This is a genomic window from Flavobacterium chungangensis (assembly GCF_042654045.1).
GTDB classification, from domain to species: Bacteria; Bacteroidota; Bacteroidia; order Flavobacteriales; family Flavobacteriaceae; genus Flavobacterium; species Flavobacterium chungangensis.
This window is the reverse complement of sequence record NZ_JBHSFY010000001.1, coordinates 57,672-115,342: the sequence shown is the minus strand read 5'-3', so window position 1 is coordinate 115,342 and position 57,671 is coordinate 57,672. Positions and strand designations below refer to the sequence as shown.

At 33.0% G+C, this 57,671-nt stretch carries 49 protein-coding genes and 1 tRNA gene (2 of these 50 cut by a window edge); 26 read left to right on the top strand and 24 right to left on the bottom strand.

From position 1 onward, the window contains the following. On the bottom strand, positions 1-199 hold the start of the coding sequence (locus ACFO3N_RS00480) for an MFS transporter (protein WP_095928152.1). Its footprint begins 1,319 nt before the window's first position; only the first 199 of its 1,518 coding nucleotides appear in the window; the start codon lies at positions 197-199; its stop codon lies off the left edge, out of view. A gap of 174 nt (positions 200-373) precedes the next feature. Further along, entirely contained in the window at positions 374-1,405 is a 1,032-nt protein-coding gene (locus ACFO3N_RS00475; protein WP_095928151.1) for a LacI family DNA-binding transcriptional regulator, read from the bottom strand. 236 nt (positions 1,406-1,641) lie between these two features. Between ACFO3N_RS00475 and ACFO3N_RS00470 the strand changes: the two genes are divergently transcribed. The 4 genes from ACFO3N_RS00470 (at position 1,642) to ACFO3N_RS00455 (ending at position 10,568) form a co-directional block, all read left to right on the top strand. Next, positions 1,642-4,623: a SusC/RagA family TonB-linked outer membrane protein gene (locus ACFO3N_RS00470; protein ID WP_379794772.1), complete on the top strand. Its 2,982-nt coding sequence runs from the start codon at positions 1,642-1,644 to the stop codon at positions 4,621-4,623. Between the two features lie 36 nt (positions 4,624-4,659). Further along, the gene (locus tag ACFO3N_RS00465; RefSeq protein ID WP_379794770.1) at positions 4,660-6,501 is read left to right on the top strand and encodes a RagB/SusD family nutrient uptake outer membrane protein; all 1,842 of its coding nucleotides are present in this window, start codon (positions 4,660-4,662) and stop codon (positions 6,499-6,501) included. Positions 6,502-6,520: 19 nt separating this feature from the next. After that, positions 6,521-7,615 carry a SusE domain-containing protein gene (locus ACFO3N_RS00460; RefSeq protein WP_379794768.1) on the top strand — a complete coding sequence of 365 codons (1,095 nt, stop codon included), beginning with the start codon at positions 6,521-6,523 and terminating at the stop codon, positions 7,613-7,615. Positions 7,616-7,697: 82 nt separating this feature from the next. Next, entirely contained in the window at positions 7,698-10,568 is a 2,871-nt protein-coding gene (locus tag ACFO3N_RS00455) for an alpha-amylase family glycosyl hydrolase (RefSeq protein WP_379794767.1), read from the top strand. A 148-nt stretch (positions 10,569-10,716) separates the two neighbouring features. Here ACFO3N_RS00455 and ACFO3N_RS00450 read toward each other — a convergent pair whose 3' ends face one another. From ACFO3N_RS00450 to ACFO3N_RS00440, 3 genes are all read right to left on the bottom strand, one after another. Continuing rightward, positions 10,717-10,956, bottom strand: coding sequence for a DUF6814 family protein (locus ACFO3N_RS00450; RefSeq protein WP_379794765.1), 240 nt, complete (start codon positions 10,954-10,956; stop codon positions 10,717-10,719). A 14-nt stretch (positions 10,957-10,970) separates the two neighbouring features. After that, positions 10,971-12,464, bottom strand: a complete 1,494-nt coding sequence (locus ACFO3N_RS00445) for an MFS transporter (protein WP_379794764.1) — start codon at positions 12,462-12,464, stop codon at positions 10,971-10,973. A gap of 365 nt (positions 12,465-12,829) precedes the next feature. Continuing rightward, a tRNA-Phe gene (locus ACFO3N_RS00440) sits at positions 12,830-12,902 on the bottom strand. A 99-nt stretch (positions 12,903-13,001) separates the two neighbouring features. Between ACFO3N_RS00440 and ACFO3N_RS00435 the strand changes: the two genes are divergently transcribed. The 7 genes from ACFO3N_RS00435 (at position 13,002) to ACFO3N_RS00405 (ending at position 20,096) form a co-directional block, all read left to right on the top strand. Further along, a complete protein-coding gene (locus tag ACFO3N_RS00435) occupies positions 13,002-13,736 on the top strand; it encodes a type III pantothenate kinase (RefSeq protein ID WP_379794763.1) in 735 nt (244 codons plus the stop codon). Continuing rightward, complete coding sequence (locus ACFO3N_RS00430; RefSeq protein ID WP_379794762.1) at positions 13,729-14,958, top strand: hypothetical protein; 1,230 nt, start codon at positions 13,729-13,731, stop codon at positions 14,956-14,958. Before ACFO3N_RS00435 ends, ACFO3N_RS00430 begins: the two co-directional genes overlap by 8 nt. A 51-nt stretch (positions 14,959-15,009) precedes the next feature. Continuing rightward, on the top strand, positions 15,010-15,567 hold the full coding sequence (gene lptC / locus ACFO3N_RS00425; RefSeq protein ID WP_379794760.1) for an LPS export ABC transporter periplasmic protein LptC: 558 nt from the start codon (positions 15,010-15,012) through the stop codon (positions 15,565-15,567). Positions 15,568-15,571: 4 nt separating this feature from the next. Beyond that, positions 15,572-15,766 carry a hypothetical protein gene (locus ACFO3N_RS00420; RefSeq protein ID WP_095928142.1) on the top strand — a complete coding sequence of 65 codons (195 nt, stop codon included), beginning with the start codon at positions 15,572-15,574 and terminating at the stop codon, positions 15,764-15,766. 2 nt (positions 15,767-15,768) lie between these two features. After that, a complete protein-coding gene (locus ACFO3N_RS00415) occupies positions 15,769-17,025 on the top strand; it encodes a hemolysin family protein (protein WP_379794758.1) in 1,257 nt (418 codons plus the stop codon). A gap of 107 nt (positions 17,026-17,132) precedes the next feature. Further along, positions 17,133-19,232 carry a peptidylprolyl isomerase gene (locus ACFO3N_RS00410; protein WP_379794756.1) on the top strand — a complete coding sequence of 700 codons (2,100 nt, stop codon included), beginning with the start codon at positions 17,133-17,135 and terminating at the stop codon, positions 19,230-19,232. Positions 19,233-19,652: 420 nt separating this feature from the next. Further along, entirely contained in the window at positions 19,653-20,096 is a 444-nt protein-coding gene (locus tag ACFO3N_RS00405) for a hypothetical protein (RefSeq protein ID WP_379794754.1), read from the top strand. A 20-nt stretch (positions 20,097-20,116) separates the two neighbouring features. Here ACFO3N_RS00405 and ACFO3N_RS00400 read toward each other — a convergent pair whose 3' ends face one another. Both ACFO3N_RS00400 and ACFO3N_RS00395 read right to left on the bottom strand, forming a co-directional pair. Beyond that, entirely contained in the window at positions 20,117-21,025 is a 909-nt protein-coding gene (locus tag ACFO3N_RS00400; protein ID WP_379794752.1) for a GYDIA family GHMP kinase, read from the bottom strand. A 115-nt stretch (positions 21,026-21,140) separates the two neighbouring features. Continuing rightward, positions 21,141-22,454, bottom strand: a complete 1,314-nt coding sequence (locus tag ACFO3N_RS00395; protein ID WP_379794750.1) for a hydroxymethylglutaryl-CoA reductase, degradative — start codon at positions 22,452-22,454, stop codon at positions 21,141-21,143. Between the two features lie 180 nt (positions 22,455-22,634). Between ACFO3N_RS00395 and ACFO3N_RS00390 the strand changes: the two genes are divergently transcribed. From ACFO3N_RS00390 to ACFO3N_RS00365, 6 genes are all read left to right on the top strand, one after another. Further along, a complete protein-coding gene (locus ACFO3N_RS00390) occupies positions 22,635-24,806 on the top strand; it encodes a S9 family peptidase (protein ID WP_379794748.1) in 2,172 nt (723 codons plus the stop codon). A gap of 34 nt (positions 24,807-24,840) precedes the next feature. After that, complete coding sequence (locus ACFO3N_RS00385; RefSeq protein WP_379794746.1) at positions 24,841-26,517, top strand: peptide MFS transporter; 1,677 nt, start codon at positions 24,841-24,843, stop codon at positions 26,515-26,517. 3 nt (positions 26,518-26,520) lie between these two features. Further along, positions 26,521-28,005, top strand: a complete 1,485-nt coding sequence (locus ACFO3N_RS00380; protein WP_250834310.1) for a peptide MFS transporter — start codon at positions 26,521-26,523, stop codon at positions 28,003-28,005. Between the two features lie 46 nt (positions 28,006-28,051). After that, positions 28,052-28,519, top strand: coding sequence for a thioredoxin family protein (locus ACFO3N_RS00375; RefSeq protein ID WP_379794744.1), 468 nt, complete (start codon positions 28,052-28,054; stop codon positions 28,517-28,519). A gap of 214 nt (positions 28,520-28,733) precedes the next feature. After that, a complete protein-coding gene (locus ACFO3N_RS00370) occupies positions 28,734-29,186 on the top strand; it encodes a thioredoxin domain-containing protein (protein ID WP_248729183.1) in 453 nt (150 codons plus the stop codon). Between the two features lie 310 nt (positions 29,187-29,496). After that, positions 29,497-29,898 carry a thioredoxin family protein gene (locus ACFO3N_RS00365; RefSeq protein WP_379794742.1) on the top strand — a complete coding sequence of 134 codons (402 nt, stop codon included), beginning with the start codon at positions 29,497-29,499 and terminating at the stop codon, positions 29,896-29,898. Between the two features lie 2 nt (positions 29,899-29,900). Here the strand turns inward: ACFO3N_RS00365 and ACFO3N_RS00360 are convergent, their stop codons facing one another. The 5 genes from ACFO3N_RS00360 to surE form a co-directional block, all read right to left on the bottom strand. Continuing rightward, complete coding sequence (locus tag ACFO3N_RS00360) at positions 29,901-31,925, bottom strand: ComEC/Rec2 family competence protein (protein WP_379794740.1); 2,025 nt, start codon at positions 31,923-31,925, stop codon at positions 29,901-29,903. 52 nt (positions 31,926-31,977) lie between these two features. Then, positions 31,978-32,475, bottom strand: coding sequence for a C40 family peptidase (locus ACFO3N_RS00355; protein WP_379794738.1), 498 nt, complete (start codon positions 32,473-32,475; stop codon positions 31,978-31,980). 5 nt (positions 32,476-32,480) lie between these two features. Then, on the bottom strand, positions 32,481-33,602 hold the full coding sequence (gene lpxB, locus ACFO3N_RS00350) for a lipid-A-disaccharide synthase (protein WP_379794736.1): 1,122 nt from the start codon (positions 33,600-33,602) through the stop codon (positions 32,481-32,483). A gap of 63 nt (positions 33,603-33,665) precedes the next feature. Continuing rightward, positions 33,666-33,935: a hypothetical protein gene (locus ACFO3N_RS00345; RefSeq protein ID WP_095928127.1), complete on the bottom strand. Its 270-nt coding sequence runs from the start codon at positions 33,933-33,935 to the stop codon at positions 33,666-33,668. Beyond that, positions 33,928-34,707, bottom strand: coding sequence for a 5'/3'-nucleotidase SurE (surE, locus tag ACFO3N_RS00340; protein WP_379794734.1), 780 nt, complete (start codon positions 34,705-34,707; stop codon positions 33,928-33,930). The genes ACFO3N_RS00345 and surE overlap by 8 nt, the downstream gene beginning before the upstream one ends. A gap of 212 nt (positions 34,708-34,919) precedes the next feature. On the opposite strand from surE, the gene ACFO3N_RS00335 reads away from it, so the two are divergent. Genes ACFO3N_RS00335 through glsA form a run of 3 tightly spaced genes read left to right on the top strand, consistent with a single transcriptional unit; the run spans position 34,920 to position 39,052 of the window. Next, positions 34,920-37,103 (top strand): carboxy terminal-processing peptidase, encoded by a 2,184-nt coding sequence (locus ACFO3N_RS00335; RefSeq protein WP_379794733.1) that lies wholly within the window; start codon positions 34,920-34,922, stop codon positions 37,101-37,103. 35 nt (positions 37,104-37,138) lie between these two features. Then, positions 37,139-37,984 (top strand): DNA/RNA non-specific endonuclease, encoded by an 846-nt coding sequence (locus ACFO3N_RS00330; protein ID WP_379794730.1) that lies wholly within the window; start codon positions 37,139-37,141, stop codon positions 37,982-37,984. A 57-nt stretch (positions 37,985-38,041) separates the two neighbouring features. After that, positions 38,042-39,052 carry a glutaminase A gene (gene glsA, locus ACFO3N_RS00325; RefSeq protein WP_379794727.1) on the top strand — a complete coding sequence of 337 codons (1,011 nt, stop codon included), beginning with the start codon at positions 38,042-38,044 and terminating at the stop codon, positions 39,050-39,052. Between the two features lie 66 nt (positions 39,053-39,118). Here glsA and rpe read toward each other — a convergent pair whose 3' ends face one another. The 7 genes from rpe to ACFO3N_RS00290 form a co-directional block, all read right to left on the bottom strand. Then, positions 39,119-39,781, bottom strand: coding sequence for a ribulose-phosphate 3-epimerase (gene rpe, locus ACFO3N_RS00320; protein WP_250834303.1), 663 nt, complete (start codon positions 39,779-39,781; stop codon positions 39,119-39,121). 383 nt (positions 39,782-40,164) lie between these two features. Beyond that, positions 40,165-41,028, bottom strand: coding sequence for a sigma-70 family RNA polymerase sigma factor (locus ACFO3N_RS00315; RefSeq protein WP_007804760.1), 864 nt, complete (start codon positions 41,026-41,028; stop codon positions 40,165-40,167). A 304-nt stretch (positions 41,029-41,332) separates the two neighbouring features. Beyond that, positions 41,333-43,051: a hypothetical protein gene (locus ACFO3N_RS00310; RefSeq protein ID WP_379794724.1), complete on the bottom strand. Its 1,719-nt coding sequence runs from the start codon at positions 43,049-43,051 to the stop codon at positions 41,333-41,335. Beyond that, entirely contained in the window at positions 43,039-44,220 is a 1,182-nt protein-coding gene (locus tag ACFO3N_RS00305) for a DUF4249 domain-containing protein (protein ID WP_379794722.1), read from the bottom strand. Before ACFO3N_RS00305 ends, ACFO3N_RS00310 begins: the two co-directional genes overlap by 13 nt. A gap of 27 nt (positions 44,221-44,247) precedes the next feature. Beyond that, positions 44,248-47,031: a TonB-dependent receptor gene (locus tag ACFO3N_RS00300; protein ID WP_379794720.1), complete on the bottom strand. Its 2,784-nt coding sequence runs from the start codon at positions 47,029-47,031 to the stop codon at positions 44,248-44,250. Between the two features lie 5 nt (positions 47,032-47,036). Next, on the bottom strand, positions 47,037-47,783 hold the full coding sequence (locus ACFO3N_RS00295; protein ID WP_379794718.1) for a hypothetical protein: 747 nt from the start codon (positions 47,781-47,783) through the stop codon (positions 47,037-47,039). 299 nt (positions 47,784-48,082) lie between these two features. Further along, complete coding sequence (locus tag ACFO3N_RS00290) at positions 48,083-49,045, bottom strand: hypothetical protein (protein WP_379794717.1); 963 nt, start codon at positions 49,043-49,045, stop codon at positions 48,083-48,085. A 103-nt stretch (positions 49,046-49,148) separates the two neighbouring features. Here ACFO3N_RS00290 and ACFO3N_RS00285 point away from each other — a divergent pair, with 103 nt between their 5' ends. After that, positions 49,149-49,892, top strand: a complete 744-nt coding sequence (locus tag ACFO3N_RS00285) for an LA_2272 family surface repeat-containing protein (protein ID WP_379794715.1) — start codon at positions 49,149-49,151, stop codon at positions 49,890-49,892. 3 nt (positions 49,893-49,895) lie between these two features. Continuing rightward, positions 49,896-50,513 (top strand): hypothetical protein, encoded by a 618-nt coding sequence (locus ACFO3N_RS00280; RefSeq protein WP_379794713.1) that lies wholly within the window; start codon positions 49,896-49,898, stop codon positions 50,511-50,513. A 75-nt stretch (positions 50,514-50,588) separates the two neighbouring features. On the opposite strand, the gene ACFO3N_RS00275 is transcribed toward ACFO3N_RS00280, so the two are convergent. From ACFO3N_RS00275 to ACFO3N_RS00255, 5 genes are all read right to left on the bottom strand, one after another. Then, positions 50,589-52,724 (bottom strand): polyribonucleotide nucleotidyltransferase, encoded by a 2,136-nt coding sequence (locus tag ACFO3N_RS00275; protein ID WP_379794711.1) that lies wholly within the window; start codon positions 52,722-52,724, stop codon positions 50,589-50,591. A 179-nt stretch (positions 52,725-52,903) separates the two neighbouring features. Continuing rightward, entirely contained in the window at positions 52,904-53,170 is a 267-nt protein-coding gene (gene rpsO, locus ACFO3N_RS00270; RefSeq protein ID WP_012023524.1) for a 30S ribosomal protein S15, read from the bottom strand. Positions 53,171-53,345: 175 nt separating this feature from the next. After that, positions 53,346-54,290 carry an energy transducer TonB gene (locus ACFO3N_RS00265; RefSeq protein WP_379794709.1) on the bottom strand — a complete coding sequence of 315 codons (945 nt, stop codon included), beginning with the start codon at positions 54,288-54,290 and terminating at the stop codon, positions 53,346-53,348. A gap of 110 nt (positions 54,291-54,400) precedes the next feature. Then, the gene (locus tag ACFO3N_RS00260; RefSeq protein WP_379794707.1) at positions 54,401-55,096 is read right to left on the bottom strand and encodes a toxin-antitoxin system YwqK family antitoxin; all 696 of its coding nucleotides are present in this window, start codon (positions 55,094-55,096) and stop codon (positions 54,401-54,403) included. A gap of 33 nt (positions 55,097-55,129) precedes the next feature. Beyond that, on the bottom strand, positions 55,130-55,585 hold the full coding sequence (locus ACFO3N_RS00255) for a GAF domain-containing protein (protein WP_095928111.1): 456 nt from the start codon (positions 55,583-55,585) through the stop codon (positions 55,130-55,132). Positions 55,586-55,655: 70 nt separating this feature from the next. On the opposite strand from ACFO3N_RS00255, the gene xrtF reads away from it, so the two are divergent. From xrtF to ACFO3N_RS00235, 4 genes are all read left to right on the top strand, one after another. After that, complete coding sequence (xrtF, locus tag ACFO3N_RS00250; protein WP_379794704.1) at positions 55,656-56,192, top strand: exosortase family protein XrtF; 537 nt, start codon at positions 55,656-55,658, stop codon at positions 56,190-56,192. After that, the gene (locus ACFO3N_RS00245; protein WP_417392415.1) at positions 56,182-56,628 is read left to right on the top strand and encodes an exosortase F system-associated membrane protein; all 447 of its coding nucleotides are present in this window, start codon (positions 56,182-56,184) and stop codon (positions 56,626-56,628) included. Before xrtF ends, ACFO3N_RS00245 begins: the two co-directional genes overlap by 11 nt. 46 nt (positions 56,629-56,674) lie before the next feature. Beyond that, on the top strand, positions 56,675-57,073 hold the full coding sequence (locus ACFO3N_RS00240; protein WP_379794700.1) for an HYC_CC_PP family protein: 399 nt from the start codon (positions 56,675-56,677) through the stop codon (positions 57,071-57,073). Between the two features lie 117 nt (positions 57,074-57,190). Then, positions 57,191-57,671 carry the 5' portion of a TonB-dependent receptor plug domain-containing protein gene (locus ACFO3N_RS00235; protein WP_379794697.1) on the top strand. The gene runs 1,526 nt beyond the window's last position, so 481 of the gene's 2,007 nt are visible here — the first part of the coding sequence; it begins with the start codon at positions 57,191-57,193; the stop codon falls past the right edge of the window.

Below are 57,671 nucleotides of genomic sequence, written 5' to 3'. Positions count from 1 at the left end.
AATAACCAATAACGGGCTGAATAATTAAACCTGAAACAGGCGCAGCAATCCACAAAATTGGGATTTCATCTATTTTAGCACCAAGGGTTTCAAAAATTCTTGAAGTATTTGCGTTTTGCAGTGCAAAACCAAATTGTATTCCTAAGAAACCGAAACTCATGTTCCAAATTTCCCAGAAACTTAATTTACGCTTTTCCATTATCGTAATTTGAAAAATTATACGATAAGCGCCTTGCTTATCAAAACTTTGTTCTTTTCGAAGTAAAACTAAAAGCCTTGACGGGCGTAAAATTATAAATTATTTTTTTATTTATGCTAATAAAAAAGCCATAAATATTTTTTATGGCTTTAGAAAGTGTTGATTTTAAGTTTTTTAGTCAGTAGATTCTCTTTTTATTAAATGAGTTTCTATAACTTCTGTGGTGTAATTTTCGGTATGTTCTTCGTCGTCATCTTCTTCTGCTTCAAGTCTTTCAATAAGCATTTTTGCTGCTTTGTTGCCCATTTTTTCTCCGCTTTGACTAACGGTTGTAATTGTTGGAGTCGAGTATTTTGAAATGATTCCGTCAGTAAATGCAATTACAGCTAAATCTTCAGGAACTTTTAGCCCCATTTTATTTGCTGTTTTGATAATTGTTACAGCAAAAAGCTCATTTACGGCAAAAACGGCATCGAAAGCTCTTTCATGTAAAAGCTGACTAATGGTTATTTCGCAAGTTTCTACATCTTCAATTTTTATGATTAAATCTTCATTAAAAGGCAATCCATTGTCTAATAATGCTTTTTCGTAACCGTCGGTTCTCAGTTTTCCAACACTTACATAATCGACTGTAGTTACGAGAGCGATCTTCTTGCGGCCATTGTCAATTAAACTTTGAACTGCTTCATAGGCTGCAGATTTATCATCAATAATTACTTTATCGCATAATATATCGTTTGTAACGCGATCAAACATTACTACAGGCATTCCTTGGTTGATCACTTCGGTAATATGATGAAAGTCGCCTTTAAATTGTGTTTCTTTAGAAAGAGACATGATAAAACCATCAATACTTCCGTTGGCTAACATCTCCATATTTAGTACTTCCTTGTCAAAAGAATCGTCTGATACACAGATTACTACACTGTATCCGTATTCGTTTGCAACCTGTTCTACTCCGTTGATCACAGTAGAGAAAAAGTAGTGTACAATTTCGGGAATAATAATCCCAATACTCTTGGTTTTTCGGTTCTTTAAACTAAGGGCAATATTGTTTGGTTTGTAGTTGTAAAACTTCGCAAAAGCCTGCACTTTTAGTCGTGTTTCTTCGCCAATTTCTAGACTGTTTCTAAGTGATTTTGAGACAGTTGAGATAGACACGTCAAGCTCCTTTGCAATCTGTTTGAGGGTTATTTTACGTTTCATGGAGTTAATTGAAAAAAATCTAATTAATAATAAAGGTGTGCAATATTTTTGGTATTTGCAATTTTAACGCTAAAAGATTACAAAAAATAGAAAGTTTTCAACACTACCACGTTTTCGTAAAGCAATAAAAATTGTCTCTGGTTGAGCATGTTAATAAATTCATAATTTTGGAATTCGAAGTAAAATTAAAAACTTAACTAACAGTCAAAAACTCAAAACTAATTTAAACAAAAAGTATGAAAACAATTTACAAAAAGTTGTTATTTTTATTCCTTCTGCTTCCGTTTACAGTACTAGCTCAGAGTACTTTAAGTGGAGTAGTAACTGATCATGCCACAGGTCAGCCAATACCAGGGGTAAATGTAAATGTACAAGGTTCCGCAACTGGTACCTCTACAGATTTTGATGGTAAATTCCAATTGCCAAATTTAAAAAATGGAGACAAGATTTTAGTTTCATTTATTGGATACAAAACAACGACTATTGTCTTTAATGGTCAGAAAAACTTGCCAGTATCTTTAGAAGAAGATACCAATCAATTACAAGAAGTTGTAGTGCAAGTGGGTTACGGAACTGTTAAGAAAAAAGACGCAACAGGATCTGTTTCTCAAATTTCTGCCAAAGAATTTAATAAAGGTATCAACGTTACTCCAGAATCTTTGATTGGTGGACGTATTGCTGGTGTAAATGTTGTTGGAGGAGGTGCTCCAGGAGCAAAAGCAGATATTAGAATTCGTGGAGGATCTTCATTAAGTGCTTCAAACGATCCATTGATTATTTTAGATGGACTTCCTTTAAGCAACGCTGTTCCAAGTGGTGCTACAAGTATATTGTCTACAATTGACCCAAATGATATTGAGTCATTTACAGTTCTTAAAGATGCTTCTGCAGCAGCTATTTATGGTTCACGTGCAGCAAATGGTGTAATCGTAATTACAACTAAAAAAGGAACTAAAGGTGGTGTAAAAGTGAACTTCAGCTCTCAAGTTGGTATCAATACAGTGGCTAATACAGTTGATGTTTTAAATGCAGATCAGTTCAGAAATTTTGTAAACACAAAAGGATCTGATGCTCAAAAAGCATTAATGGGTACTGCAAATACAAACTGGCAAGATGAAATTTTCCATACTGCTTTAACAACAAATAATAATATCTCTGTAAGCGGTGCTTTATTCAATAAATTACCAGTGCGTTTATCTGTTGGTAATGTTGATAATCCAGGAATCTTAAGAAACACTTCTTTTGAAAGAACAACGACATCGATATCGTTAAATCCAGTATTGTTTGATAATCACTTAAAAATTGATATTAGCGGAAACTTATCTTTCAGCAAAAATCAATTTCAAGATGAAGATGCAGTTATTGGTTCTGCAATTAGCTTCGATCCAACACAATCTCCTTACCAAGCGGGTTCTCGTTACGGAGGATATTTTGAATGGTTAGAACCAAACGGAAACTTAGCTTTATTACCTGCTAAAAATCCACTTGCAAGATTAAATCAAGAAGATAAAAGATCTAAATCTACAAGAAAATGGGGTAACATCAGTCTTGACTATAAATTCCACTTCTTTGAAGATTTAAGATTTGTTGCTGAAGCTGGTATCGATAGATTCGACAGTAGCGGATACAACAGACAAAGTACAGAAAGTGCTTTAGGATATCAGCCAAATCCATTCAGTTCAGGAAACTGGGTGAATTTAGGAAACTATGATACGTATACTGATGATCTTCAAAACAAAAACTTAAATGCTTATTTTGTTTACAGCAAAAATTTAGGAAAACTTAAATTGGATGCTACTGCTGGTTACAACTATCAGTTGTTCCAAAAAGAAAAATACCAATCTGGAGCTCTAACTCAGCCAGCAGAAAGTAGAAATGAAGATGTTATTACTGATCCAGATATCAATTTACAATCTTATTTTGGACGTGTGAACTTAGGATGGGACAGTAAATATTTATTGACTTTAAACTACAGAAGAGACGGAACTTCTCGTTTCTCTGAAGAAAATAGATGGGGTAATTTTATGGGAGGTGCTTTTGCATGGAATATTGCTGAAGAGTCTTTCTTAAAAGATAACGAAACACTTTCTAGTTTGAAATTAAGAGTTGGTTACGGTACTACAGGTCAGCAAGATATTTCTGCTCAGTATGACTATTTAAGAAGAGTTACACTTGGTACTGTTAATACCCAATATATATTTAATGGTGTTGTTTACAGAACAGCTAGACCAGAAGGATATAACCAGAATATCAAATGGGAAGAATTGGCTGAGATGAATATCGGAGTTGATTTTGGATTCTTAAAAGATAGAATTACGGGATCTATTAACTATTTTGATAAAAAATCATCTGACTTATTAGCTGATGTATTAGTGCCAGATGGTGCTAACTTAAGAAACCAAGGATTTAATAATATTGGTGATTTAAGAACTAAAGGGGTTGAATTCAGCCTTCAGTCAGATATCATCAAAAAAGATAATTTAACTTGGAACGTAGCGGTTAATGCTACTTATTTAGACCAAAAAATTGAAAGTTTAGGTCAGACTGTTGAAGGTTTCCAAGGTTATGAAGTAGGAGATAATATTAAAGGAGGAAACGGAAATAAAGTTTTAATTAATACAGTTGGATCTGCTCCAAATTCATTCTTCGTATACGAGCAATTGTATGATGCAAACAAAAAACCTATCGCTGGAGCTTATGTTGACAGAAATGGAGATGGTAAAATTGATGGTAATGACCGTTACAAATATAAAAAACCAACAGCAGATTATACTTTCGGTTTATTCTCAACTTTAAACTACAAAAAGTTTGATTTTACAATGAACTGGAGAGCAAGTTTAGGAAATTACATTTTTGATAACGTAAATTCTAACATGGGATATTCAGATGCAGGTTTAAGAAGACAAACAGACTTATCAAACGTAAGTTCAGATTATTTAAATACTGGATTTACTTATGAAGATAATGGAACTCAGCGTTATTTATCTAATTACTATGTAAAAGATGCTTCTTTCATCAAATTAGATAACGTAACAGTTGGTTATACTTTGGATAAAGCTTTATTGAAAGCGGCTTCTTTAAGATTCTCAGCAGGTGTTCAAAATGTTTTTGTACTTACAAAATATGATGGATTAGATCCGGAGAAATTCAACGGAATCGATGGTAACGTTTATCCAAGAGCAAGAACATTCTTGTTTGGAGTAAATGCAAGTTTCTAATAGTACATTGAAAAACAAAATTTTAAAACATACAAAATGAAAATATCATTTAAATATATATCTTATTTCTTCCTATTTATTTTAGGAATAAGTATGACGCTTACTTCGTGTACTGACGATTTAAACGTGACACCAAAAGATGATGATGAATTTTTATCGGAAACTTTTTTTGAAGATCCAGCATCTTACAAGCAGGTTTTAGCAAAATTATACGCTGGACTTTATGTAGGAGGAAATGATGGTGATGGACAAGCAGATATTGCTGGTCTTAGCGGGGATTTCAGCAGTTACTTGCGTTTACTTTTTGTAACGCAAGAATTACCTACAGATGAGGCTGTTATTGCTTGGGCTGATGGTGCTTTGCCAACATTAAACACACAAACATGGTCTCCTGTAAATGAATTTTTATACGGAACTTATTCTAGAGCATCTTACCATATCAGTTTGGCAAATGAATTTTTAAGACAAACTACAGATGATAAACTACAAGCAAGAGGTGTTGATGCAAGTCTAAAAGCTGAAATTGCAACTTTTAGAGCAGAAGCTCGTTTCTTAAGAGCTTATTCTTATGTAAACTTAATGGATTTGTTTGGTAATGTGCCAATTACGACAGAAGCAGATCCTGTTGGATTCTTTTATCCAGTACAAAAATCAAGAGCAGAAGTTTTTGCTTTTGTAGAGTCTGAATTAAAAGATTTAGATAATAGTTTAGCAAATGCTAGATCAAATGAATACGGTAGAGTTGATAAAGTAGCAGCTAAATTTTTATTAGCTCAAATTTATTTGAACTCTAAGGTATATACAGGAACAGAAAGAAACAATGACGTAGCAACTTTATGTTCTGAAATCATTAATTCAGGATATACATTTGCAAACGTTCCTTATGCTTACCTATTCTCTGCAGATAACAATACAAATGGTGCTCAAAACGAATTTATTTTCCCAATCATAAGTGATGGAAATGCAATTAGAGCAACTGGTGGAGGAATGAGTTTTATTATTCACGCTGCTATTGGAGGAAGTATAGATGCTGCTTCAAGAGGAATGGACGGGGGGTGGTTCGGTACTAGAACTCGTAAAGAATTCGTCGATAATTTCGGTAATCCAACTAGTTCATTTGATTTTTATCAGACAAAAAACAAAAATTTAGCAAGTAATACAGGTATTTTGGTTAACAAAGATGGTCAAGCATTTGATTCAAGTGACCGAAATGAAACGCAAACTGGTTATAATGCAAATAATACTTATGTATTTAATTTTGGAACTGGTAAAATTACTTTAAATGGTGTTGAAGTTGCTGCTCCTACAACGTTCACTAATGCTCCAGTATCTTTAGGTAAACAACAAGTTTGGGCAGATAAGCGATTATCTGCTTATACTCCTGGACAAGCATTGGATATAACAAACATTTCAACTTTTACAGATGGTTATGCAATCACAAAATATTCCAATGTAAAATCAAATGGTACAGCAGCACAGAGAACGGATATTCCAGATACAGATTTCCCTGTGTTCAGAATTTCTGATGCTTACTTAATGTATGCAGAAGCGACTGTAAGAGGTGCTTCAACAGGTAATTTAGGAACTGCTGTTGGTTATGTCAATCAAATTAGAACAAGAGCAAACGCTTCAACGATTACTGCTGGAGATTTGACACTTGATTTTATTCTAGCGGAAAGAGGAAGAGAGTTATATTGGGAATGTCACAGAAGAACAGATTTGATTCGTTTTGGAAAATTTACAGGCGGAAGTAAAATTTGGCAATGGAAAGGCGGAGCAATGGGCGGTATGGCAACAGATTCATATAGAGATTTAATGCCGATTCCTTCTAAGACAATTCAGGCGAACCCTACATTGAAACAAAATCCTGGGTACTAATATCTAATAGAACTGTAAAATGAAAAATATATATAAAATTTTAATCGCATTTATTGGTGTGCTATTGGTGTCGTGTAATGCGGACTCTGTAGACGAAAGACCAGTGCTTAATAGTGTTGCAGCTCCAGAAATTACAGCGCCAACAACAGGTCAGAATTATGTTCTTGATGTTGAAAAAGCATCAGACGAAGTAGCTAAATTTACTTGGTCGGCTGCGCAATATTCTTCAACTGTAGCAATAAAGTATACTTTGCTTATTGATAAGAAAGGCGGAGATTTTACTGCTGCAAAAACATTGCAGAGTACTACAAACAGTCTTACTGAGGTTTCTGTACTAGGTAAAGAATTAAATCAAGCAGCAATTGATTTAGGAGGAAAACCGGAAGAAGCTGCTCAGTATGATGTTAAAATTACTGCTAATGTGGCAGGTTCTTTCTCTCAAGTTGGAAAAAACTCAATTACAATTAGTGTTACTCCGTATTTAGGAAGAGTTACTTATGATTTCACAGATTGGTATCTTATTGGAGCAGCTGTAGCTGGCGGATGGGATAATAATGTTGATACTAACCATCAGCCAATGTTTAGAGATGGTAAAGAAGCCAATAAATATAAGTTTGTAGGATATTTTAAAGCAGGGAACTTTAAGCTAATTTCTGAAAAAGGAAGCTGGGCTTCTCAATTAGGTAAAGCTAGTGATACTTCAATTGAGATTAAAGATAATGCAGGCGAATTTACTATTCCGGCGGATGGGTATTATACTTTTGAATTCAATACGACATCGTTGCAATATACTTTAAAAGCTTATGCAGCAGGAGCGATAGCAGCAACATATAGCACTGTAGGTATTATTGGAGATGCAACTGCTAAAGGATGGGATGCATCAACGCCAATGGTAAAATCAACTTTTAATGCGCATGTTTGGACTTTAGGTGTAACTCCTCTAAATGATGGAGGAATGAAGTTTAGAGCAAATGACGCTTGGGATGTTTCATGGGGAGGAACTACTGCCTTTTCAGGTGGAGGAAACGGTGAAAACATACCAGTAGCAAAATCTAAATATGTAATTTACTTCAATGATTTAGACGGAAGTTATTTGATGATTCCAAATCAATAAAACTTCAGTTAATAACTGAAAAAGGGCTATCTCAGATAGCCCTTTTTTAATCAAACTTACTAATCAAATAACCACACTGATTATGAAAAAAACTTTACTATCAATATTTTTATTGATGGCACTAACTGCTTTTGCCCAACAGCAAACGGTTAGTTTTTCAATAAATCCACCCACTTTTGAAGATACCACTTCTATAACTATTTCAATTGCAGGAACAAGTTTTAATGAAGACATTTGGGGAATTACAGACAATGCCTTATATCTTTGGTCATGGTCTTATGATGTAAATGATGCAAATCAAGCAGATTCTCCTTCAAACGGATCTTGGACTGCTTCAAACGAAGCAAGCAGATTTACATACAATGCAGGAACCGATACGTATACCAAAACATTTATACCCTCTGTATATTTTGGCAGAAACGGAATAGGCAGAATAGGTTTTTTGGTTAAAGCAAAAGATGGATCTGGATCAAAACAATCTCAAGATACTGTTGTTGAAGTAGGAGCTTTTCAGGTAAATTTAACTTCGCCAATCGAAAATAGTGCTTTAATTATAGCATCTGGATCAAATTTTAATATTGTTGCAACAAATACAAATGGAGCAGCAAGTTATTCTTTAAAAGCAAATGGAGTAGTTATAAATGCTAATGCAAGTACAGCAAACTATTCTTATTCTCATACAAATGTTACAAGCAATCAGATGTATGAATTGAGTGTGACTCAAGCAGGAGTTACCATAATAAAGAAGTTTTCGGTTGTTGTAAATCCGAATACAGTTTCTGAAGCAATGCCAACAGGATTGGTTGATGGAATTAATTATTCTAGTGATGTTTCAAAAGCAACATTAGTTCTTGATGCACCATCAAAAGATTTTGTTTACGTTGCCGGAAGTTTTAATAACTGGCAGCCTACATCGGCGTATGCCATGAAAAAAGACCCTATTTCGGGAAAATTTTGGTTGGAATTGACTGGATTGGTTTCAGGTGTAAATAATACTTTTCAATATTGGGTTGTAGATGCTTCGCCGCTGGCTAATTCTCCATCTTTAGTAAAAACAGCAGATCCTTACTCAACTTTGGTTTTGTCTCCTTATGATGATCCTTGGATTCCAGCATCTTCCTATCCAAATTTACCAGTGTACCCAATAGGCCAACAATTTGAAGTTACCGTTCTTAAAACAGGACAGACTCCATACAACTGGCAGGTTACAAACTTTGTAAAACCAGAAAAAGAAAAATTGGTTGTTTACGAAGTTTTGGTGCGTGATTTTGATGCTTCTCGCAATTTTCAAAGTTTAATAGATAAGATAGATTATTTTAAAAATCTTAAAATAAATGCCATTCAGCTAATGCCTGTAATGGAGTTTGAAGGCAATGAAAGCTGGGGTTACAATACTTCTTTTCATATGGCTTTAGACAAGTTTTATGGAACTTCTGATAAGCTAAAAGAGTTTATTGATTTGTGTCATCAAAATGAGATCGCAGTAATTTTGGACGTTGCCTTAAATCATGCTTTTGGAAGGAATCCGATGGTGAGAATGTGGATGAATGATCCTGACGGAGATGGTTTTGGATCGCCAACAGCAGAAAATCCATATTTTAATACCGTGGCAAAACATACTTATAGTGTAGGAGAGGACTTTAATCATCAGTCGGATAAAACGCAATATTATGTAGAAAGAGTAATCAAACAATGGATTGAAGAGTATAAAATTGATGGATTTCGATGGGATTTAACCAAAGGATTTACTCAAGCTTGTACGGCTTCAGATAATGCCTGTACTGATGGTTATCAGCAAGACAGAGTAGATATTTTAAAAAAATATGCCGATTATTCTTGGAGTTTAGATCCAACTCATTATACCATTTTTGAGCATTTAGGAAGTGATACCGAAGAAAAACAATGGGCAGATTATAAAATTTCTGAAACGCCAAGCAAAGGAATTATGATGTGGGGAAAAATGACAAAAGAGTACAATCAATTGTCAATGGGATATGCTTCTGAAAGTAATATTTCGAGAATGACAAGTTCAAGCCGAGGTTTTGTGGCAAGTCGTTTAATGGGTTATGCAGAAAGCCATGACGAAGAACGTTTAATGTATAAAAATGTACAATACGGAGCTGTAAATGGATCTTACAATGTAAAAACATTAAATACAGCTTTGTCAAGAATGTCTGCCATTGGAGCCGTTTCTTTATTAATTCCAGGACCAAAAATGATTTGGCATTTTGGTGAACTGGGCTGGGAGAAGTCTATTTTTACCTGTAATGATGATTCTGTAAATTCAGATTTTGATGCGGTAGGCGGAGATTGTAAATTAGATACAAAGCCACAGCCTCAATGGGTAAACAATTGGCTAGGAAATTCAAATCGCAATAAGATTTATAATGATTGGGCAAAAATGATTACGCTTAAAAAGACGGAGCCAGTGTTTTTAGGTACAGCCATAATTCCAGACGCCAATACATTAACTTTAAATGTAAAAATTACGAATGTAAATCTTACTTCAGCACAGTTAAAAGATGTCTTGATTCTAGCTAATTTCGATACCTCGGCACAAAATATTTCAACTGGTTTTCCATATGCAGGAACTTGGTATAATTTGATGGATAACACGACAATAAATGTTACCGATGTAAATGCTCCAATTAATTTACCAGCTGGAGAGTATAGAATTTATGGTAATAAAACAGCAAATTTGGCAATTGAAGATTTCGAAAAAGGAAGCCAAGTTAATTTATATCCAAATCCTGTTGCCGATTATTTTACTTTAGGTTTCAAAACTTCAAAAGTAGAGATCTATTCTGTTACAGGACAATTAGTAAAAACATTTAATACAAACGGAAATACAGATTATCAATTCTCTGTAAGCAGTTTAGCCTCTGGATTATATCTAGTAAAAACGTTTGACGAATATAATAAGGTTCGCGTTGTGAAGTTTATTAAAAATTAGGTTTGGTTAGTAATGAAAAAGGGCTGTCTAGAAATGGACAGCCTTTTTTTTGTTAAGTAGTTTTTTAATGCAAATGTTTTATTTTGATGTTTTTATATCTTTTGAAGTAATTGAATAAGCAGATATTTTTTTTGTGGTTTAGCTATAATTATTTATTTGTTTTTCTTTTAGTGTCGTTATATTCTCCAATTAAAGAATAATATCCAAATGTTCCTAATCCCATAACGATTAGCGGAGTAAGTATAAATAAGATTATTACACCAAATACTAAATCGTCTTGTTGGTCTGAAAGAAGTTTAGGCAAACCAAATTCAAACACGCAAAAATAGGCAGCAGCTGCGGCCAAAGCAATCCATAACGCCCCTAAAACTTGTTTAATCGCATTCATTTTTTTTGTAAATTTTAAAGGTGAGTAATTTTGTTTTTGTTGTCAATATAAATCATTCCAATAACAAAGCAGATTCCAGCAATAATTATAGGATACCATAATCCGTCCAGATAAAAATCGGCTTTGCCTGCTGTTTTGGCGTGTGATACAAAGTAAGTAGAGATAGCAGGGAGCAATCCTCCAAAAATTCCATTTCCGACATGATAAGGCAGTGACATAGAAGTATATCTAATTTTGGTTGGAAACATCTCCACTAAAAATGCCGCAATCGGACCATAAACCATGGTCACAAATAATACTTGAATAAAAACCAGAAAAATTAAAGTCCATTTATCATTAGGAGTTATTTGAATTGAGACACTTGTTTGCACATCTTTTTTCTCCATGTACGTTTTTTTCTCGATTACGGTTGTACCATCTGTATATTTTTTTTGAATGGTTGTAACAGAACTTCCATCAGCTTTCTTTTCGGTCGTTTCTCTAGGATTTTCTGCGATTTCTGTTTTTTGGTTAATGTCTGTCGTGTTGTACATGGCTTTATAAATAGGTCTGTAGGATAAAATTGCCAATAGCATTCCGAACATCATAATGTATTTGCGTCCAATTTTGTCGCTCAGCCATCCAAAAACAATAAAAAATGGAGTTCCAATTAAAAGAGCAATTCCTAATAATTCATCAACTTGAGAAGAATCAACATTCATTACCGTTTTCATAAAGCTCATCGCATAGAATTGACCTGTATACCAAACAACACCTTGCCCCATTGTAGCTCCGAACAAAGCCAAAAGAATAAATTTTAAGTTGTATCGGTTTCCAAAACTCTCCTTTAACGGATTTGTACTTGTGGTTCCTTCTTTTTTAGCTTTCGCGAAAACTGGAGATTCGTCCATGTTTTTTCGAATTAAATACGAAACTCCAACCATCACAATCGAAACCCAAAAAGGAACGCGCCATCCCCATAAATCAAATGCTTCGGCAGAAAGCACGCTTTTAGTAGCTAGAATAACCATTAGAGAAATAAATAAACCAACAGTCGCAGTGGTCTGAATCCAAGAAGTCCAATATCCTTTTTCTCCAGCAGGTGCGTGTTCGGCAACATACGTAGCGGCTCCGCCATATTCACCTCCAAGAGCAAGGCCTTGCAGTAGGCGTAAAATCAGAACTAATAAAGGAGCGAGAAAACCAATCGTTTCATAACTCGGGATACAGCCAATTAGAAAAGTAGAACCACCCATTAATAATAAGGTAGCCATGAAAGTGTATTTACGCCCAATAATATCGCCAAGTCTCCCAAAGAATAAAGCTCCAAAAGGTCGAACTACAAATCCTGCGGCAAATGTGGCCAAAGTGGATAAAAACGCTGCGGTTGGATTGTCGTTTGGAAAAAATTTAGTTGAAATAACGACAGCCAGACTGCCAAAAATGTAAAAATCGTACCACTCGATCATGGTGCCCATAGAAGAGGCTGAAATTACTTTCCAAATGCCCTTAGTAGAAGTTTTGCTCATAAAACTGCTTTGAGATCTTGTTAGTGAATGAATTCTAAAAATACAGTTTTACGAATATAGAAGATATTTCGTTATTCACTTAATACTTTTTTAACAAAAACTATTTATTTGTTGACATTTGGATTTAACCGCAAAGAGCGCAAAGAAAAAAGCGCAAAGGTTCGCAACGTTTTTTTGAATTGGCGCACAAAAGAAAATTTGAAGAGGGTTTAACCGCAAAGAGCGCAAAGAAAAAACGCAAAGGTTCGCAAAGTTTAATTTTAAAAACTTTGCGAACCTTTGCGTAAACCCTAGCGTTCATTGCGGTTAAAAAAAAACAGAAAAGTATAAAAACAAAAAACCCGAATATTTCTATTCGGGTTTCGTGGTACCTCCAGGGATCGAACCAGGGACACATGGATTTTCAGTCCATTGCTCTACCATCTGAGCTAAGGTACCGTGCTTGTTGCGGGTGCAAATATATAATCATTTTTGGTTTGTGCAAAACATTTTTTAGAAAAAATCTATTCGTATCTTCGCAAAAGCAAAAAAGGAAATATGATTTTAACGATAGATGTTGGCAATACCAGAATTAAAGCGTCTGTATTTGAGGATAATACTTCTCTAGAAAATTTTGTTTTTGATAAAATTGAAATCGAAAAAAAAATTGAAAAAATTTTAGAAAAATACCCAAAATGCTCCAATTTGGTTGTTGCTTCGGTAGGAAATATCGAAAAACAGTCCTTTTTGACTTTTGAAAACAGACTAAAAGTTCACTTTTTTACCCACGAAGATGTTTTTCCTTTTCAGAATAAATATGCAACTCCAAAAACTTTAGGAATAGATCGAATGATTTTGGCTGCAGGGGCAACACTCCAATTTCCAAAACAAAACCGTTTGGTTATCGATGCCGGAACTTGCATAACCTACGATTTCATCGACGAAAATGATAATTATTTAGGAGGAGCCATTTCTCCAGGGCTTCGTTTGCGATATGAATCACTGCATAATTTTACGGCCAGACTGCCGTTACTAACCTTAGAAGAGCCCGACTCTTATGTAGGAAACTCAACGGCACAGGCTATACATTCTGGTGTTGTGAACGGTTTCGTCTATGAGATTGACGGTTTTATCGATGAATATCGGAAAGAGTTTTCAAATTTTATCATAATTTTAACGGGTGGCGATGCAGATTTTTTGGCTAAACGATTAAAAAATACCATATTTGCCAATTCAAATTTCCTTCTGGAGAGTTTGAGCCAAACATATCAATATAAAATCGACAATGATTAAAAAAGTAATACTAAGCGCTTGTTTGCTTATATCGTTCGTTTCATTCGCTCAACAAGGTACTGCTTCACCTTATTCTTTTTTCGGAATAGGAGATGTGAGATTCAAGGGAACACTTGAAAACAGATCTATGGCAGGAGTTGCAGTAGAGCAAGATACGATTCACTTAAATATAGAAAACCCGGCAAGTTATGCCAGCTTAATCCAGACAACTTTTACAGTTGGAGGAACATTTGCTACTTCTAATTTAAAGACGACTTCTCAATCAGAAAAAGCACAAAGAACTACTTTTGATTATTTAGCATTAGGTATTCCGATGGGAAAATTTGGTGCTTCATTTGGTTTGATTCCAGTAAGTTCAGTAGGATACAAAATTCGTAATGACAATTCGGCTACAGAAGGCGCATTAAATTCTCAACTTGATGGAAAAGGTGGTGTAAATAAAGTGTATTTTGGTTTATCATATAAAATAATGAAAAACTGGAATATTGGAGCAGATGCACAATATAATTTCGGAAAAATTACAACTACAACTATAGAAGGTATTACTGGAGTTGAAAGCGGAACGGCAGAAGTGAATACGTCTGAACTTTCGGGCATGGCATTTAGTTTCGGTACGATGTATCAGAAAAAAATCGATAAAAAAACCAGCATTTTTTCTAGTTTAAGCTATACTTTCGCTAGCAATCTGAATTCAGACAATAGGAGAGCTATTTCGGTTCAAGGAGATTCTGACCCTTATATTTCTCCAACAGAAACAACAAAATTAAAACTTCCTAATAAATTGAGCGTTGGTTTTGGTATTGGTGAATCTAGAAAATGGCTTGTGGGAGCTAACATGACTTTTCAAGGAGACGGACAGCTAGCAAACTATTATAATGAGGCAAGTAATGTAAGATATGAGAGCTATTCTAAATACGCTCTTGGTGGATATTATCTTCCAAATTATACTTCTTTTGCTAGTTATTTGAGTAGAATTACTTATAGAGCTGGTTTGAAATATGAAAAAATCGGTCTTATTGTAAATAATGAATCTATTAAAGATGTTGGAATGAGTTTAGGAGCTGGAATTCCAATTACAGGATCTTTCTCAAATCTAAATTTCGGAATTGAATTTGGTAAACGTGGTACAACAGCATCAGATTTAGTGCAAGAGAATTATGTTAATTTTAGTGTGAGTTTCTCTTTCAACGACAAATGGTTTGTGAAGAGCAAATTCCAATAAACAGAATATTTTATCTTTTAGAAGCTCATTACAATTTACTACATTTGGCAAATGAATTTACCAAAAAGATATAGTCTATTAGTTGTCACAGTTATTGCTGTGACACTATTTTTTGGATGCGAAAGTAATTTTAAAGAAGTTCAGAAAATTAACTTCTCAGAATTTGTTCCTGCTAGTGATGCCGATACTGTAAATATTAAATACACAGATTCTGGACGCATTACAGGGGTTTTGATCAGTCCGAAAATGCTAGATTATTCCAATCTTGATTTTCCTTTTACAGAATTTCCTAAAGGAATCGATGTTACTTTATATGATAAAAAGCAAAAGCGTACCTTTATCAGAGGTAATTATGCGGTTTCCTATAAAAACACCGGAATTATTGATTTGATCGGAAAAGTAAAGATTACTTCTGAAGAAGGACAGGTTTTAGAAACAGAACAATTGTATTTCGATCAGAAAAACGAGTGGTTTTATACAGAACGAAAGTTCAAATTGACCGATAAAAAAGGGGTTTCCTATGGTCAGGGAATAGATTTTAGTAAAGATTTTAAAGTGATTAATTCGCAGCGAATAAGCGGTGAAATTGAATCAGACGAAGAATTATAATATTATGGGTTATTTAAAATATACACAATACGTTTACATCCTTTTTGCGGTTTTCTTTACTTATGATGGTATTGTAAAACTAAATGAAGGCGATGAGAGTTATCCTTTCTATTTTGTAATTGCAGGGATGGCTGTTTTTATGTTTTTCTTTAGGAGAAGATTTCTTAATAGGCATAATGACCGTAACAAAAAACAATAAAAATGGAAATTAGTATTATAATACTCTGTTTAATACTAGCTGCCTTTTTTTCTGGGATGGAAATTGCTTTTACATCCGCCAATAAAATTTATCTCGAAATAGAAAAGAAACAAGACGATTTCTTGTCTCGAATCTTAACAAAATTAACCGAAAATCCTTCTAAGTTTATCGCTGCCATGCTTATAGGCAACAATGTAGCTTTGGTGATTTACGGTTTTTTTATGGGCGATCTGATTTTAGATTGGATGGCTTATTTTGGTTTAGTTTTTTCTGATTGGTGGAATATCCTTATCCAGACACTTCTAGCTACATTTGTAGTGCTACTGACTTCAGAATTTTTTCCGAAGGTGTTTTTTCAAATTTATGCCAATTCTTTAATTAAGATTTTGGCACTTCCGGCTTATTTATTTTACCGATTGTTTTATTATATCTCGACTTTCTTTATTTGGATTGCAGATTTTGTGTTGAGTAAATTTTTTAAAACAGAAGGAAACCAAATCCATTTGTTTAGTCGAATTGAGCTAGGAAATTACATCACAGAGCAAATGAGCACGGTTGAAGAAGATGAAGAGGTAGATTCTGAAATTCAGATTTTTCAAAATGCTTTAGAATTTTCAGCTGTTAAGGCACGCGATATTATGACACCTCGAACAGAGATTGTCGACATAGATTTATTTGATACTGTAGACGATCTTAGAGCCTTATTCATAGAAACTGGGTATTCTAAAATTATCATAAGCCAAAATTCATTAGATGATATTGTAGGTTATGTTCATTCCTTCGATTTGTTTAAAAAACCAGCTACAATAAAATCGGTTTTAATGACCGTTGAATTTGTTCCAGAAACCATTTTGATTAAAGATGTTCTGAATTTATTGATCAAAAAACGGAAAAATGTTGCAGTAGTTTTAGATGAATATGGCGGGACTTCAGGAATTATTACAATTGAAGATATTGTAGAAGAGCTTTTTGGAGAAATTGAAGACGAGCACGATTTAGATGAAGAATTGATCGAAGAGCAAATAGGAGAAGGCAAGTATTTGTTTTCAACCAGATTGGATGTTGAGTATTTGAATGAGACCTATAAATTAATGATTCCAGAAGAAGATTCTTATGGTACCTTAGGAGGTTTTATTGTCCATCATACAAAAGAAATCCCACAAAAAGGAGAAAAAATTGTAATAGATAAGTTTCATTTTTATATTGAAGAGGCATCAAATAAGAAAATAGAACTAGTCAAAATGACAATTAACGACTGATTTTTTAAATTAATGAAAAAAAATGTTGAAAATAAAACGCTAGTTGTATTGTTATTAACTAGATAATTGTATTTTCGCAAACTGAATATAAAATTAACGATAATAAAATGGCAGTTTTAGCAAAAATTAGACAGCGTTCCGCTTTATTGATAGGAGTTATTGCACTTGCATTATTTGCATTTATAATACAAGATCTATTTACAAGAGGAACATTTGGTCAAAGTTCAAAAGATGTAGGAAGCATCGATGGAAAAGATATTTCATTTGAAGACTTTAGAGTTAAAGTTAGTAATGTTGAAAAAAGTGGGCAAGGTATAACTTCCACTGAAGCTGCAAACAGAGTTTGGGATCAAGAAGTTTCAATCGCTTTATTGTCATCTCAATTTGATAAATTAGGATTGAGAGTTGGTGAAAAACACATTTTAGAGGTTTTAAAATCAGATCCAAATATTGGTAAAAACCCAATGTTCTTAAACGCAGCAGGAATTTTTGATGTTGTTAAGTTTAAAGATTATTTTAAAACAAATCCAGAAGCTGCACAATACATCGCTGAGAAAGAGAAAGATGCTGAATTGAATGCTAAGTTTCAAATCTATAATACTTTAATTAAATCAGGACTTTACACAACTGCTAGTGAAGGAAAATTAAAGTATGAAATGGAAGCTAATAAAGTGAGTTTTGCTTATGCAGCAGCTCCTTATTCTTCTATTAAAGATAGTGAAGTAAAAATCTCTGATGATGAGATCGTAGCTTACATGAAGAAAAACGAGAAAAAATTCAAAGCTGATGCAACTCGCGAAATTCAGTACGTTTTAGTTGAAGATAAAGCTTCTAAAGAAGATGAGGCTGAAATTAAAGCTAAATTAACTGCTTTGTTATCAGGAAGTGTTGTTTACAATGCAAAAACAGGTAAAAACGATACATTGCCAGGATTTAAAAGTGCAACAAACATTGCGGAATTTGTAAATGCAAATTCTGATGTGCCTTATGATTCTACTTATGTTCCTAAAAATGCTTTGCCAGCAGTTGATGCTGACAAATTATTTAGCTTACCAGCTGGAGCAATCTACGGACCATACGTATACGGAAGATATTATGCGATCTCTAAATCTTTAGGATTTAAAGCGGGTGTTAATGCAAAAGCAAGTCATATCTTAATTGGTTATGAAGGATCTCAAACTCCAAATCCAAAAGAGAAAAGAACTAAAGAAGAAGCTAAAGCTAAAGCGGAAGAAATTTTAGCTCAAGTTCAAGCTAATCCAGATAGTTTCATGATGTTGGCTTTTACAAGTTCTGATGATTCATCTGCACAGCAAGGTGGTGATTTAGGATATTTTGGACCAAACCAAATGGTAAAAGCTTTCAATGATTTTGTATTCAGCAACGGAATTGGTAAAGTTGGTTTAGTAGAAACTCCTTTCGGATTTCACATTATCAAAATTACAGACAAACAAGACGGAATTCGTTTAGCTACAATCGCTCAAAAAATAGAGCCTTCTGAAGCTACATCTGATAAAGTATTTACATTAGCGACTAAATTCGAAATGGATGCTGCTGATAAAGATTTCAACGCTGCAGCGAAAGAATTAGGTTTAAAAGTGGCTCAGCCAGTGAATGCAAAAGCTATGGATGAAGCGTTTGGACCATTAGGAAACCAACGTAACATTGTAAGATGGGCTTTTGATAAAGAAACTGACAAAGGAGATGTAAAACGTTTTGAAATCGCAAACATCGGACACGTTATCGCACAATATAAAGGGGAAAACAAATCAGGTTTAGTTTCTGTTGATATGGCAAGACCTTATGTTGAGCCAATCTTGAAAAATAAGAAAAAAGCAGAATTGTTAAAAGCTAAAATGCAAGGTTCTAGCATTGAGGCTATTGCTAAAGCTGCAGGAGTTGCGGTTCAACAAGCGACAGATGTAACTCTAGATAATCCTGTATTGCCAGGTGGAGTTGGACAAGAGCCAAGAGTAGTAGGTAATGCATTTGCTTTAACAGCAAACAAAATCTCTGCTCCAATTGAAGGAAATACAGGTGTATATGTTGTTAAAAACATTAAAACTGTAAAAGCTCCTGCAATTGCTAATCATGCTGCTTATGTAGAGAAAGTAAAAGCTCAAAGTGCTAATGATGCAAGTAGAGTATTACCAGCGTTGAAAAACAATGCTAAAATTGAAGATAACAGATTACAATTTAACTACTAGTTTTATTGCGTTAAAAAGGTTAATATATATAAAAGCCCAAAACATTTTAGTTTTGGGCTTTTTTTGTTTTAGTGACTTTGCTAAAATTTTGGTTTGGTAATTAGCGTTTTTTAATTTTTATAGATCTAATAAAGAGTTTATCTATTTTTAAAAAGTAAGTTTTATTTCAAGATTAGATAAAACACGCACAAGGAATTGGTAAAGGTTTTCTGTCCTTATTGAAGCAAATATTTTTCTTTGTATTAATTTTCCTAAAGTATATAGGGATTATCGAAATTTAATTTGAAAAACTTGTGATTTTCAAAATATTACAGTTTATTTGCTCGATTTTTTATTTTAACAAATTTTTGGCTTTTGCTGGAAAATAAAATAAGGAACAAACCACAACCAAAAGCAATATCCTTAATAATTAATCATTTAATGTTTTTTACTTTTAATTTTTTTAGAAAGAAGCCGAGAGTATATACCAAAATAGAAAGTCATATTTATGGGATTATTATCGAGCTTTTAAAAGTGGCCAGCACCGACATCAATGTTGATGAATTGGGTGGGAAGTATTATTTGAGTAATGAAGAACAGCATTTTAAAGTTACTATTTTGAGTAACGATTATGTGATCAGATTGACCAATACACATGATTCTGTTGCCGAAAAATATGATAAAGTTTTTGTAGAAGATGTTTTAAGAGCGGTAAAAGAAGAGAAACACCGCCGAATGGAAGTGGTTTATGATTCTATTACAAACAGTATCGAAAAAATGGCTGAACGCTTGCACAATAGGCTTATAGAGTCTAATGAGCAAGAAAGTAAAGCTGTTCGTCGTTTGGAGACAAAGCACGTTAAAAGCACTAAAAAGGCTAACTAATGTCTTTTTTCAAAATTGATTTATAAAATCATTTCTTCATAAGTCAAAATCGTCTCATATCCTTTATTAAAGAAATAGTCTTTCGGATTTTCTTTAGAAACTACCATAACAAAATCGCCGCCCCAAGCTCCTAGACTTTTAATGACACCATTAAAATCAGGAAAAACAGCTTCTTTTATAGTTTGCATTTCTAAGACCTTGCTCAAATGAATTTCATGTTTCTGGACTGCAGAAGCAAAATCTTTTAATGTTTGAGCATGAAGAATCGCGTTAGTGATTTTATTGTTTTCTGCAACTCGGTCTGCCAAATGATTGTTTTTGTGATTGTTGTAAGAGAAAATAGCAGATTTGCTATTTTGCTTTTTATTCAAATAAACAAAATAAATGTGCTCCTTAAAGTCTGGGTTAAATTCAACTTGTTTTACAAAATTATCTTTTATTCTGTATAAAACAGGGGTGTTGTTTTGTGCGCACGCAATATCGTAACCGCTTCCTCCAAAGCTATTGTTTAATAGCGTAAAAGCATTAATTTCAGTCCACTGCGCAATATTATTTATAAGAGTCGAGGAAGTTCCTAATCCCCAGTTTTTTGGAAAACTCAAATGCGTGCTTACTTTATAGCCTGTAGCGTTATCAATAAACTTTGGATTTAAGATATAAGCTTCATGCAGGATGTTGACTAAAGTCGATTTTACCGTGTCAATTTGAGAGTCTAAACCTTTTATAACTTCGTCAAATGAAATAGTCTCTTCAAACCATAAGTGTTTGTCGTAATCATAACTTTTCCATTCGATTTGTTTGTCTTCTGAATCTTCAATCACTAAATCTTGACCAAATTTTGTAGGCAACGCAAAAGCATCTGCTCCATCTAAAACTAGGTATTCCCCGGCAATAAAAAGTTTTCCGTTACTATAAAAGGTTGTTGACATACTTGTTTATTATTTAAATTCTAAATCTAAATTTCAAATTCCAAATGTGAAATTCCAAATTCCAAGTAGGAAATTTGGAATTTGGTACTTAAAACATTGGAATTTTTTGACTTTGTTATTTTCTTAAGTTTTCAATAAATTCTACCACAGCGCTATGAGAAACAGCTGTTTTTTTGAAGTGCGTTTTAATTAAATGACGCTCTTCATCGGTAGCTTCAAATTGATTGATGATGTTGTTAAGGTGCATTTTCATATGGCCTTCCTGAATTCCAGTTGTGGTTAGCGAGCGCAATGCGGCAAAATTTTGTGCTAAACCTGCAACTGCTACAATCTGCATTAATTCTGGTGCGGATGGTTTTTCTAAAATTTCTAAGCACAATTTTACTAATGGATGTAAAGAAGTTAAGCCACCAACAGTACCAACTGCAAGCGGAATTTCAAGCCAGAAAGTAAAGATCCCGTCTTCTATTTTGGCGTGAGATAAACTCGCGTATTGACCATTTCGGGATGCATAAGCGTGGACGCCAGCTTCTACGGCTCTAAAATCGTTTCCTGTTGCTAGAATTACAGCATCGACACCATTCATAATCCCTTTGTTATGGGTAACCGCTCTAAAAGGTTCTACTTCTGCAATTTGAACAGCTTGCACAAAACGTTCAGCAAACTCTTGAGGATTGGTGATGTGCTTTTCTGCCAATTCTTCAACTGGGCAAGAAACTTCGGCTCTAACCAGGCAGTGTGGCACGTAGTTAGAAAGAATACTCATTATGACCTCTAAACTTTCACCATTTTCACATAAGTCAGAATTTTGAACTTCTTCTTTTAAAGTTGAAGCAAATTGCTCTAAGCAAGAATTGATGAAATTGGCTCCCATGCTGTCTTTGGTTTCAAAAGTAGCATGAAGCTGATAGTAGTTTTCAAGTAAACTTCTTTTGTCTTTTAGTTTAATATCTAAAATTCCTCCGCCACGCTGCTGCATATTTTTGGTAATACTCTGCGTTTCCGAAAAGAATTTTGGCTTTAATTGGTCAAAAAACTGAGTTAGTTTTTCTGCATCTCCACTATAAGTAAAATGCACCTGACCAATTTTTTCAGTATTGATAATAGTAGCTTTAAATCCGCCTCTTGTAGACCAGTATTTTGCTGCTTTTGATGCTGCTGCCACTACAGAACTCTCTTCGATTGCCATCGGAATTGTTTTGTATTTTCCGTTAATCAAAAAGTTAGGGGCAACTCCAAGTGGAATATAAAGGTTTGTAATGGTGTTTTCTATAAATTCGTCATGAAGCTGCTGAAGCTTTTCGTCTGAATTCCAGTAATTTCTTATAATATTTTGTGCCTCTTCAGGATTTGAAAAATATTCATTTGCAATCCAGTTAATTTTTTCTTTTTTGGATAATTTAGAAAATCCGGCAACAGCGTTGTTCATTCTCAATGTATTAAATAATATTGTGTGTACAAAGATACTATTTTAAGAGTTTTGATTGCAATCTATTTCAGACATGAAAGTACGCAATCGTTATTTTTTTTAACATTTAACACTTAAAATGTGTATTATGTTTATTTTTTTTACTAAAATTGGGCTCTTTTTATATTTAAAATAATTCTAATGAATACAAGCAAATTTACTGCAGTACTTTTATTCTTAACTGCGGTTGTTTTTGGACAGCAGAAAATAACTGTCGAAAATGTTTTTAGCGGTACTTTCCGGGCTAAAGGAATGGATGAACTACAATCGCTGAAAAATACAAATCAATATACTGTTTTAAATATTGACCAAGCGAGCAGAAGTATGCAGATTGATTTATACGATTTTGCTACCCTGAAAAAAGTATCCAATCTTATTGATACTAAGAACCATAAAGAACTTGCCGACGGAATTAACAGCTATACTTTTGATGCTTCTGAAAAAAAGATCTTAATTGCTTGTCATTCTTCTAAAATCTTCCGTCACTCTTTTACTGCTGATTACTACCTTTATGATATCGCAGCAAAATCTTTGATCAAACTTGTTGATTTTCAAATTCAAGAGCCAACATTCTCACCTGACGGAACAAAAATCGCTTACGCAAAAGAAAATAACTTATATGTATACGACGTAGCATCAAAAAAATCTAGGGCTATTACAACAGACGGAAAGAAAAATGCTGTTATAAATGGTATTACTGACTGGGTTTACGAAGAAGAGTTTGCATTTGTTCGCGCTTTCGACTGGAGTAAAGACAGTAAAAAAGTAGCTTACATTCGTTTTGACGAAAGTCAAGTTCCTGAGTTTTCAATGTCAATCTTCCATAAAGATTTATATCCGAAAATTGAGACTTTTAAATACCCTAAAGCTGGAGAAAAAAATTCAGAAGTTTCATTACATATCTATGATGTAGCTGCTGCAGCAACTAAAAAAGTAGATTTAGGAAAATATAATGATTTCTATATTGCAAGAATGCAATGGACAAATGACGCAAATGTACTTTGCGCACAGGTTTTGAACCGTCATCAAGATAATTTAGATTTATTGTTTGTTGATGGAAACACAGCTGCTTCAAAAGTGGTTTTGAATGAAAAAGATAAAGCATACGTAGATATAAATGATAATTTGACGTTCTTAAAAGATAACAGTTTTATCTGGACAAGCGAAAAAGACGGATTTAATCATATTTATGTATATGATAAAAACGGAAAACTTAAAAATCAAGTTACAAAAGGAAACTGGGAAGTAGTTTCATACTACGGTTTCGACGAAAAAACAAAAACTATTTTCTACCAATCTACAGAAAATGGTTCTATCAATAGAGATCTTTACAGAATTGGTTTAGACGGAAAAAATAAAGTTCGTTTATCTTCAAAAACTGGAACAAATAAAGCGACATTCAGTCCAAATTTCCAATACTTTATCAATACGTATTCTAGCGCTACACAGCCAACGGTTCATACTTTAAATGATGCAAAAGCTGGAAAAGAAATTCAGGTTATCGAAAACAATCAGGCTCTTGCTGATAAATTAAAAACGTATGACCTTCCTTCAAAAGAATTTATTGTTTTAAAAACAGCAAAAGGAAATGAATTGAACGCTTGGATTTTAAAGCCAAAAGATTTTGATCCATCAAAAAAATATCCTGTTTTCATGTTCCAATATTCTGGTCCAGGATCTCAGCAGGTAGCAAATCAGTGGAATAATTCTAATGATTACTGGTTCCTTTCATTAACACAGCAAGGTTATATCGTAGCTTGTGTTGACGGAAGAGGTACTGGTTACAAAGGAGCTGATTTCAAAAAAGTGACTCAAAAAGAATTAGGAAAATATGAGGTTGAAGACCAAATAGATGCTGCAAAAGTAATTGGTGCTTATTCTTACGTTGATGCTTCAAGAATTGGAATCTTCGGATGGAGTTATGGTGGTTTTATGGCTTCTAACTGTATTTTCCAAGGAAGCGATGTGTTTAAAATGGCAATTGCTGTTGCGCCAGTTACTAACTGGAGATTTTACGACAGCGTTTATACAGAAAGATACATGCAGACTCCACAGGAAAATGCAAGCGGATACGATCAAAACTCTCCAATTAATCATGTTAGTAAATTGAAAGGAAAGTTCTTGTTGATTCACGGTTCTGGAGATGACAATGTTCATGTTCAAAACTCGATGCAGATGATGGAAGCTTTAATTCAAGCTAATAAACAGTTTGATTCTCAAATTTATCCAGATAAAGACCACGGTATTTATGGCGGAAACACTAGAGTTCAGCTTTACACAAAAATGACCAATTTCATCAAAGAAAATCTATAATTTAAAATCATAACCTAATTAAATAGTGAATAATATGGGAGAAACACAAGTAAAAACCGCGCATCCAAAAGGGCTTTGGGTATTGTTTGGAACGGAGATGTGGGAGCGATTCAATTTTTATGGAATGCGAGCTTTATTAACTTTATTCCTTGTGAATTCATTATTAATGAAGGAAGAAGAAGCTTCTTTGATTTACGGAGGTTTCCTTGGGCTTTGTTATTTGACTCCAATGTTAGGAGGTTTTGTTGCTGACCGCTATTTAGGAAACAGAAATTGTATCTTATTAGGAGGGTTATTAATGGCAATAGGACAAATGCTTTTGTTTACCAGCGGAAGTATTTTTGAGTCTAATTTAGACTTGGCAAAAATCGTTATGTACTCTGCATTGGGTGTCATTGTTTTTGGTAACGGATTTTTTAAACCAAACATTTCTAGTATGGTTGGAAGTTTGTATCCAAAACAAGAAAAAACAAAATTAGATAGTGCATTTACGATTTTCTATATGGGTATTAACATCGGAGCATTCTTAGGTCAGTCTATCTGTCCTTTGTTAGGAGATGTTAAAGATGCGGGCGGAATTAGAGATATTCATGCTTTTAGATGGGGATTCATGGCGGCTTCTGTGGCTATGTTGTTAGGAACAATTTTGTTCTATTTCTTAAAAAATAAATATGTGGTTTCTCCAGAAGGAAAACCATTAGGAGGACTTCCTTCTAAAAATGATGCTTCAGATTTTGAAGAAGGAGAAGCTCAGAAAGCAAACTTTTCAAATAAAGCGCTTGCTATGGCAGGAGTAGCATTTATTGCTTTAGGATTCTTTTTTCATTATGTTGTAGGTCAGAACTTAATTTATACTTTGATTTATTCAAGTGGTTTGGCTTTGGCAGGATTAATTATATCTGATACTTCTTTAACTAAAATTGAAAGGGATAGAATTATTGTAATCTATATCGTATCGTTCTTTATTATCTTCTTCTGGGCGGCATTTGAGCAGGCAGGTTCGTCTTTAACTTTTATTGCAGATAACCAAACAGACAGACATTTCTTTGGTTGGGCAATGCCACCATCGATGGTTCAAATTTTTAACGGAATGTTTGTAGTGTTTTTAGCGGTTCCTTTCAGTATTCTTTGGGATACTTTGAGAGCTAAAGGAAAAGAGCCGATTTCTCCAGTGAAACTTGCAACAGGTTTAGTGATTATTTCGATCAGTTTCTTTATGATTGCTACTCAGGTATCTTATATTGGAACTTCTGGTTTATTGCTAGTTAAATGGTTAATCTTATTGTATTTCTTAAATACATGTGCAGAGTTATGTTTGTCTCCAATTGGTTTGTCATTGGTAGGTAAATTATCTCCAAAACGTTTTGCATCATTATTATACGGAGTATTCTTCTTGTCTAATGCATCAGGTTACGCTTTAGGAGGAACTTTAGGTTCTATCTTGCCAGCAACTGGAGATAAATTTGCAAAAGCAAAAGAATTAGGAATCGATCTTCAGGCAGTTTTAGATAAAAAAATAACACTTTCAGCAGACCAATTGGCTTTGTTGGATCATCATCAAATTAGTGCGCAAAACCCAATTTTTGCAGGATTTGAAATCCATAACTTATATGAATTCTTTATGGTATTTGTTGTCCTAACTGGTATTGCTGCAATTTTATTATTTGCTTTAACACCACTATTGAAAAAATTAATGCACGGTGTTAGATAAAAAATGGAAAACAATATTACTTTAGAAGAAATTCAAAATTTTAAAGGCAAGTACCCAAAACAATTGTGGTACTTGTTTTTGGTTGAAATGTGGGAACGTTTTTGTTTCTACGGAATGAGAGGAGTTTTAGCTTTTTTTATGGTAGACCAATTAGGTCTAGTGGAAGGAAAAGCAAATTTGCAATATGGAGCAATTCAGGCTTTTGTATATGCATTTACTTTTATCGGTGGAATTTTTGCTGATAAAATACTAGGTTTTAAGAAATCGCTTCTTTTTGGAGGAATTGTCATGATTCTTGGGAACTTGCTTATTGCGGCTTCTCCGCATGATTTCTTTTACTACGGAATAACACTTTCTATTATTGGAACAGGTTTCTTTAAACCAAACGTTTCGTCAATGGTAGGGGAGTTGTATCACGAAAGTGACGGCCGTCGAGATGCTGGTTATGGATTGTTTTATGCAGGAATTAATATTGGAGGTATGCTTGGTGGTGCAATTCCTATTTATTTAGGGAAGAACTATTCTTGGAGTCTTTGTTTTCTATCTGCGGCAATTGTTATGATAATTGGAGTTATTACTTTTCTTTTAACGAAAAAGCATCTTGCGCCAATCGGAAATTCTCCATTAGAAAACCATGCGCCTAAAAAACGTAATCTTTATGAAACTGCAGTTTATGTAGGCTCTTTTGTTGTAATTCCATTAGTTTATATAATGGTTATCAATTCTGATTTTACAGAGTATTTTATGTATACTATGGGAGTAGTGGCATTAGGATATTTTGCATATGAATTGATAATGTTAAAAGATGGAAAACAGCAGCGCAAACTTTTAGCGGCATTTGTATTCATTTTTGGATACTTTATGTTTATGGCCATTTCAGAACAATCTGGAGGTTCGTTGTCTTTGTTTGCAAAAGACAATTTATCGAACAAGTTGTTATTTTTTCATATTGATCCAAATGTGGTAAATAATAGTATCAACTCCTTGTATGTTGTTATTTTTAGTCCATTGGTAGGTTTGTTATGGATATTAATGGCTAAACGAAAAATTGAACCTAATACTGTTATTAAATTTGGTTTGTCATTTATTCTGCTTGCGGCAGGTTTCTTTATCTTTTACTCTGCTAGATTTTTTGTAGATGCAGACGGATTAAGTTCTCTTGATGTTTTTGCTTTAGGATATCTTGTTTATACGCTTGGAGAGTTGTGTATTGGTCCAATCGGAATGTCGGTAATTACCAAATTATCTCCTAAACGATTGTTTGGAATGATGATGGGATTATGGTTCTTGTCTAGTGCATTTGGTCAGTTTGCTGCCGGGAAATTGGGAGCTGAAATTTCTGACGCCAACACTGGAACTACATTAATGTCTAAACTTATTGCTTATACAGACGGATATTATCAATTAGCATTATATTCTTTAATTGCGGGAGTTGTTTTAATTGTTGCTACCCCGCTAATCAGAAGGTTAATGCAGGAAGTTAAATAATTATATTGTAATAACTTTTTGCATAAATTTGCATAAAATTCTCGTTATGAAAAAAATACTACTCATCGCTTTGTTTTTAATTGGTGCCGCAAATATTCAGGCACAAGAATTAAAATGGTATACAGATGTTAGAGAAGCAATTACGGTAAGTAACAAAGAACAAAAGCCTATGCTAATGTTTTTTACTGGCAGTGATTGGTGTGGTTGGTGTATTCGTTTGCAAAATGAAGTTTTAAAAACTGCTGAATTTAAAAAGTGGGCGACAGATAATGTAGTTCTAGTAGAATTAGATTATCCTAGAGCTGTTGCACAAACGCCAGAGCTTAAAAGTCAAAACAATGAATTGCAGCAAGCTTTCGGTATTCAAGGGTTTCCAACTGTTTTCTTTACAAGTGCAGAAACAAAAGACGGAAGAGTTAATTTTAAAGGTCTTGGTAAAACGGGATATGTTGCCGGTGGTCCATCTGCTTGGTTAAATGTTGCAGAAGGAATAGTGCATCCGAAGAAATTATAAATTTAGAATAAAAAAATATCAAAAGGTCCCTTACAGTGTAAGGGACCTTTTTTTGTTTAGTAGGAAAAATTCTTTACAAAATCTGTGTAAATTGAGTATTATTTATTTTATCATGTTTAAAAAAACATATAATGTATTTTTTGTGCTAATAAAATTTGGATAACTAAAATATAATGTTAATTTCGTCTTGCTAATCTAACCAAAACCAATTTATATGACTAAAAAATTACTTATCCTACTATTTTTTTTAGGTTCATTTATGGCGCAAGCACAAAACTTAGCATGGAGAACAAACATGACAGATGCTATTGCTATAAGTAATGACCAGAAAAAACCAATGCTGATTTTATTCACTGCCTCAGGTGTACCAGAAAATCTTCAAAATGAAATCTTTAAAACGCCCGATTTTGCGGTATGGTCACGTGACAATGTGGTCTTAGTAAAATTAGATTTATCTGATATGAATGCTTCAGATAGCGATCGTGAACAAAATGTGAAATTAAAAAATGCATTTGGAGTTCAAGATCTTCCAGAAGTATGCTTTGCAATGGCGTCGGTAAGAAAAAACAAAACTACATTTAGTGCCTTAGGAAAAATAGCCTATAAACCTGGAGGAGCGAAAGCTTGGATTGCAGAATCAAATGCAATTTTACATCCAGCAGAATAGTAAACGATTTCATTCGACTTTTATTTTAATTTTTTTTAGTCCCCTTTCTGTTTTACAGGAGGGGATTTTTTTATTCTTAAAAAAGAGCAATCAATATTTGATCGTTTTTATTAGTGTTTATTTCACATTTATTAAAAAATAGGCAATTTATTGTCAATTTGATTTTAATGCTTAGAACTTGGTTTTTAATCTCTTAAATTCTTTATTGGATTATATTTTTGTACTATTTTAGTTTTATTAACATAACCCAAACCAAAATTATATGCCGAAAAAATTACTTATCCTACTATTTTTTTTAAGTCCATTTTATATGAATTCTCAAAATATAATATGGAAAACAGACATTAATGATGCCGTAACTGCAAGTGCAGAAAAGAGAAAGCCTTTACTGATTTTTTTTACTAGTCAAAACGTTAGCACTCAATTGCAAAATGAAATTTTTGCCACTCGTGATTTTGAAGAATGGTCGCGTAAAAATGTTATTTTGGTCAAACTTGACCTTTCTGATCCATCTATTTCTGATGCGAGTAAAGAGCAAAATTTACGATTGAAAAATGCTTTTGGTATCGAAGAGATTCCGCAAGTGTGTTTTTCTGAAGTTACCAGTAGAAAAGGAAAGACCAATTTTAATAAACTAGGGCTTATTGGCTATACAGCTTCTGGCGTTAAATCATGGATTTCTGAATCGGATTTGATTTTAAATCCAGAATAAAATTACAATCTATAATATCCCTTTTCTTTTGTTGAATGAAAAGGGATATTTTTTTTAAGACAACTATTTTTCCAATTTTTCTGTATCGAATTAGAGTTCGATCCATCAACAATAACAATTTTAGGACGAATATTTTCTAGCAATCGATCCAGATTTATTTTTGAGGTCTGAGTTAGAATTAAGATATCTGGATTTACTTTTTCTGGTAAAGTTTTAGTGCTGTCCATAAGTAGAATTTTGGTGTCTTTAAAATAAAGCACATTTTTAATCTCTGTGATTCTAGATGACGCAATTGAATTCCCTACGAGATACGAATTGATGTTTCTGTTGTTTTCAATAACAGTATCTCTAGTAAAAAACACAAGATTTCTTCCTGAACGTTCAGAAATGAGTGTATTGTTTCTTTCGTTGTAAACAATTAATTCTTCTTCTTTTTCGGTTTCTATTTTGGTTAAAATAAAGGCAAGCTGGATTGCAATAATTGAAATCAATGCAAATAGCAATCTGCTAAAAATCGGCCTTTTAATCCAGATAATGGTGCTAATTATAAATAAAGAAAATGCCCATAAATGAAACAAGTTAAAACTGATGTCTCGAATAACAAACGAATCTATAGAAGCAACAGCATGAATCATTAGATTTAGCAGGTAAATGCTTTTCTCAAAAATCATGGTGATAAATAAGGGCGGACTGGTGAAAATGGCAATCATCATAACCACAATTCCAGCAATCATGATAAAGGATAAAATGGGGAGTATAATAATATTCGTGACAAAAAATAATCCTGGAAATTGATGAAAATAGTAAAGGCATAAAGGCAATGTGCCAATTTGAGCGGCGAATGAAACGGTTAAAGCTTCCCAGATGTAAACTGTTATTTTGTTCTTTGGTTTATAAATATTTTTTAAAATAGGCTGTAGCCAAAGAATGAAAAAAAGTGCGATGTAACTTAATTGAAAGCCAACATCAAATAAGAAATAAGGCTCAAAAAGTAATATTAGTAAAATTGAAACGAGTAAAGTATGGTAGATATTGCCAGTTCGGCGTAAATGATTTCCAATTGCAAGAAAAGAGAACATGACTACAGATCGCAAAACGGAAGGCGATAAGCCAGAAATAATAGCAAAACCAGCTAAGGAAATTAGAATGCAAGCCAGTTTAAAAAAGGAACCTTTTTTTGTGTTTGGAATTGATTTGAGTATAAAAGTGATGAAAAGCATTATAAAGCCTACATGAAGCCCAGAAACAGATAAAACGTGTGTAGCGCCAGAGTATTGATAATCTTGGATAATATCTTGTGAGATGTCCTGCTGCTGACCCAAAATGAGTGCCAGAGCAACATTCATTTCAGATTTATTGAATTTTGACTTTTCAAGATTAAAAATTATTCGTGAATGTAATTTGGCACAATAATACCAAATGTCTTTTTGAATGTTTTTGTTCACCAAAATTTCTTTTTTGGAACAATAAATCTGAGCATAAATTTGTTTGTCTGCCAAATAGCTGCTGTAATCAAATTGATTTGGATTTTTACTGGGTTTATTTCGCTGTAAATGCGTTTGAATTTTAATGCTGTTTCCTATAATTAGAGGATTGCGACTGCTGTCTTTTTGAACGTTTACAATTATTTTTCCAGAATAAACTTTTCCTGAAATGGTTTTGATGTGCCCAATGTAACGATCACTGAAATCATTGCTTTTTAATTTTTCTCTCAGGATTAAAGTAAGAGATTGTTTTGTTTCAAATGCTGCTTTGCAATGCGTATAATTGTTCTTTTGAAGACTTTCGGTATGGCTAATAAGAGTAAAAGAACCTAAGAAAAAAGATAGCAAGTAAACTGAAATCCCGAAAAGAATTGTTTTCTTATTATTTTTTAAATTCCGAAAAAAAGTACTGACAAAAAAGGAAAAACAAATTATTAGCAAATAATGAATTGCTGCAATAGGTAAGTGTAAATAATAAGTTGTGATGACGCCTATTATAAAAGCGATTGTAATTTTTATTAACGGAAAATCTAATACTTTCATAGCTTAAAAGTATTAAATATTTGTAAGAAAAATAATAAAAAAAAATATTTTTTTATGGAAGAATCCTATTTACCTGCTCAAAGGAGTTTTTGTAATAAGGTTCTTTGGTAGAGGAAATAATTACACCTTTTGAAGTCGAAGAATGAACAAATTTTATTTCATCAGAATTGACCTCTGTAATTAGTCCGACGTGATTGATTTGCCTGCTTTTGTTGGTTTTAAAGAAGATTAAATCTCCCTTTTTGGCGTCATTTAACGGAACAACTTTTCCGATTTTTGCTTGATCGAAAGAACTTCTCGGAAGTTGGATGTTTTCACTTTCAAAAGTAGTGTAAACCAGTCCAGAACAATCAAAACCGCTTTTTGTAGTTCCGCCTGCTTTATAGCGAACGCCAATATTATCAGTAGCTTTTTCAATTAAATTATTAACCAAAGCTCTGTTTTCTTTTCTTGATTCGCTTTTTGTGCTGTTTTTTGATACCGCTGTCGAAGTCGATTTACAAGAAGTAACAGCAATTGCTAAAAGCAGAAAAATTACAATTCGTTTCAAATCAATTAATTATTTTGTTTTAAATCGGCAACAATGAGTTTTGCTGTGTTTTTGCTCGCGCCAACTCCGCCTAATTTTTGTTCTAATATATCGTAATTTTGCAGCACTTTATTGCGATGGTCAGGCTCTAATAATTTTTGAAGTTCTTCTTTGATTCGTTTTTTATTACAATCTGCTTGAATCAACTCGGTTACAACTTCTTGATCCATAATTAAATTGACAAGAGAAATATACTTTAATGTAATAATACGTTTTGCAATTTGATAAGAAACTTCGCTTCCTTTATAGCAAACTACTTCAGGAACTTTAAAAAGAGCTGTTTCAAGAGTTGCAGTCCCAGAAGTTACCAGAGCAGCGGTAGAAGAACGAAGTAAATCGTACGTTTTATTGGAAACAAAGGCAATGTTTTTATTTTTCAGGAATTGTTGGTAAAATTCGTACTCCTGACTTGGAGCGCCTGCAATAACAAATTCATAATCCTGAAAATCATCCACAACACTTAGCATTACGCTCAACATTTTGGTAATTTCCTGTTTACGGCTTCCTGGTAGAACGGCAATAATGGGTTTTTCGCCTAAATTATTTTCTTTTCTAAACAAAGCTTCATCAAAAGCTGGCTGATTCTGAATCGCATCAATAAGCGGATGTCCAACAAAATCTACAGGAAAATGATGTTTGTCTTCGTAGAAACTTTTCTCGAAAGGCAAAATAACATACATTTTATCAACGTCTTGTTTGATGGCTTTGATTCGGTTTTCTTTCCAAGCCCAAATTTGAGGAGAAATATAGTAATGTGTTTTATAGCCTAATTCTTTTGCCCATTTTGCAATTCGCATATTAAAACCAGGATAATCAATAAAAATAATCACATCTGGTTTGAATTCCAAGATGTCTTTTTTACAGATTTTAATATTGTTTAAAATGGTTTTTAAATTGAAAACCACTTCAATAAAGCCCATAAATGCTAGATCACGATAGTGTTTTACCAGAGTTCCGCCTGCTTTTTGCATTAAGTCTCCGCCCCAAAATCTAATTTCTGCTTCTGGATCTTCGGTATATAAGGCCTTCATTAAATTTGAACCATGTAAATCTCCAGAGGCTTCTCCTGCAATTATGTAATACTTCATGTTGGTTTTTTTGTAAATGTGCTTAAGTTGTAACCATTAAAGGGAACTTAGCAAAGATAATATTTAAATAACTAATGTAGAAATTGCCAGTACAATCACGGCTAAAATTACGCCGCGCGCCATAAATTCTTTATTTCTTTTTAACAGAATGCCAAAAACGGCAAGGTCTAAAAGTGTACCTATAGTAATTATTTTTCCGAGATATCCGTATTCTCGAATCATTTGAAATCCTTGCGAAATATCAAATGTGGTAAAAAAAGTGATGAACAGATAACTTCCTAAAAGAGCTGTAAAAATTCCGATTAAAAATCCGATCAGTATTTCTTTAGTCATTTAATTTCCAAGTATTAAGTTGTTGAATAGAGTGGTGAGCGGTCAAGTCAAATTGTACTGGAACTACCGAAATGTATCCGTTTGCTAAAGCCCATTCGTCTGTATCTTCGCCTTTATCTTCGTTTACAAATTTTCCGGCAAGCCAGTAATAATCTTTTCCAAAAGGAGTTTGTCTTTTATCAAATTTTTGCGCGTAATAGGCTTTCGCTTGACGGCAAACTTTAATTCCTTTAATTTCAGATTCCTTTAGTTTTGGAAAATTGACATTTAAAACGACTCCTGGCGGAAGTTTATTGGCTAGGGTTTCTAAAGTGATTTTTTTTACAAAAGACTTTATGGGTTCAAAATCGGCATTCCAATCAAAATCTAAAAGAGAAAAACCTATTGCCTGAATACCTTCGATTCCAGCTTCAACCGCGGCGCTCATGGTGCCAGAATATATCACATTAATAGAAGAATTCGATCCGTGATTTATTCCCGAAACGCACAAATCGGGTTTGCGTTTTAAGATTTCGTTTACTGCCAATTTTACACAATCGACAGGCGTTCCAGAGCAGCTGTACTCTGCAATTGTGTCATTGTCTTTGGATATTTTATCAATAAATAAAGTATTATTGATGGTGATTGCGTGGCCCATTGCACTTTGTGGTTTGTCTGGCGCAACAACAATGACATCGCCTATTGTTTCCATCACGCTAATAAGGGCTCTAATTCCAGGAGCCAAAATACCATCATCGTTAGTTACTAATATAAGTGGTTTCTCAGCTTTCATTTAATAAATATTATGTGTAGTTTTAACAATTGTAAGATTTTAAGAACAAAATTAATCACAATTATTTGCGAGAAGTCACAAATACTGCAAAATTTGTCAACTAAGGTAAAGAACTTTTTTACGAATTAAACATTTTTATATCTTTAACAAAAAATTATCGAAGCGTTAGCTCTCGTGGCATAGTTTTTAACGTAACTTAGATAAAAAAATTGATGAATGCTATTATAAAGTTTATGAAAAGAAATTATAAGATACTCATAGCCGTATTGTGCTTATCGCTTACATTATTTGCATTTAAGATGAATGCCGATAGGACAATCGACCCAGATCCAAACAAAGACAAGACACTTTTAGAATTATTAGCATTTGTTATTGAAAAAGGACATTACAGCCCAGCAGAAATAAATGATGAATTTTCTAAAGGTATTTTCAAGGATTACATTGATGCTCTAGACCCTTCAAAAAGATTTTTCCTTCAGTCTGATATTGACGAATTCAAACAGTATGAATTAATGCTGGATGATCAGTTTTTGAATAAAGATATTACGTTTTTCAACCTTACTTATACAAGGTTAATGAAACGTATGGAGGAAAGTAAAAAACGGTATAAAACGATTTTAGCTCAACCATTTAACTATAATGTAGATGAGACTTTTGATGCGGATTATGAGAAGATTCCGTATGCGAAAAACTTAGCAGAGATTAATGAAAGATGGAGAAAACAAATCAAATTATCGACTCTTTCTTCTTTGGTTACAAAGCAAAAAATTGAAGATGAAAAGAAGAAAAAAGATCCAGCTTACAAAGAGAAATCTTTTGAAACTTTAGAGAAAGAAACTCGTGAGAGCTCATTAAAATCTCTAGATGATAATTTTAGCGTGATTAAAGATTTGAATAGAGACTACTGGTTTTCTGTTTATTTGAACTCTATCATGGCTCGTTTTGATCCGCATACAAGCTATTTTGCACCAGAAGAAAAAGATCGTTTTGATGTAAACATCAGCGGTAAATTGGAAGGTATTGGAGCGCGTTTGACTAAGAAAAATGATTTTACTCAAATTGATGAGCTAATTTCTGGAGGTCCGGCTTGGAAAGGAAAACAATTAGAAGCAGGAGATTTAATATTGAAAGTTGCTCAAGGAAATGAAGAGCCTGTAGATGTTGTTGGAATGCGTTTGGATGATGTTGTAAAGAAAATTAAAGGTCACAAAGGAACTGAAGTAAAATTGACTGTTAAGAAAGTTGATGGTTCTATTAAAGTGATTTCTATTATTCGCGATGTTGTTGAAATTGAAGAAACGTACGCTAAGTCTAGTATTGTTGAGAAAAATGGTTTAAAATATGGAGTGATCTATCTTCCTAAATTTTATATCGATTTTGAAAACAAAGACGGACGTGATGCAGGAAAAGATATTGCTCGTGAAGTAGAGAGATTGAAAAAAGAAAACATCAACGGTATTGTTTTAGACGTTCGTGATGATGGTGGAGGATCTCTTTCTACAGTTGTTGATATTGCCGGTTTATTTATCGAAGAAGGACCAATCGTTCAGGTAAAATCTGCTGGTAAAAAGAAAGAAGTTTTATATGATAAAGACAAAAAAATCGAGTGGGATGGTCCATTAGTTATCATGGTAAACAGTTTTTCTGCTTCGGCTTCTGAGATTTTGGCTGCTGCAATTCAGGATTATAAACGTGGTGTTATTATCGGAAGTAAACAAACTTACGGTAAAGGAACTGTACAAAACGTATTAGATTTAAATCAGTTTGTGCGTAATGCAAACTACGGAGATCTTGGAGCATTAAAAATTACAGGACAGAAGTTTTATAGAATTAATGGTGGTTCTACTCAATTAGAAGGTGTTCATAGTGATGTGGTAATGCCAGATCGTTATGCTTACTTAAAAATGGGAGAGAGAGACATTGATAACGCAATGCCTTGGGATAAAATTGATCCAGCCGATTACAGCACTTGGACTTCTAATGAGAATTTTAACAAGGCAATTATGAACAGTAAAAACAGAATTGCTCAAAATGCTCAATTTAAGTTAATTGATGATAATGCGAAATGGATCGATGTTAAGAACAAAGAAAACGTATATAGCTTGAATATTAAGAGTTTTAAAGAAACTCAAGAACAAGTTGAAAACGAAGGAAAAAAATATAAACCAATTTCTGATTACAAAAACGATTTGATTTTTAAATCATTACCGTATGAAGAAGATGAAATGAAAGCTGATGCTTCTTTAAAAGAAAAAAGAGATGCATGGCACCAAGCTTTATCTAAAGATGTTTATGTAGAAGAAGCGTTAAACGTATTGGATGATTTACAATCAAAAAGTTTGGTAAAAGCTACGGTTAATCCTAAAATGAAAAAGGACAAGCTAGTGAAGTCTTAAATTCGAGAAGAATTTAATTTGTTTAAAAACGCTCTATGAATTTTAAATTTATGGAGCGTTTTTTTGTATGTTTAACCTCTAAAAATAGAATTATGAAAGTTGGCCTGAGTTTGATTTTAATGGGGTTTGCATTGTTTTCTTGTAAAAAAGAGAATACAGGAATTACGAAAAAAGTAAATAATGATGAAGCGGTTTCTTCTTTTAAAGGAAATTCTTATAGCACAGATTCTGTCTATACAGTTGCTTATTTGCCAACTTCGACGACAAAGCAGATTGTAAAACACCAATATTATACTTTATCGTATAATGAAAAGTTTGAACAGGCAGAATGGGTGGCGTACGAATTGAAAAAAGATTATTTAAAAAATAATGATTTTAAAAGACCCTATTTTATTGAAGATCCAAATGTAAAGACTGGTTCTGCAGATTGGAGAAATTATAAAAATTCAGGGTATGATAAAGGACATCTTTGCCCTGCTGGAGATATGGAATTTAGCAAAGATGCCTATAACGATACTTTTTACACGTCGAATATTTCACCTCAGAAAAAGGAATTTAATGCAGGAATCTGGAATAGGATAGAGCAGAAGACGCGTTATTGGGCTGGAAAATATAATGATATTTATGTCGTAACTGGCGGAATTGCGAAAGAATCGGATAAAAAAATAGGAACGGAAAAAGTTGCTGTTCCTAAATATTTTTATAAAATCGTTTTGGCTAAAAAAGGTAAAGAACACAAAGTAATTGCTTTCTTGGTTCCAAACGAAAAAAGTGACAAATCTATTTATGATTTTGTTGTTCCGATTGAAACTTTAGAAAAAATGACTGGAATTGATTTCTTCCCGAATCTTAAAAACCTTAAAAGCAGTAAGGATTTTTAATTCAATACTATTTAGTCGTAAATTAATACAGAATACAATAAGAATGCATTTTTTAAAATGAACAAGCAAATAATTTTTGTTGGTTTAATGATTGTTTTTTTCATAAACCAAGGCTATAGCCAAATACTACTGAATAAACAAAATATAGAGAATACACTTAATGAGGCCTTTAATGAATTTAAAGATTTAAAAGAAGGAAAAAATGCCGACTATATTCAAGAACTTGCCAATGTTGACCCCAATATTTTTGGCATTGCATTGGTTACTGCAGAGGGCGCCGTATATACAAAAGGAGATATAACATCAATGGTTTCAATTCAAAGTATATCGAAAGTATTTACCATGGCAAAAGTAATTGAACAAGAAGGCCCACAATTTTTAGAAGATAAAGTAGGGGTAAATGCCACTGGATTGCCATTTAATTCTATTGTTGCAGTAGAAATGCATAAAGGTGATAAAATCAATCCTCTTGTGAATCCGGGGGCTATTGCAACCACAAGCCTTATTAGAGGTGTTGATTCTATAGCAAAGTGGAAAGAAATTCAGAAAATTCAGAGTGACTTTGCCGGAAGACCGCTTTCTATAAATCGTCCTGTTTATAGAAGTGAAGCGGGTGATAATTTGCGAAATCAAGCTATTGCACATTTGTTATTGGCTTATAACAGAATATATTTTGATCCGGTACAAGCAACAGATCTTTATACGAAACAATGTGCATTGAATGTAAATGTAAAGGATCTTGCTACAATGGCGGCCACCTTGGCAAATGGAGGTGTTAATCCTATTACGAAAAATAAGGTCGTTAGTCAGACAACTGTCATGTATACTTTGCCAGTAATGGCAACTGCAGGTCTCTATGACAATTCTGGAGTTTGGCTATTTAATTCTGGACTTCCGGCAAAGAGTGGTGTTGGAGGAGGAATATTGGCAGTGTGTCCTGGCAAATTTGGAATTGCGGTTATTTCGCCTCCATTAGATGAAACTGGAAATAGTTTAAAAGCTCAGAAAGTTATCCAATATGTTGTAGAAAAACTTAAAGCAAACCCTTATTGGATTACTCCTAAGTAAGTTTGAAGTAAAAAAGAAAAGTCCAGAATTATTTTTGGACTTTTCTTTTTTGTTTTTTTTGAAAGTTTAAAAAGCAGTAAGAGCTTTTAACTCTGCAATTGTTTCTGTTGGATTTTCGGCTTTAAAAACAAAACTTCCAGCAACTAAAACATCTGCACCAGCTTCTACCAATTGTTTGGCGTTTTTGCTTGTTACACCGCCGTCAATTTCGATTAGTGTTGAAGCGTTTTTGCGTGTAATTAAGGCTTTTAGTTTCTTTACTTTATCATAAGTGTTTTCGATGAATGATTGTCCTCCAAATCCAGGATTTACGCTCATAATGCAAACCACATCAATATCGTTAATAATGTCTTCTAGTAAATCAACATTGGTATGCGGATTCATGGCAACACCGGCTTTCATTCCTTCTGCTTTAATGGCTTGAAGCGTTCTGTGTAAATGTGTACAAGCTTCGTAATGTACAGTTAATCCGTTTGCTCCTAAATCGGCAAAGGTTTTAATGTATCGATCTGGGTCAATAATCATTAAATGTACATCGATATATTTTTTGGCATGTTTTGAAATGGCTTCTAAGACTGGCATTCCGAAAGAGATATTCGGAACAAAAACCCCATCCATAATATCGATATGAAACCAATCTGCCTGACTGTTGTTAAGCATTTCTGCATCACGCTGTAAATTACCAAAATCGGCAGCAAGAACTGAAGGAGCAATAAGTGTATTTTTCATTGTATTTGTTGTGTGTTGTTTTATTGCAAAGATAATTTGAATAGGGTAATTTAACCGCAAAGTGCGCTAAGATTTACGCAAAGTTCGCAAAGTTTTTATCTTGAAAGAATACAGAGGATACAAAGCTTTGTGAACTTCCTATTCTTGAATAATCTTAAATAAAAAACTTTGCGAACTTTGCGAAAAAACTTTGTGTACTCTGCGTTACAAACATTTCAGCTAAATAATAAAAAATAAAAAACTCCGGTAATCAGCCGGAGTTTCAATCATCAATCAAAAAACGAACAGTCAATCAAACTGTTGTTTGCGTTACAAAGGTTTCAAGTTTCATGTTTCAAGTTACAAAAAGCAACTTGAAACTTTAAACCTGAAACAAATATTGTTTATCCTAAATAGGTTTTAAGGATTTTACTTCTAGAAGTGTGTTTCAATCGACGGATTGCTTTTTCTTTAATCTGACGAACACGCTCACGAGTTAGATCGAAAGTTTCACCAATTTCTTCAAGAGTCATTGGGTGTTGGTCGCCAAGTCCGAAATACAAACGTACAACATCTGCCTCTCTTGGAGTTAATGTTTCTAAAGAACGTTCGATCTCAGTACGAAGAGATTCGTGAATTAATTCTCTATCTGGATTTGGAGATTCGCCAGAACGTAATACGTCATAAAGGTTAGAATCTTCTCCTTCAACAAGAGGGGCATCCATAGATAGGTGACGTCCAGAGTTTTTCATAGACTCTTTTACGTCGTTTACAGTCATGTCAAGTTCTTTTGCAATTTCTTCAGCAGAAGGCGGACGCTCGTTAGATTGCTCTAATAACGCATACATTTTGTTGATTTTATTGATAGAACCAATTTTATTTAATGGTAAACGTACAATACGAGACTGTTCAGCTAGAGCTTGAAGAATCGATTGACGAATCCACCATACAGCGTAAGAAATGAATTTAAAACCACGAGTTTCATCAAAACGTTGAGCCGCTTTAATTAAACCTAAGTTTCCTTCATTAATTAAATCCGGAAGAGTTAATCCTTGATTTTGATATTGTTTAGCCACAGATACTACGAAACGTAGGTTGGCTTTTGTAAGTTTTTCTAAAGCTCTTTGATCACCAGCCTTTATTCTTTGTGCTAATTCTACCTCTTCATCAGCGGTAATTAGGTCAACTTTTCCAATTTCTTGTAGATATTTATCTAACGATGCAGTTTCACGATTAGTTACCTGCTTGGTGATTTTAAGTTGTCTCATGTTGTTGTCTCCCTATTTTTTAAAGTGTACAAATGGTTATACGTAAGGAGTATCAAAAAAGTTACAATATTTTAAAAATATTTTTTAAAATTTATAACTAAGACCAGTTTGAAGCGAAATACTTTATGGTTTAGCCTCTTCATTTTTATTGAAAGTACTTAAGTAATATTTGAATAAAGGGTTTATATCCAGTGTAATATGTTCGGTTAGTTTGTAACTTAGTCGTCATTATTGTACGAAAATAAATAAAAAGCCCATGTTTCTAACTTTTTGAAACATGGGCTTTTAGTAGTTGTAATTTTTTTTAATTTGTGGCTGTATCTTTTACTTCAATTAATTCTTTAATAGAAACTGGAGTTCCGTTTTTTGCAAAACCTTCCAATCTTATTTCATAATTTCCGGCAACATCAGAAGTGTAGAATGAAGTTTGAGAATCCTTATTTAATTTTACATCAGGATTCCAAAGCAATTGATTTCTAAAATCAGGAATTCTTGCATTGTCAGCCAAGTTTGTATAATCTACATTGTTGTAGATTTTTTTAAGCTGTGGTCTCAAAATTGTAGTTTTTAGAATCGAAGAACCGCTTTGTGTGCTTGCAAAATCCTTATCAAAAGTTATAAAACTTACTAATCCGTTAAATGATTTTGGTCCAACATAATATCTTCCGACAATAAGGTCGATTCTATAGATATTTTTCATGTTATATTTTAATAAATCAATTTGGTTTTGCAATTGCAATCCGTCAACTAGTACTAATGCAGGATCTGGTAATTGAGGGAAAACAGATGGATCTGTTACATGCAAATGCATGACTCCGTTATTTTCTTTATGATATACTTCTGTTGTAACCTCTGTTATTGTTTCTTTTAATGTTTTAAATCTCGTATAATCATCCAGAACGTATTCTTTTGCTTTAGTGGCATAGAATGGATCTTGAGTAGTTTGCTTTTCTAAGTTGTCCTTTTTTCTATGGATATAAGCATTTTCAATTTGACTTGAAACCGCTCTGTCTAAAAGGCTTTCTTTAAAGGTGTATGACAAATTGTTGTTAGGTGAAAAGGCTAATTGCGTTGTGTTTATACTAGGAAGTTCGTCCAATGTAATAGAATAATTATCAGCACGCTCATCAATTACTTGAATAATGATGTTTGGATTGTAATTCTCTTTATCAATACTAAAAATGAATCGTCCTTCTGAATTTGTCTTTACCACTTGAAAAACAAAAGATTTTCCTGGTAAAGAGAAAGAAACCGTAACATCTTGAATCTTATCTGTTCCACTTTTAGAAACCACTTTACCCGATATCATTTCTCCCCTTAATTCTGGAAGCACTGCTTTTGAATTACCATCTAGCACAATAGTATTTGATGCTATAGCGGCAAAAGTAGTTGCCGAAATTGAATTTTGAGTAGGAATGTTGTCTAATTTTCTAACAGATAAAGAGTAACTGCCTTCTTTAATATTATCATTTGAAGATTCTAGTTTTAAATCGACATGTTCGCGACTAGAGAAAACTTTTTTGTTTAATCTAAGGTTTAAATCTGTCGCGTTTACTGAACTCTCCAAAGTATTTGAATTGCTTGTTAAAACATTGCTGTTTGGAGTTTTTTCATTTGTTTTATAAGGATTAACAATATTAATATCCATTTGAAAAAAATCTGAAGCAGGTTTGTTTAACATCCAATTGGTGTAAGCAACTAGCTTATAGCTACCTGTTTTAAGAGTAGTCGGAATAAAATAATCTCCTTGTCCTAAGGCATTTTCTAGCTTGATTTTGGCTTTAAAAACGCTTTTTTTATCGCTGTCTACCAATTCTACATAGGCAATTTTACTAATAGGACTTATGGTTTTGTCAGACGATTTTAAGCAGTAAATTTTATACAATAATGTCTCACCCGATACAAATGTCGATGCATTGGCATGAAGGTAAATAGTTTCGTCTACAACAATATTTTGCTGTGCGTTTCCTAATTGTGTGCTAATTAAAACAAACAATAATAATAGGTGCTTTATTCTGTCCAAAATGAAGGTATTACGTTAGATGAAAATGTTGTGCAGTCTCCGCATTCGATAGGTACCATAGTATAATAATCGTTGGTATTATAGCTGTACCAAAGCCTATAGCTGTTAAGTTCTGTTATTAATTGTCGTCCAAGGCAAGGAGGATCGCCAAATCCGAAACAGAATCTGTACTCAGCGTCAATACATGGCACATAATACGGAGGTAAAGGTCTTCCTGGATATAAGTCGGCATAATTAAAAAACATTCTTTTTGATGATACAGAAGATACATCAAAAAAGCCTATTACTTTGCTTTCAGTATCGGTAACGCATTTAATATTGCCATTTAAAAAACCAGGCTGTTTAGGCGATAATACACTAGAGCTGCTTGAAATTTCTTTTAATGTTTTGTAAAAAGTATAGGCTTCAAGATTTTGTACATATTGGCGAACTAGAATACTATATCTGTGACTGATGATATAATTCTGGTCACTTATAAATCGCACAGGAAAATTAACGCGGTCTTCTTGTAGATTTGTTGTTGATGTTTGAATGATATCAACAGATTTTTTTGAGCCGTAACAAATTTGAATGTCTAATGGACTTGGAATAAGCGCAATTTCTTGTGGGCCAGTTGCAATTAGTTTTTGGTCACCCCATTTTGGTGCGATTATTTTATAGGTTTCTTCATATTCGTATCTGTAGTATTTTGAAGTATTTGTTGGGTCGTAGCTTTCAACACTTATTTGTACGCCTTCTCCTTCTTGGGTTGAAACCACTTTAGGGACTAGGTTTTCAATCTGATTTTCAGTTGTCAAAACTTCACTTGTAGATTGGTATTTTTTACCGCCTTTTGTAGTGATTTCTAAAGAATATTCTGTGTTAGGTTCTGCTTTAAACTCTAAATCAGAAATATATTTTTCTGAATTTTCAGTAAAATGATAGCTATTTCCTTTGTTGTCGGTAACTACAACATTCGCACCTGTTTCTACTTGTATACCTTCTTCTTCCAAACGAGCAGTTTTCGTTAGTTTAATTTCCTGCTTTTTTAATTCATTTGTTATAGTTGCTTCTACAACAAGTGCCTCCTCATAAGAATCAGTCTTAAGGTTATAGGTTTCAGTACAACTAATGAATATAGTGCTCATTAGTAATAATACTGCTATTTTATTTTTTAATAATGTTTTCATGATTTTTAAATTCTGCTTTACGGAAGATTAAAATTTAAAATTATAAGTTATACTTGGAACGGGAATAGAAAAGATTGATGTTTTGTATCCCTTTAATTTTCCGTTTGGATCTGTTACAAAAAATATCGAATACGGATTATTTCTTCCTAATACATTGTAAACAGAAATATTCCAGAAACTATGCGCTAATTTTTTAATTTTATGATTCCCTTCAATGTTGATACCGATGTCTAAACGAATGTAATCTGGTATTCTAAATTCATTTCTATCGCTATATAAAGTGTATTGTGCGCCTCCAAGATTATATGTTCCAATAGGGTAGGTAATTGGTCTTCCCGTTTGGTATATAAAGTTTGTTGACAGACTATAACGTTTTGTGAATTTGTAATTTAAAACAGCGCTTAAATCATGTGGCTTATCAAAATTTGAAGCGAAGAATTTACCATTGTTCACAATTTCTTCATTAAACTCGCCATCTAATTTAATCAATGATCTTGAATAAGAGTATCCTAACCATCCATTTAATTTACCAACTTGTTTTTTAATTAAAAACTCTACACCGTAAGCTTTTCCTTCACCTTGTAAAAGTTCTGTTTCTACATTTTCATTTAACAATAATTGCGCACCTACTTTATAGTCTAAAATATTTTTAGATTTCTTGTAGTAACCCTCTAAGCTAACTTCGTATTCATCATCTCCAAAGTTTTTAAACAATCCTAAAGATGCTTGTTGTGCACTTTGTGGTTTTACGTTAGCATCAGATAATTTCCAAGTGTCAGTTGGAGATTGTGTGGTGTTGCTAGACAAAAGATGAATGTATTGTCTTGTCACATCATAACCTGCTTTGATAGAAAAATCTTCTGTAAAGAAATAACGTGCTGCTATTCTTGGTTCTAAGCCTCCATAAGTTGTTACAACTTCATTATTGTTGTAGTGCTTTGTGTCTATAATTGTAGCATCACTGATCGGTTTGCCACTTTCATAAGTATTAACATCAGCTGGTCCTAATGATGCGTATAAAGAATATCTTAAACCAAGATCAATTAATAATTTGTCGCTTACTTTATAATTGTCTGCCAGGTAAATTGCCGATTCTAATCCTTTTTCCTTATTAATATCAGTCGGAACTAAAGTTGAATTAGGGTTTGTCGGATGCTGGTAGCCTGGTGAAATATTATATAATTTACTAGCTACACCATAAGAAAAATTGTGTTTTTCATTCAACTTATAATTCATTTTTAATTGCAATTGAGTCTCGTTTATTTTATATCCGAAATCAAAAGAATTAACATTGTCAGAATGATAATCTATGTTGAATTTGTATTCACTATTCGTTAAAATAAGCGCTCCTTTGTTTTTGTCATTAAAGGTATGGTCCCATTTAGCAGAAAATAATCTGTTGCTGTATTTGTATAACGAATCTGAACTCAATCTAAAACGGTCATTACTGTAATATGCCATTGCTTCAATTGCATTTTTACTGTTGATGTTGTTTTGGTATTTTAAAATTCCATCATAAAATCCAGCTTCACTATTTTTAAGTCTTTCGTCATCCAATTGTTTTAAAATCCAATCAGAATATGTTGCGCGACCTCCCACAATTATGCTTGATTTATTTTTTTCGATTGGTACGCTTAATGTAAGGTTCGAAGTGATTGGCCCTATAGCACCTTCTCCAGAAATTTTCTCTTTGTTTCCGTTTTTTGTTGCAATATCAAATACAGACGATAGTCTTCCTCCAAAATCGGCAGGAATACTTCCTTTGTAAATGTCAGCTTTTTTTGTTGTATAAGGGTTAACGGCAGAGAAGAAACCTAAAAAGTGCTGTGGATTATACACAACTGCATTATCCAAAAGAATTAAGTTCTGATCTTCTTTTCCTCCACGTACGTTAAATCCTGCAGATCCTTCACCAGTAGTTTTTATACCTGGAAAAGTAGTAGCAACTTTAAAAATGTCTCTTTCTCCAAGAATAAGAGGAACATTTTTTATGTTTTCAATATCAATAGAAACCAGTCCAGATACAACTGTTTCTGTCGCTCTTTGTCCTTTCTTTTTAATAACTACTTCATCCAATTGATTCGATTTTTCGTTAAGTTCTATATCAAATTGACCATCATCGTATACGACTAAAGTCTTTGTAACCTCTTTGTGGCTAAGTGACTTTATTTCGACTATGTTAATTCCTCTTGGTAATTGTAAAGTATAATTTCCATCAAGATCACTAGATGTGCTTATGTTTTTATTTTTTACCTTAATATAAATATTGGCTTCTGGTTTTCCGTTTTCTTCATTTTTAACGGTTCCAGTAACTGTAAATGTTTTCTTTGTTGTGTCCTTATTTTCTTTACCTATAAATACAATAGAGCTCTTTTTGCTTACACTATAGCTGCTAGTTGAGTCATATTGCTGATAAAAAACCGGATTATCATTCTGGTCATTTCCTTGACTGTTTGTTTGAACTGGCTCATCAGGGAAATAATTAGATGGTAAAGTACTGTATATTGTACTGTTAAGCGTCAAAATTACTTTGTTCTTGATAACAACATAATTTAGGTCTGTTTTATTTAAAACAGCAGACATAAATTCATCAATACTAACATTATTAAAAGTGCCAGAAATAAGTGTTTTGTTAGAATTTAACCAACCCGAATCAAAATAAAATTTATAAGATGTCGATGATTCAATACGTTTTATAGTGTTTTCTAAAGTTTCATCTTTTAAAGTAATCGATAACTTCTCATTAGAATTTTGCGCAAAAGACAATTGAAAAGAGAAGAGGATAAGTAAGGAGAGTAAAATTTTTTTCATTTGTTTTATTTGCTTGATATTGAAAGAGAGTTAAAAGTGTATTTCATCAAATTTTTCATGAATTGATCTAAATCGGATTTTCTTAGTTCTCTGTTCAATAAATAAAACCCATTGATTTGTTTTTTCTGTTCTGGGAATAATTTAACAAGGTCGCCTTTGCTTTTTATTAAATAAATTTTGCCTTTTAAATCGATAAAATAAGAATTGTTTTCTTTGAATACATAATAAATGCTGTTGTCAGAAATTGTTTTTTGCATGTCTTTGTGATGTCTGATATACAAAATTAATTCCGGAGCAACCTTACTTTCTTCGTAGTAGCCTGTAGTAAATTCAGGTATGTCTTCGGTTGTTCTTTCTCTTTTGATGAAGTTCTTATCTTGGATCGAAAACGAACTGACTTTATTCTGAATTAAACTTATACCGACATTTTCTGAACCTCCAGCTGGATTTAAAACCAATATGTCGCGATAGATGTCGTATTTAAGTTTAACATCATAATAAGCTTGGTTTTCGTAGATAGCTTTTCCTAATTCGTATTTATCTACTAAATACAAATGAATGTCATTTCTTAAAGTTCTGTAAGGATTTGTGTGTGGTACCCCATTGTTAATATCCAGATTGTCTTTGCCAACTGTAGTGTCAAACCAATTGTAAGTTTTTACGTCATTGCTAGTTTGACTCTGGATAGGATGAATATTTAATAATAATTCAAATAAAATGAGAAAAACGATTTTTTTTTGGTAATTTTTCAAAGGATTTAATGGTTTATTAGTTGTTTTTGGAAGAATTCAAAAGTATAAAAAAAAGGTTACAAATAAAACGCTAATTTGTTAAATTGTTATAAAATCACGCTACAGGCTAGTGAAAGGCATTGTTAGACTATTAAAATTTAGAATTTTTATTAAAAATATTCGAAAAATGATGCAGTGGTGTGTTTTTTTGATTTTATGAAGGATAAGCTTGATTTTTAGAAAGATAGCAAAAAGATGCAAATGCCCAAGAACTGAAAAACCCCAATTCGATTAAGAATTGGGGTTTCTAATATTTTCTTTCAAAAAAACAAATCTACTTGTGAATTTATCTTTTCCAAATAATAATCAATTTTTCGAATGGCTCGATTAAAGAAAAGATTTTGTTCTTTAATGCCTGATTGTCCTAGCGGTTTTGAATTTATGATTTGTTGTTTAAAAAATTCATGCACGTTATTGCAGCTTTCTTCATTATCAGTAATAAAATAGCCTAAGAGTGTGTAAGGAACAAACATGGTTAACTTTTCATCCGTTTCAATAAGCATATTATTGTTGAGCAAGATTAACTCGTTATAATAGATATTAAACTTTGTATTTTTTGCGTTACATTTTTCCTGAATCAAATTGATAATTCTTTTCAGGTCTTTACAGAGGGCATTTGCATTTTTTAAAGAAAGTAAACCGGCTTCATGAAAGTACAGAATTTGTTGTAAACTGCTGTTTATGGTAGTGTCATTCCAAACTTCATTTACTACCGTGTTTTCATACACATTTTTTAACTTCTGCATATATTCAGTAAACGATTCATCGACTACAAAATTTTCAAAAGCAACTTTTTTCTGATTTGAATTTAATAGATTCAGCCATACAAAAGCTTTAAATTTAGATAGAATTGTACCATCCATAAAATAAAACAGCGGAATATCTTTTGCGGAATAAAAAAGTGTTGTGTTGGGATTTTTAGTCAATATTTCGATTTGTTCTGCCGATGTTTTGAAATATTGAAACATATCTTTTAAAGTTTCTATTTCAATAGTCTTTTCTACAATTACCTTTTCTTTTTTCGAAAATAGATTGTCCAATGAAATATTAAAATGATTTGCCAATATGATGGTTTCATCAATCGAAAATTTACTTTTTTCAGATATTCTTCTGTGTGATGCATCGTAGCTTATCTCTAAAACTGCAGCAATCTCTTCAATTATAGAAACTGATTTAGGGATTTTAGCTCGAAGCGCTTTTAAAAAGGATTCTTGATATTTCATAATTTGCGATAATCACAAATATAAGAAATGGTTTTATTGATTTAAGCAATTTTATATGTGATAATTACAATAGGTTTGTCCTGTAATTTTAAAATAATGATTTATGAAAACATCAATTTTAGTAATTCTAAGTTTTGTTTTTGGGTACTCTTACGGTCAGAATTCAGTTCTAATTCAAAATGATCCTGCTGAATTGCATTCTCAAATTTTCAGCCTTTCACCAATGTCTAAAAAAGTTGATAAAGTAAATGGATTTGTATTTGGAGTTGGACATGTTGAGAACAAAAATGTAGAGCATCAAACAATAAACGGATTAAACATGGAAGTGAATCCAGCACCAGTAGTTGGAGCATTCTATGCTTTTATGTCTTTAATGTATATGGATGAAATAATTAAAAACAATAAAAAATCGGATAGCATTAAAAATACTGAAGATTATTATAGAATTAAGAATATGAATCATTCTCCTCATTTAATGCTAAATGGTCTAAATATTAGTACGGGATGCTTTTTTACCACAACTAGTATGAATGGATTAAATGTATCTGCTGGAAATAAATTCAATAATTTTAATGGACTTTCAGTTACAATTTTAGGAACAATTTCAGATCATCAAAACGGGCTTTCGATTGGTATTTATAATGCTAATAATAATTTGGCAGGCTCAACAGTTGGAATTTACAACCAATCCTATCAATTAAGCGGACTGCATTTGGGAATTTTTAATCAAACCAGAATTAATAGAGGTGTACAAATTGGCGTTTTGAACAAGTCAAATTCAAAAGGCTTTCAATTGGGGCTTTGGAATGTAAACAATAAAAGATCAATGCCTTTTTTAAACTGGTAAATTATGAGACGATGTTTATTACTGCTGATTCTTATATTTTCAGAATTTGCATTTGCCCAAAATGAATCTCAAAATTCATCTGATGAATACGAGAGAGTTTATGTTGAAGCTGGTTTTGTACAGCCAATAGGAGAACTTTCTGGTAAATTTGATTTATCTCCATCATTTGGATTTTGGTTTAGAAATAAATTAAATCGGGAAGATTTTGTAGATTTTGGATTTAACTTTTTTGTACCAAAAAATCCTGTCAATGTCAATTTTAAATATCGGGATTCAATTGTACAATATAAATCAAGTCATTTTGCCATAAATATAGGAACGCGTTTTGCAAAAGTTATTCCGTTATCTCGGCAAAAAGCAGATTTTAATTTAGAATGGAATTCAGGAATTGGTTTGGCTCTAAATTTTTATAATGCTCCAAAAGAATTAGAATTTGGAGAGAGAGAACACACAAAAGAAGTTTTGACTACATTTTATTTATCACAAGGAATCAAGATTAATTATAGAAATACCGGATTACAATGTCATTATCAATGGTCGCCTTATAACTTGTTTAATGATCAGGTTGAAAAGAATTTTGGTTCCCAAAGTTTGATGTTTGGAATAGTTTACAGGCAATAGTAAAAACTGAAAAACCCCAATTCGATTAAGAATTGGGGTTTTCTATGAATAAACCTTTAGTAAACTAAGATCTGATTACTCTTTTTTCTCCTCACGTGGAGGTCTTGGAACAAGTGCTTTTTTAGACACTTTTTCTTTTTTAGTTTTAGGGTCAACTCCTAAGTATTTTACTTGGAAAACATCTCCCATTTTAACTACGTCAGCAACATTTTCTGTACGGTCCCAAGCCAATTCAGAAACGTGAAGTAAAACTTCGTTTCCTGGTGCAGCAGTATATTCTACAACAGCTCCAAAATCAAGCATTTTAATTACTTTAACTTCGTAAGCTTCTCCTAATACTGGTTTGAAAGTGATAGAAGCAATTTTTGCTAATACCGTTTCAATTCCAGCAGGATCTGTACCTAAAATCTCGATAACACCTTGTTCGTCAACTTCATTAATAACGATAGTTGTTCCAGTAGCTTTTTGTAATTCTTGAATTACTTTTCCACCAGGTCCAATTAAAGCTCCAATAAAGTTTCCAGGAATAGTTCTGGTAATGATTTTTGGCGCATGAGCTTTTACGTCAGCTCTTGGTGCAGCGATTGTTTCAGTTAATTTTCCTAAAATGTGTAAACGTCCATCACGAGCCTGAGCCAAAGCTTGCTCCATAATATCATAACGTAAACCATCAATTTTGATGTCCATTTGACAAGCTGTAATACCGTCAGCAGTTCCAGTTACTTTAAAGTCCATATCTCCTAAGTGATCTTCGTCTCCTAAGATGTCAGACAATACAGCAAATTTCTCACCGTCAGTAATTAATCCCATAGCAATACCAGAAACTGGTTTTACCATTTGAACTCCAGCATCCATCAAAGCCATTGTTCCAGCACAAACTGTTGCCATAGAAGAAGAACCATTAGATTCTAAAACCTCAGAAACAACACGAATTGTATAAGGACAATCAGCAGGAATCATATTTTTTAAAGCTCTTTGAGCCAAGTTACCGTGACCAACTTCTCTTCTTGAAGTTCCTCTTAATGGTTTTGCTTCACCAGTTGAGAAAGGAGGGAAGTTATAGTGTAAGTAGAATTTCTCTTCACCTTGTTCAGATGGAGAATCGATTTGGTTTGCTTCTCTAGATGTTCCTAAAGTTACAGTGGCCAAAGCTTGAGTCTCTCCACGAGTAAATAAAGATGAACCGTGAACTCTTGGTAAATAATCAGTTTCACACCAGATTGGTCTAATGTCTGTAGTTTTTCTACCATCTAAACGTACACCTAATTCTAAAACTACATTACGAACAGCTTCTTTGTTTGTTTTGTAGAAATATTTAGAAACTAAATCACCATCAGCAGCTAATTCTTCTTCAGTAAATAAACCTTTAACTTCTTCTTTTACTTCAGCAAATGCAGCGCCTCTTTCGTGTTTAGCCGAACCAACTTTTGCAATAGCATAGATTTTGTCGTATGCTGCAGCTTTTACTTTTGTGTAAATTTCTTCATTTTCTCTCTCTCCTTCGTAAGTACGGATTTCTTTTTTACCAAAAGCTTCTTGTAAACGATATTGAGCTTGAATTTGAACTTTGATAGCTTCGTGAGCAAACTTAATAGCTTCGATCATTTCAGCTTCTGAGATTTCTTTCATCTCACCTTCAACCATTGCTACAGAATCCATAGAAGCTCCAATCATCATATCGATATCAGATTTTTCTAATTCTTCTCTGCTTGGGTTGATTACTAATTTCCCGTCGATACGTGCAACACGAACTTCAGAAATTAAGTTATAGAATGGAATGTCTGATACAGCTAATGCCGCAGAAGCAGCTAAACCAGCTAATGCATCTGGCATAACTTCTTCGTCGTGAGACATTAATTGAATCATAACTTGTGTTTCAGCATGGTAATCGTCTGGGAAAAGCGGACGCAATACACGGTCAACTAATCTCATTGTCAATACTTCGCTGTCGCTTGGGCGTGCTTCTCTTTTAAAGAAACCTCCTGGGAAACGACCTGCTGCTGCAAATTTTTCGCGGTAATCTACCGTTAACGGTAAAAAATCAACGCCTGGGTTTGATGTGCGAGCTGAAACTGCTGTTGCAAGAATCATAGTGTCGCCCATTCTTACTACTACAGAACCGTCAGCTTGTTTCGCTAAACGTCCTGTCTCGATTGTGATGCTTCTGCCATCACCTAAATCGATCTTTTCTACAAATAATTGTGGAATCATAAATTTTTTCCTTATTGATTATACAATGGGTTTTAGTTGTGTTGTAGTGTTGTTGTGTGTAGTTGTTGTTATCTAAAACCCAATGAAAAACCAAACTTTTTTTCTTGTAATATGCTTATTATAAATAGCTATAATGTAAAAACAAAAAGAGGCACTTTCGCACCTCTTTTCTATATTGATTATTTTCTGATATTCAATACTTTGATAATCTCACGATATCTGTTGATATCTTTCTTTTTCAAGTAGTCCAACAAAGCTCTTCTTTTACCTACTAATAGTACAAGAGAACGCTCAGTGTTGTAATCGTGACGATTTTTTTTCAAGTGTTCAGTTAAGTGAGAGATTCTGTAAGTGAACAATGCGATTTGACCTTCAGCTTTACCAGTGTTTTTTGCATCACCGTGTTGTGCGAAGATTTCTTCTTTCTTTTCTTTAGTTAAATACATTCCAATATTGTTTTAATGATTTTTATGTATGTCATACAACTTTTGTAAGACGGGTGCAAAATTAGATTAAAAAAACAGAAAAATCAAAAAAAAATAAAAGAATCTTAAAAAGGAATTCTATAAAATTCAATTTTAATGATTTGAAGGTGTTTTTTTAAATTAAGATTTTTTAATTTTATTTTGTCATTATAGTTATTGGTAATTTATAAAGAGCTCTTACTGGAATACCTCTGTTCTTTCCCGGATTCCATTTTTGAGCTTCTTTAATCAATTGTATTGCACTTTCATCGATGCCATAACCAACGCCTTTTATTACTTTTGGTTCTACTAGATTACCTTCTTCATCTACTATAAATGTCATGTATATTTTTCCAGAAACTTTTCTGGCTTCAAAAGGAATGTGCATTGACTTCCCAATATAACTGTAGAATGAATTTATTCCATTCTTAGGACTTGGCTGAAGGTATTTAGTACTGTAGGAATGTTTTATGTTTAGAGAATCTGTGGTAATGCCAGAAACCAATTTTCCATTTTTATACATTTCAATGAAACTTGATTTTCTCCTAAAATCACTTCCTTTCCATGTGCCTTCTGGTTCGCCGTCTTTAATTTGCCCAGCTTCTTCACTGTTTTTGCTTTTATAGGAGTAATATCCATTTCCATCTGTTATAATTTGTTCTTTTTCAGGATTCCAAAAATTATTTAGTTTGCCCTCAACGTTGCCTTTTTCATCTTCTGGATAGTAAACTTCAGATTTTATATTTCCATTTTCGTACCAGTTATATTCTTTTCCTGATTTCTTTGAATTGACATAGTTGACAGTATATTTTTTATTTCCATTTTCATAGTAAGAGACAGCTTGCCCCTCAATTTTGATAATATCTCTGTCTGTAGTAGTGGCAATAAATTTTATCTTTCCAGATTTATAATAGTCTTTATAGATATAAGACTTTTTATCTGAGTAGTATTCTTCAATAAGTCTCGTGTATTTATAATTTTCCGGAGTAGTCGGAACCCACATAGAATCTAAATAAATTAACTTATTAGCAGTTACAGCGTTTTGTGAAAATGCCTGAACAAAAATTAAAATAAAAAATAAAAGCCGTAAAATTTGTTTCATATAGGTTTTGGAAATAAAATTAAAGCAAAGTAATATTTTTAATACAAAAAGTTAAGATTGGTGTATTATAAAAATAAAAAGTCTTTTTTTCTTTGCTGTTGACTAATGTATTATTTTAATTTGACAACTTTTTTCCCTGATTGTTTCTCGCCTAATGAAGAATAAGAAGTTTTAATATTGTTTTCATCAACACGTACTCCAGAAATTAAAATCCCTTTGTCATAGTTGTCAGTAAAAGAAGTATTTTTAACTAAATCATTTCCCTGCCAAATGCCTTGTTTTAAACCGTTTTTAATTTTTCCTTTTTGAGTTATAGGTCCATCGGTTTCTTGATAATCCCCATTTCCGTCTGTTACGGTTTGCGTTTTGTCTTCGCTCCAAGAGTTAATAATCAAAGTTTGTGATTTCTTTGTTTTTGGATCCCATAGATTCTGTTTTTCGCACTTTTTATTCTGGTTTTCGTACCAATTGATTTCTTTTCCGTTTTTGTGATCCTCAGAATAATTGACAACGGTTTCTTTTGCTCCGTTTTTATAGTAGTAAATAAATTCGCCATCTTTTTTTAAGACGTCGCGATCCAGAGTAGAACCAGTCATTTTCTTTCTTCCATTCTTATAAAAATCAGTTACAACATAGCGAACACTTTTTTGCGAATAATTGGTAATTACTCTTGTGTAGGCATGGTTTTCTAGTGTACATTCACGATTTAAGGAGTCTAAAAATATTTTTTTAGAAACCATATTAATTTGTGCTGACAGATGAGCTGAAATTAGTATAAGCAAAAAGAGAAGGAAGTTTCTTTTCATTCTGTGCTATTTTTTATCTTAAAAATAGTTTTTCTAGAATAATTTAGCAACTTCTTGATTTACAAATTCTAAAAATCTTTCGTCAGCTTCTGTAAAAGGATCGATAACGTGGCTGTCAATGTCGATTTGACCAATATTTACTCCGTTAACAAAAAGGGGTACTACGATTTCCGATTTTACGGTTAAACTGCAGGCGATGTAATTGTCTTGTGCTTTAACATCTGGCACAACAAAATTGGCATTACTTTCAGCAACTTGGCCGCAAATTCCTTTTCCAAAAGGAATAACAGTATGGTCTGTTTCTGCACCAACATACGGTCCTAAATGTAGAGTTTTAGCCTCGTGATTAGCAAAATAAAATCCAACCCAGTTGTAATACTCCACGTTTTCGTTTAAAAGTTGGCATATTGCTAATAATTTTCCGTCTCTATCTGTTTCAGTGCCAGCAACAATTGCACTTATTTTTGGTTGTAATTCTTGAAATGTCATAATGTAAAAATTTATACAAAAGTATTTAAAGCTGAACTCAAAAAATACATAAATTTGAAAAAAAAATCTCTTGAAAAAATATTTAGTCCAGTTTAAGCCATTCTTAATTTTTGTAAGCGTCTTTTTTCTTACCTATATTGTCCTTACACTGCTGTATAAGTTTTATTTAAATACCTATCAAGCCGAGGAACTTGATGGTGCGACAATGATAGCCGGGCAAAATGCAGAACAATTGCTAAAGCTTTTTAATTATGATATCATAATTCAGAAAAGTTCACAAAATCCGTGGCAGGAGATTATTTTAAATGGCAAATTCATAGCGCGTATAACAGAGGGGTGTAATGCTGTTAGCGTAATGATACTTTTTGTGTCGTTTGTAGCTGCTTTTTCGAGAAGTTTAAAAAAAACAGTATTGTTTATACTTTTTGGACTTATATCTATATACCTATTAAATGTTCTAAGAATTGCGATTTTGATTATCCTTGTATATAATTTTCCTCAATATACCCGATTTTTACATGGTACTTTCTTTCCTTTAATGATTTACGGATATGTTTTTATTTTATGGGTTTTCTGGATTAATAGATTTTCAAAATATGCTAAATAATTTAAAAGAGAATAAATTTAAAATCTTTACGGCAATTATTGTGGTAATAGGTTTTGCTTTGATTAGGTCATTTGAAAGAAATTTGTTTTATGATCCTTTTCTGAGATACTTTGAAGCCGATTTCCATTCGAGTCCTTATCCAGAAGTAGAAACTCTAAAACTTTTCGGGTCGCTTTTTCTTCGTTATTTTCTAAACTCTGCGTTGTCACTTTTACTGATTTATGTCTTGTTTCAAGATCGTGATATTTTTAAGTTTAGCTCATTTGTTTATGGTTGCTTTTTGATTGTGCTATTGAGTTCGTTTTATATAATACTTCATTTTTTTCCAGATGGCAGTTGGCTTCTTTTTTATGTAAGAAGATTTATAGTTCAACCAATTTTGGTGTTATTGTTTATTCCTGGATTTTACTATCAGCTTCAGAAATCTAAAAAATAACAATTCATTTAGTTTTTTATCAACAGTTTTTGAATAGCTTTGCAGTATGAATTTGAAAAAGTGTACAGGTCTGTTTTTGGCGTTCCTTTTATTGGTTTCCAATATTGGGTTTGCTTTTGATGTGCACTATTGTGGCGGAGAAATTGCTTCGGTTTCATTAAAGACTACTGCAGAACCTGTTGTCGAAAAGAAATGCTGCGGTTCTAAAGAGAAAAAGAACTCTTGCTGTAAAGACAAAGTTGTTCATTTCGAAAAGAAATCAGATGATGCAACAATCAAATTCTTCTTTTTTCAATTTGCTTTCCCAGCAGTTATACAAGATTACAAACCTCTTATCTTTTTAGAAATTCCAAATTTTAAAAAGAAAGAAGTTCTTTCGTATTATGCTGACGCGAATGCGCCCCCCTTATTTAAATTATACCATCGGTATATTTTCTATTCCTGATTTTAATGTTAAGATGCACTACAAGTCTTAATTAAGGCTTCGTATTTACATTTTAATTGCTTTTGCTTTGCGCAGAATGCAATAATGTAATTCTATTTCAACATTAAAATCATTTTTATGCAAAAAAATATAATGCTTTTTTTAGCGTTTTTGCTTTCTGTATCTGTGTTTTCGCAAGAAGATCTAGAAGAAGTAAAAATCACTAAAAAGCAAAAAGGAATTAAAAAATCCTATACGTTAACAGCCAATACTTCTGTAATTACTAGTAAAGAACTGCTTAAAGCGGCTTGTTGTAATTTGGCAGAAAGTTTTGAAACTAATCCATCAATCGATGTCAATTTTTCTGATGCTTTAACAGGAACTAAGCAAATTAAAATGCTTGGATTGACGAGTCCTTACTTAATGATTACAGAAGAGAATATTCCTTCTGTTCGAGGAGCTTCTCAAGCTTACGGATTGTCATTTACTCCTGGAACTTGGATCGAGAGTGTTCAAATTACCAAAGGAGCGGGAAGTGTTATAAATGGATACGAAAGTATTTCAGGTCAAATTAATACGGAGCTTTTAAAGCCTTTAAACGATATTCCGTTTTTCTTGA

Excerpts from the sequence above, each read along its gene's own strand:
- ACFO3N_RS00475 (WP_095928151.1), bottom strand. The coding sequence starts at position 1,405 with ATGAAACGTAAAATAACCCTCAAACAGATTGCAAAGGAGCTTGACGTG.
- ACFO3N_RS00470 (WP_379794772.1), top strand. The coding sequence starts at position 1,642 with ATGAAAACAATTTACAAAAAGTTGTTATTTTTATTCCTTCTGCTTCCG.
- ACFO3N_RS00465 (WP_379794770.1), top strand. The coding sequence starts at position 4,660 with ATGAAAATATCATTTAAATATATATCTTATTTCTTCCTATTTATTTTA.
- ACFO3N_RS00460 (WP_379794768.1), top strand. The coding sequence starts at position 6,521 with ATGAAAAATATATATAAAATTTTAATCGCATTTATTGGTGTGCTATTG.
- ACFO3N_RS00455 (WP_379794767.1), top strand. The coding sequence starts at position 7,698 with ATGAAAAAAACTTTACTATCAATATTTTTATTGATGGCACTAACTGCT.
- ACFO3N_RS00450 (WP_379794765.1), bottom strand. The coding sequence starts at position 10,956 with ATGAATGCGATTAAACAAGTTTTAGGGGCGTTATGGATTGCTTTGGCC.
- ACFO3N_RS00445 (WP_379794764.1), bottom strand. The coding sequence starts at position 12,464 with ATGAGCAAAACTTCTACTAAGGGCATTTGGAAAGTAATTTCAGCCTCT.
- ACFO3N_RS00435 (WP_379794763.1), top strand. The coding sequence starts at position 13,002 with ATGATTTTAACGATAGATGTTGGCAATACCAGAATTAAAGCGTCTGTA.
- ACFO3N_RS00430 (WP_379794762.1), top strand. The coding sequence starts at position 13,729 with ATGATTAAAAAAGTAATACTAAGCGCTTGTTTGCTTATATCGTTCGTT.
- lptC (WP_379794760.1), top strand. The coding sequence starts at position 15,010 with ATGAATTTACCAAAAAGATATAGTCTATTAGTTGTCACAGTTATTGCT.
- ACFO3N_RS00420 (WP_095928142.1), top strand. The coding sequence starts at position 15,572 with ATGGGTTATTTAAAATATACACAATACGTTTACATCCTTTTTGCGGTT.
- ACFO3N_RS00415 (WP_379794758.1), top strand. The coding sequence starts at position 15,769 with ATGGAAATTAGTATTATAATACTCTGTTTAATACTAGCTGCCTTTTTT.
- ACFO3N_RS00410 (WP_379794756.1), top strand. The coding sequence starts at position 17,133 with ATGGCAGTTTTAGCAAAAATTAGACAGCGTTCCGCTTTATTGATAGGA.
- ACFO3N_RS00405 (WP_379794754.1), top strand. The coding sequence starts at position 19,653 with ATGTTTTTTACTTTTAATTTTTTTAGAAAGAAGCCGAGAGTATATACC.
- ACFO3N_RS00400 (WP_379794752.1), bottom strand. The coding sequence starts at position 21,025 with ATGTCAACAACCTTTTATAGTAACGGAAAACTTTTTATTGCCGGGGAA.
- ACFO3N_RS00395 (WP_379794750.1), bottom strand. The coding sequence starts at position 22,454 with ATGAACAACGCTGTTGCCGGATTTTCTAAATTATCCAAAAAAGAAAAA.
- ACFO3N_RS00390 (WP_379794748.1), top strand. The coding sequence starts at position 22,635 with ATGAATACAAGCAAATTTACTGCAGTACTTTTATTCTTAACTGCGGTT.
- ACFO3N_RS00385 (WP_379794746.1), top strand. The coding sequence starts at position 24,841 with ATGGGAGAAACACAAGTAAAAACCGCGCATCCAAAAGGGCTTTGGGTA.
- ACFO3N_RS00380 (WP_250834310.1), top strand. The coding sequence starts at position 26,521 with ATGGAAAACAATATTACTTTAGAAGAAATTCAAAATTTTAAAGGCAAG.
- ACFO3N_RS00375 (WP_379794744.1), top strand. The coding sequence starts at position 28,052 with ATGAAAAAAATACTACTCATCGCTTTGTTTTTAATTGGTGCCGCAAAT.
- ACFO3N_RS00370 (WP_248729183.1), top strand. The coding sequence starts at position 28,734 with ATGACTAAAAAATTACTTATCCTACTATTTTTTTTAGGTTCATTTATG.
- ACFO3N_RS00365 (WP_379794742.1), top strand. The coding sequence starts at position 29,497 with ATGAATTCTCAAAATATAATATGGAAAACAGACATTAATGATGCCGTA.
- ACFO3N_RS00360 (WP_379794740.1), bottom strand. The coding sequence starts at position 31,925 with ATGAAAGTATTAGATTTTCCGTTAATAAAAATTACAATCGCTTTTATA.
- lpxB (WP_379794736.1), bottom strand. The coding sequence starts at position 33,602 with ATGAAGTATTACATAATTGCAGGAGAAGCCTCTGGAGATTTACATGGT.
- ACFO3N_RS00345 (WP_095928127.1), bottom strand. The coding sequence starts at position 33,935 with ATGACTAAAGAAATACTGATCGGATTTTTAATCGGAATTTTTACAGCT.
- surE (WP_379794734.1), bottom strand. The coding sequence starts at position 34,707 with ATGAAAGCTGAGAAACCACTTATATTAGTAACTAACGATGATGGTATT.
- ACFO3N_RS00335 (WP_379794733.1), top strand. The coding sequence starts at position 34,920 with ATGAATGCTATTATAAAGTTTATGAAAAGAAATTATAAGATACTCATA.
- ACFO3N_RS00330 (WP_379794730.1), top strand. The coding sequence starts at position 37,139 with ATGAATTTTAAATTTATGGAGCGTTTTTTTGTATGTTTAACCTCTAAA.
- glsA (WP_379794727.1), top strand. The coding sequence starts at position 38,042 with ATGAACAAGCAAATAATTTTTGTTGGTTTAATGATTGTTTTTTTCATA.
- rpe (WP_250834303.1), bottom strand. The coding sequence starts at position 39,781 with ATGAAAAATACACTTATTGCTCCTTCAGTTCTTGCTGCCGATTTTGGT.
- ACFO3N_RS00315 (WP_007804760.1), bottom strand. The coding sequence starts at position 41,028 with ATGAGACAACTTAAAATCACCAAGCAGGTAACTAATCGTGAAACTGCA.
- ACFO3N_RS00305 (WP_379794722.1), bottom strand. The coding sequence starts at position 44,220 with ATGAAAACATTATTAAAAAATAAAATAGCAGTATTATTACTAATGAGC.
- ACFO3N_RS00300 (WP_379794720.1), bottom strand. The coding sequence starts at position 47,031 with ATGAAAAAAATTTTACTCTCCTTACTTATCCTCTTCTCTTTTCAATTG.
- ACFO3N_RS00290 (WP_379794717.1), bottom strand. The coding sequence starts at position 49,045 with ATGAAATATCAAGAATCCTTTTTAAAAGCGCTTCGAGCTAAAATCCCT.
- ACFO3N_RS00285 (WP_379794715.1), top strand. The coding sequence starts at position 49,149 with ATGAAAACATCAATTTTAGTAATTCTAAGTTTTGTTTTTGGGTACTCT.
- ACFO3N_RS00280 (WP_379794713.1), top strand. The coding sequence starts at position 49,896 with ATGAGACGATGTTTATTACTGCTGATTCTTATATTTTCAGAATTTGCA.
- ACFO3N_RS00275 (WP_379794711.1), bottom strand. The coding sequence starts at position 52,724 with ATGATTCCACAATTATTTGTAGAAAAGATCGATTTAGGTGATGGCAGA.
- rpsO (WP_012023524.1), bottom strand. The coding sequence starts at position 53,170 with ATGTATTTAACTAAAGAAAAGAAAGAAGAAATCTTCGCACAACACGGT.
- ACFO3N_RS00265 (WP_379794709.1), bottom strand. The coding sequence starts at position 54,290 with ATGAAACAAATTTTACGGCTTTTATTTTTTATTTTAATTTTTGTTCAG.
- ACFO3N_RS00260 (WP_379794707.1), bottom strand. The coding sequence starts at position 55,096 with ATGAAAAGAAACTTCCTTCTCTTTTTGCTTATACTAATTTCAGCTCAT.
- ACFO3N_RS00255 (WP_095928111.1), bottom strand. The coding sequence starts at position 55,585 with ATGACATTTCAAGAATTACAACCAAAAATAAGTGCAATTGTTGCTGGC.
- ACFO3N_RS00245 (WP_417392415.1), top strand. The coding sequence starts at position 56,182 with ATGCTAAATAATTTAAAAGAGAATAAATTTAAAATCTTTACGGCAATT.
- ACFO3N_RS00240 (WP_379794700.1), top strand. The coding sequence starts at position 56,675 with ATGAATTTGAAAAAGTGTACAGGTCTGTTTTTGGCGTTCCTTTTATTG.